This window comes from Comamonas sp., from assembly GCF_009360615.1.
In the GTDB taxonomy this organism is placed as follows: Bacteria; Pseudomonadota; Gammaproteobacteria; order Burkholderiales; family Burkholderiaceae_C; genus Comamonas.
In genome coordinates this window covers 1-57,525 of sequence record NZ_SPEY01000021.1, presented here as the reverse complement: position 1 = coordinate 57,525, position 57,525 = coordinate 1, and the positions used below count along the sequence as shown (strand labels likewise).

The 57,525-nt window shown below is 64.7% G+C and carries 48 protein-coding genes (1 of these 48 only partly in view); 16 read left to right on the top strand and 32 right to left on the bottom strand.

Features of this window, described 5'->3' with window-relative positions; genetic code table 11:
- A protein-coding gene (locus E2583_RS07215; RefSeq protein WP_291594428.1) for a GMC family oxidoreductase crosses the window boundary here: on the top strand, positions 1 to 1,299 show its 3' portion. It extends 375 nt beyond the left edge of the window; 1,299 of the gene's 1,674 nt are visible here — the last part of the coding sequence; the start codon falls outside the window, past its left edge; its stop codon occupies positions 1,297 to 1,299.
- A 476-nt stretch (positions 1,300 to 1,775) separates the two neighbouring features.
- On the opposite strand, the gene E2583_RS07210 is transcribed toward E2583_RS07215, so the two are convergent.
- From E2583_RS07210 to E2583_RS07140, 15 genes are all read right to left on the bottom strand, one after another.
- On the bottom strand, positions 1,776 to 2,765 hold the full coding sequence (locus E2583_RS07210) for a tripartite tricarboxylate transporter substrate binding protein (protein WP_291594426.1): 990 nt from the start codon (positions 2,763 to 2,765) through the stop codon (positions 1,776 to 1,778).
- 22 nt (positions 2,766 to 2,787) lie between these two features.
- A complete protein-coding gene (locus E2583_RS07205) occupies positions 2,788 to 3,516 on the bottom strand; it encodes an SDR family oxidoreductase (protein WP_291594441.1) in 729 nt (242 codons plus the stop codon).
- A gap of 83 nt (positions 3,517 to 3,599) precedes the next feature.
- A complete protein-coding gene (locus E2583_RS07200) occupies positions 3,600 to 4,406 on the bottom strand; it encodes a cyclase family protein (RefSeq protein WP_291594424.1) in 807 nt (268 codons plus the stop codon).
- 1 nt (position 4,407) lies between these two features.
- Positions 4,408 to 5,670, bottom strand: coding sequence for an SDR family NAD(P)-dependent oxidoreductase (locus E2583_RS07195; protein WP_291594423.1), 1,263 nt, complete (start codon positions 5,668 to 5,670; stop codon positions 4,408 to 4,410).
- Positions 5,671 to 5,755: 85 nt separating this feature from the next.
- Complete coding sequence (locus E2583_RS07190; protein ID WP_291594422.1) at positions 5,756 to 6,934, bottom strand: thiolase family protein; 1,179 nt, start codon at positions 6,932 to 6,934, stop codon at positions 5,756 to 5,758.
- Positions 6,935 to 6,936: 2 nt separating this feature from the next.
- Positions 6,937 to 7,914, bottom strand: a complete 978-nt coding sequence (locus E2583_RS07185; RefSeq protein WP_291594421.1) for a tripartite tricarboxylate transporter substrate binding protein — start codon at positions 7,912 to 7,914, stop codon at positions 6,937 to 6,939.
- Positions 7,915 to 7,932: 18 nt separating this feature from the next.
- Positions 7,933 to 9,513 (bottom strand): ATP-dependent acyl-CoA ligase, encoded by a 1,581-nt coding sequence (locus E2583_RS07180; protein WP_291594420.1) that lies wholly within the window; start codon positions 9,511 to 9,513, stop codon positions 7,933 to 7,935.
- 11 nt (positions 9,514 to 9,524) lie between these two features.
- The gene (locus E2583_RS07175; RefSeq protein ID WP_291594418.1) at positions 9,525 to 10,040 is read right to left on the bottom strand and encodes an aromatic-ring-hydroxylating dioxygenase subunit beta; all 516 of its coding nucleotides are present in this window, start codon (positions 10,038 to 10,040) and stop codon (positions 9,525 to 9,527) included.
- 10 nt (positions 10,041 to 10,050) lie between these two features.
- Complete coding sequence (locus E2583_RS07170; RefSeq protein ID WP_291594416.1) at positions 10,051 to 12,516, bottom strand: penicillin acylase family protein; 2,466 nt, start codon at positions 12,514 to 12,516, stop codon at positions 10,051 to 10,053.
- On the bottom strand, positions 12,513 to 13,856 hold the full coding sequence (locus E2583_RS07165; protein WP_291594439.1) for an aromatic ring-hydroxylating dioxygenase subunit alpha: 1,344 nt from the start codon (positions 13,854 to 13,856) through the stop codon (positions 12,513 to 12,515). Before E2583_RS07165 ends, E2583_RS07170 begins: the two co-directional genes overlap by 4 nt.
- 20 nt (positions 13,857 to 13,876) lie before the next feature.
- Positions 13,877 to 14,848, bottom strand: coding sequence for a tripartite tricarboxylate transporter substrate binding protein (locus E2583_RS07160; RefSeq protein ID WP_291594415.1), 972 nt, complete (start codon positions 14,846 to 14,848; stop codon positions 13,877 to 13,879).
- Positions 14,849 to 14,903: 55 nt separating this feature from the next.
- A complete protein-coding gene (locus tag E2583_RS07155; RefSeq protein ID WP_291594414.1) occupies positions 14,904 to 15,893 on the bottom strand; it encodes a PDR/VanB family oxidoreductase in 990 nt (329 codons plus the stop codon).
- Between the two features lie 12 nt (positions 15,894 to 15,905).
- Positions 15,906 to 17,402: an indolepyruvate oxidoreductase subunit beta family protein gene (locus E2583_RS07150; RefSeq protein WP_291594412.1), complete on the bottom strand. Its 1,497-nt coding sequence runs from the start codon at positions 17,400 to 17,402 to the stop codon at positions 15,906 to 15,908.
- A 12-nt stretch (positions 17,403 to 17,414) separates the two neighbouring features.
- A complete protein-coding gene (locus E2583_RS07145; RefSeq protein ID WP_291594409.1) occupies positions 17,415 to 19,580 on the bottom strand; it encodes an indolepyruvate ferredoxin oxidoreductase subunit alpha in 2,166 nt (721 codons plus the stop codon).
- Positions 19,581 to 20,571: 991 nt separating this feature from the next.
- A complete protein-coding gene (locus tag E2583_RS07140; RefSeq protein ID WP_291594407.1) occupies positions 20,572 to 21,189 on the bottom strand; it encodes a glutathione S-transferase family protein in 618 nt (205 codons plus the stop codon).
- Positions 21,190 to 21,345: 156 nt separating this feature from the next.
- On the opposite strand from E2583_RS07140, the gene E2583_RS07135 reads away from it, so the two are divergent.
- Positions 21,346 to 21,753, top strand: coding sequence for a YkgJ family cysteine cluster protein (locus tag E2583_RS07135; protein ID WP_291594405.1), 408 nt, complete (start codon positions 21,346 to 21,348; stop codon positions 21,751 to 21,753).
- Between the two features lie 18 nt (positions 21,754 to 21,771).
- On the opposite strand, the gene E2583_RS07130 is transcribed toward E2583_RS07135, so the two are convergent.
- The 6 genes from E2583_RS07130 to E2583_RS07105 form a co-directional block, all read right to left on the bottom strand.
- The gene (locus tag E2583_RS07130; RefSeq protein WP_291594403.1) at positions 21,772 to 23,169 is read right to left on the bottom strand and encodes a HAMP domain-containing sensor histidine kinase; all 1,398 of its coding nucleotides are present in this window, start codon (positions 23,167 to 23,169) and stop codon (positions 21,772 to 21,774) included.
- Entirely contained in the window at positions 23,169 to 23,873 is a 705-nt protein-coding gene (locus tag E2583_RS07125; protein ID WP_167007567.1) for a response regulator transcription factor, read from the bottom strand. Before E2583_RS07125 ends, E2583_RS07130 begins: the two co-directional genes overlap by 1 nt.
- 122 nt (positions 23,874 to 23,995) lie before the next feature.
- Positions 23,996 to 25,291, bottom strand: a complete 1,296-nt coding sequence (locus E2583_RS07120; protein ID WP_291594399.1) for a TolC family protein — start codon at positions 25,289 to 25,291, stop codon at positions 23,996 to 23,998.
- Positions 25,269 to 28,382, bottom strand: a complete 3,114-nt coding sequence (locus E2583_RS07115; protein WP_291594398.1) for a CusA/CzcA family heavy metal efflux RND transporter — start codon at positions 28,380 to 28,382, stop codon at positions 25,269 to 25,271. Before E2583_RS07115 ends, E2583_RS07120 begins: the two co-directional genes overlap by 23 nt.
- 19 nt (positions 28,383 to 28,401) lie before the next feature.
- On the bottom strand, positions 28,402 to 29,493 hold the full coding sequence (locus E2583_RS07110; RefSeq protein WP_291594396.1) for an efflux RND transporter periplasmic adaptor subunit: 1,092 nt from the start codon (positions 29,491 to 29,493) through the stop codon (positions 28,402 to 28,404).
- Positions 29,494 to 30,018: 525 nt separating this feature from the next.
- The gene (locus tag E2583_RS07105) at positions 30,019 to 30,318 is read right to left on the bottom strand and encodes a hypothetical protein (RefSeq protein ID WP_291594395.1); all 300 of its coding nucleotides are present in this window, start codon (positions 30,316 to 30,318) and stop codon (positions 30,019 to 30,021) included.
- A 283-nt stretch (positions 30,319 to 30,601) separates the two neighbouring features.
- On the opposite strand from E2583_RS07105, the gene dinG reads away from it, so the two are divergent.
- A complete protein-coding gene (gene dinG, locus E2583_RS07100; RefSeq protein ID WP_291594393.1) occupies positions 30,602 to 32,773 on the top strand; it encodes an ATP-dependent DNA helicase DinG in 2,172 nt (723 codons plus the stop codon).
- 1,467 nt (positions 32,774 to 34,240) lie between these two features.
- Here dinG and E2583_RS07095 read toward each other — a convergent pair.
- Together E2583_RS07095 and E2583_RS07090 are read right to left on the bottom strand one after the other, a co-directional pair.
- Positions 34,241 to 34,804, bottom strand: coding sequence for an acyloxyacyl hydrolase (locus tag E2583_RS07095; protein ID WP_291594391.1), 564 nt, complete (start codon positions 34,802 to 34,804; stop codon positions 34,241 to 34,243).
- Between the two features lie 214 nt (positions 34,805 to 35,018).
- Complete coding sequence (locus tag E2583_RS07090; RefSeq protein WP_291594389.1) at positions 35,019 to 35,570, bottom strand: Spy/CpxP family protein refolding chaperone; 552 nt, start codon at positions 35,568 to 35,570, stop codon at positions 35,019 to 35,021.
- 260 nt (positions 35,571 to 35,830) lie between these two features.
- Between E2583_RS07090 and E2583_RS07085 the strand changes: the two genes are divergently transcribed.
- On the top strand, positions 35,831 to 36,868 hold the full coding sequence (locus E2583_RS07085; RefSeq protein ID WP_291594388.1) for a recombination-associated protein RdgC: 1,038 nt from the start codon (positions 35,831 to 35,833) through the stop codon (positions 36,866 to 36,868).
- 165 nt (positions 36,869 to 37,033) lie between these two features.
- Here E2583_RS07085 and E2583_RS07080 read toward each other — a convergent pair whose 3' ends face one another.
- From E2583_RS07080 to E2583_RS07070, 3 genes are all read right to left on the bottom strand, one after another.
- Positions 37,034 to 38,221, bottom strand: a complete 1,188-nt coding sequence (locus E2583_RS07080; RefSeq protein WP_291594386.1) for an acetyl-CoA C-acyltransferase family protein — start codon at positions 38,219 to 38,221, stop codon at positions 37,034 to 37,036.
- 178 nt (positions 38,222 to 38,399) lie between these two features.
- Positions 38,400 to 38,894 carry a Cu(I)-responsive transcriptional regulator gene (gene cueR, locus E2583_RS07075; protein WP_291594385.1) on the bottom strand — a complete coding sequence of 165 codons (495 nt, stop codon included), beginning with the start codon at positions 38,892 to 38,894 and terminating at the stop codon, positions 38,400 to 38,402.
- A 78-nt stretch (positions 38,895 to 38,972) separates the two neighbouring features.
- On the bottom strand, positions 38,973 to 39,167 hold the full coding sequence (locus tag E2583_RS07070; protein WP_291594383.1) for a heavy-metal-associated domain-containing protein: 195 nt from the start codon (positions 39,165 to 39,167) through the stop codon (positions 38,973 to 38,975).
- A gap of 273 nt (positions 39,168 to 39,440) precedes the next feature.
- Between E2583_RS07070 and E2583_RS07065 the strand changes: the two genes are divergently transcribed.
- Entirely contained in the window at positions 39,441 to 41,129 is a 1,689-nt protein-coding gene (locus E2583_RS07065; protein WP_291594381.1) for a methyl-accepting chemotaxis protein, read from the top strand.
- A 117-nt stretch (positions 41,130 to 41,246) separates the two neighbouring features.
- Here E2583_RS07065 and E2583_RS07060 read toward each other — a convergent pair whose 3' ends face one another.
- The 3 genes from E2583_RS07060 to E2583_RS07050 form a co-directional block, all read right to left on the bottom strand.
- Positions 41,247 to 42,365, bottom strand: a complete 1,119-nt coding sequence (locus tag E2583_RS07060) for an alkene reductase (protein ID WP_291594379.1) — start codon at positions 42,363 to 42,365, stop codon at positions 41,247 to 41,249.
- A gap of 68 nt (positions 42,366 to 42,433) precedes the next feature.
- On the bottom strand, positions 42,434 to 43,042 hold the full coding sequence (gene gstA / locus E2583_RS07055) for a glutathione transferase GstA (protein WP_291594377.1): 609 nt from the start codon (positions 43,040 to 43,042) through the stop codon (positions 42,434 to 42,436).
- A gap of 108 nt (positions 43,043 to 43,150) precedes the next feature.
- Positions 43,151 to 43,762, bottom strand: coding sequence for an NADPH-dependent FMN reductase (locus tag E2583_RS07050; RefSeq protein WP_291594375.1), 612 nt, complete (start codon positions 43,760 to 43,762; stop codon positions 43,151 to 43,153).
- 219 nt (positions 43,763 to 43,981) lie between these two features.
- Between E2583_RS07050 and mnmG the strand changes: the two genes are divergently transcribed.
- From mnmG to E2583_RS07020, 6 genes are all read left to right on the top strand, one after another.
- Positions 43,982 to 45,946, top strand: coding sequence for a tRNA uridine-5-carboxymethylaminomethyl(34) synthesis enzyme MnmG (mnmG, locus tag E2583_RS07045; RefSeq protein ID WP_291594374.1), 1,965 nt, complete (start codon positions 43,982 to 43,984; stop codon positions 45,944 to 45,946).
- Positions 45,943 to 46,602, top strand: a complete 660-nt coding sequence (gene rsmG / locus E2583_RS07040) for a 16S rRNA (guanine(527)-N(7))-methyltransferase RsmG (RefSeq protein WP_291594372.1) — start codon at positions 45,943 to 45,945, stop codon at positions 46,600 to 46,602. Before mnmG ends, rsmG begins: the two co-directional genes overlap by 4 nt.
- A gap of 220 nt (positions 46,603 to 46,822) precedes the next feature.
- Positions 46,823 to 47,434 (top strand): LysE family translocator, encoded by a 612-nt coding sequence (locus tag E2583_RS07035; protein WP_291594370.1) that lies wholly within the window; start codon positions 46,823 to 46,825, stop codon positions 47,432 to 47,434.
- Positions 47,435 to 47,446: 12 nt separating this feature from the next.
- Entirely contained in the window at positions 47,447 to 48,217 is a 771-nt protein-coding gene (locus E2583_RS07030; RefSeq protein ID WP_291594368.1) for an AAA family ATPase, read from the top strand.
- Positions 48,218 to 48,269: 52 nt separating this feature from the next.
- Positions 48,270 to 48,818, top strand: coding sequence for an alpha/beta hydrolase (locus tag E2583_RS07025; RefSeq protein WP_291594367.1), 549 nt, complete (start codon positions 48,270 to 48,272; stop codon positions 48,816 to 48,818).
- A 15-nt stretch (positions 48,819 to 48,833) separates the two neighbouring features.
- Positions 48,834 to 49,763, top strand: coding sequence for a ParB/RepB/Spo0J family partition protein (locus E2583_RS07020; protein ID WP_291594366.1), 930 nt, complete (start codon positions 48,834 to 48,836; stop codon positions 49,761 to 49,763).
- Between the two features lie 66 nt (positions 49,764 to 49,829).
- Here the strand turns inward: E2583_RS07020 and E2583_RS07015 are convergent, their stop codons facing one another.
- The 3 genes from E2583_RS07015 to E2583_RS07005 form a co-directional block, all read right to left on the bottom strand.
- Complete coding sequence (locus E2583_RS07015; RefSeq protein ID WP_291594364.1) at positions 49,830 to 50,603, bottom strand: class II aldolase/adducin family protein; 774 nt, start codon at positions 50,601 to 50,603, stop codon at positions 49,830 to 49,832.
- A gap of 254 nt (positions 50,604 to 50,857) precedes the next feature.
- Positions 50,858 to 52,144, bottom strand: a complete 1,287-nt coding sequence (locus E2583_RS07010; RefSeq protein ID WP_291594362.1) for a M20/M25/M40 family metallo-hydrolase — start codon at positions 52,142 to 52,144, stop codon at positions 50,858 to 50,860.
- Positions 52,145 to 52,358: 214 nt separating this feature from the next.
- Positions 52,359 to 53,636, bottom strand: coding sequence for an MFS transporter (locus E2583_RS07005; protein ID WP_291594360.1), 1,278 nt, complete (start codon positions 53,634 to 53,636; stop codon positions 52,359 to 52,361).
- 78 nt (positions 53,637 to 53,714) lie between these two features.
- On the opposite strand from E2583_RS07005, the gene E2583_RS07000 reads away from it, so the two are divergent.
- From E2583_RS07000 to E2583_RS06980, 5 genes are all read left to right on the top strand, one after another.
- Complete coding sequence (locus E2583_RS07000; protein ID WP_291594358.1) at positions 53,715 to 54,608, top strand: helix-turn-helix transcriptional regulator; 894 nt, start codon at positions 53,715 to 53,717, stop codon at positions 54,606 to 54,608.
- Between the two features lie 101 nt (positions 54,609 to 54,709).
- On the top strand, positions 54,710 to 55,270 hold the full coding sequence (locus E2583_RS06995; protein ID WP_291594356.1) for a sigma-70 family RNA polymerase sigma factor: 561 nt from the start codon (positions 54,710 to 54,712) through the stop codon (positions 55,268 to 55,270).
- Positions 55,267 to 55,854 (top strand): hypothetical protein, encoded by a 588-nt coding sequence (locus E2583_RS06990; RefSeq protein WP_291594354.1) that lies wholly within the window; start codon positions 55,267 to 55,269, stop codon positions 55,852 to 55,854. Before E2583_RS06995 ends, E2583_RS06990 begins: the two co-directional genes overlap by 4 nt.
- A 48-nt stretch (positions 55,855 to 55,902) precedes the next feature.
- Positions 55,903 to 57,114 carry a sulfite oxidase gene (locus E2583_RS06985; RefSeq protein ID WP_291594352.1) on the top strand — a complete coding sequence of 404 codons (1,212 nt, stop codon included), beginning with the start codon at positions 55,903 to 55,905 and terminating at the stop codon, positions 57,112 to 57,114.
- A 173-nt stretch (positions 57,115 to 57,287) separates the two neighbouring features.
- The coding region (locus E2583_RS06980; RefSeq protein WP_291594437.1) for a cytochrome c at positions 57,288 to 57,525 on the top strand (238 nt) is incomplete at its 3' end.

Genomic DNA, 57,525 nt, shown 5'->3' with positions numbered 1-57,525 from the left:
GGCAAGACCCTGGGCGGCAGCAGCTCGCTCAATGGCATGATCTACGTGCGCGGCGACCGCTCGGTCTACGACGCCTGGGCCCGGGCCGGCAACACCGGCTGGGACTTCAGGAGCGTGCTGCCCTATTTCAAGAAGTCCGAGGACTACTCGCGCGGTGCCGATGCACTGCACGGCCAGGGCGGGCCCCTGCACGTCACCGCCGACTACCAGCCCCATGTGCTCACGCAGGCCATGATCGATGCGGCCGTGCAGGCCGGCCACCCGCTCAATAAGGACCATAACGGCGAGCAGATCCTAGGCGTGGGCCTGACCCACCTCAACACCAGGGGCGTCAACACCATCAGCCCCGCGCGCCAAAGCACGGCAACGGCCTTTCTGAGTCCGGCTCTGGAGCGCTCCAACCTGTCGGTCATCACCAACGCGCGGGTGCTGAAGGTGCTGACAAGGGGCAAACAGGCCACTGGCGTGCGCTACGAACAGGCGGGCCGGAACCGCGAGGTGAAGGCCCGCAAGGAGGTGATCCTCAGCAGCGGCACCCTCGAATCGCCCCGTATCCTGATGCTGTCCGGCATCGGCGACCGCACGCAGTTGTCCGAGTTCGGCATTCCGGTAGTGCACCACCTGCCTGGCGTGGGCAAGAACCTGCACGACCACAACATGGTGCCACTGATCTACGAGGGCAAGCAGCAGATTCCGCCGCCCAGCGACCCGTCGCTGACGCCGCTGCACGCGCAGATCTTCGCCAAGTCGCAGCCCCAGCGGCCCGGCGCCGACATGCAGCCGCTGCTGATCCACGTCGGCTACTACCCGCCGGGCCTGGACGGTCCGGCGAACGTCTTCACGCTGTGCGGCGGCGGCGTCATGCCCACCAGCCGGGGCGAACTGCGTCTGACCGGTGCCTCCGTGCAGGATCCGCTGCACATCGACCCGAACGTGCTGGCCACCGACTACGACATCGCGGTGCTGGTGGCCAACATCCGCATGCTGCGCAAGGTGGCGCAGCAGCCCGCGCTGGCCCGGTGGGCGGGCCGCGAGGTCTACCCCGGTGCCAGCACGACCAGTGACGCCGAACTGGCCGATTACTGCCGCAGCGCCGTGGTCTCTTACCACCACCAGGTGGGCACCTGCGCCATGGGCCGAGGGACGATGGCCGTGGTCGACCACCAGCTGAAAGTGCACGGCGTGCGTGGGCTGCGCGTGGTCGATGCGTCCATCATGCCCAGCGTGACTGCGGGCAACACCAATGCCCCGGCGATCATGATCGCCGAGAAGGCAGCCGACATGATCAAGGCCGGCTGAACCTTGCAAAGCTCCGTCACGGCCTGGCAGAGCGGTACCTCCACAAGGCTTCTACCTGCAGGAAGTGAACCTCGACCGCAGGAACGGCAGCACGCAGTCCCCATCCGGCAACGCAGTCATGGCCGGCTAAGCTGGGGGCTAAGCCCTGGGCGACGGCTGGGGCGTGGGCGGCCACACCATCGCGGACAACCGGGGTCGGGTCTTCGCCGTCGATCCGTCGATCCGTCGATCAGGTTCGACAACGGCAAGGGCCCTGAAGCGAACACCAAACTGCAGGCCGAAACCGGTGTTCGCGGCACCACCAAGGGCAGCGCGTTCTGCATCACGGCAATGCCTTCCCTTCTAGGCCGATGCATCAGCAAACACCATCGTTTTTCGCTCTATCCATTCCCATATTCTGGATAGTTTTCTATCCATAAACCTTTTCAGGAAAGCACCAGAAGCCACGATTTTTGCAATACAGCGGCTGGCAGCCGTCAATCCGCGCGGATGCCGAGCGCCTTGACAATGGGGCCGAACAGCGCGATCTCGTCACGCACCAGGGCACGCACCTCGGCCGGCGACAGGGCCAACGGCTCGCCGCCCACCTCGGCGAAGCGCGCGCGGACGGCCGGCTGCACCAGCAACCGGTTCAGCGCTTGGTTCATGCGCGCCACGTTCACCGCAGGCATCGCGGCGGGCGCATAGACCGCAAACGGCGTGTCCACGTAGACTTTGCCAAATCCGGCCTCCTCAATCGTGGACACATCGGCAGCATAGGATGGCCGACGCCGACTTGCCACAGCCAGCAGCTTGAGCTTGCCGGCCTTTACGCTCGGAAATACCGTGCCCGGCACCAGGGCATAGTCGACCTGGCCTGCCATCACGCCTTGAATCGCAGGCGCGGCCCCACGATAGGGAATGTGCGCCGCAGCGATGCCTGCCGCCTGCTTGAACAGCTCACCGCCCACATGCGGCGCGGTGCCGTTGCCGGCCGATCCGTAGCTGAGCTTGCCGGGGTTGGCCTTTGCATAGGCCACGAATTCGGCCAGCGTGTCCGTCGCCAGCGTCGGACGCGTCACCAGAAACAATTGGGTATTGGCCAGTAGCGCCACATGTTGCAGGTCCAAAGCCGGCTGGACCGGCATGCGCTCGAACATCAACGGATTGACCGATTCCAGCGTGGTCACGTTGACCAGGAAAGTGCGACCATCGCTGCCGTTGCGCACCACCTCCAGCGCTGCGACATTGCCGCTGGCACCGCTGCGGTTGTCGATGATCACAGGCTGCCCCAGTGCTTCGCTCAGTGGAGGAGCCAGCAGGCGCATCAGCACATCGGCCAGGCCTCCGGCAGGGAAAGCCACAACAACGCGTACGGGCTTGTCGGGCCAGGCTGCCCGGGACAGCGCCGGAGTGCCGACCATGGTCATGGCCCCCGCCACGGCCAGCAGGTCTCGGCGGCCTGGATAGTGAAAGCGAGAGGCCATCCATATGCTCCTGAAAATGATCCTAAAGCGCCAGGCTGCCGACGCTGGTGCCGCCGCAGACGTAGAGCACCTGGCCGGTCACGAAACCGTTGGCCGCATCGACAAAGAAGCCGACGGCGCGCGCAACGTCCGCCGACTCCCCCAACCGGCGCACGGGCACCGACGCGGCGAGCTGGCGCTCCTTGTCGCTGCCCTGCTCCACCACGTCGTAGAACATGTCGGTGCGGATAGGCCCCGGCGCGACCACGTTGACGGTGATGCCTTCGGGCGCCAGTTCCAGCGCCCAGGTGCGCGCCATGCCCAGCATGCCGGCCTTGGTGGCCGAGTAGCTGGTGCGCGTGGCCAGGCCCAGCGCGGCGCGCGACGACAGCAGCACCACGCGCCCGAACCGGCGCGCCCGCATGGCCGGCAACGCGGCCTGCAGCATCTGCACGGCGCAGCCCAGGTGCAGGTCGACCAGCGCATCCAGGTCGGTGAGCTTCACGTCGGGCAGCAGCGCAGCGCGGATCACGCCGGCGTTGTGCACGATGGTCGTGACCTCGTGCTGCCGCGCCATGGCCTGCACGGCCTCGGCCGTGGCGCTGCGGTCGGCCAGGTCCACCTCGATGCTGTGCAGGCGGGGGTGGGCTATCTCGGTGCGCCGCCGCGCCAGCGAGACGACTTCGTAGCCCTGCTCCAGCAGCTGTTCGCAGATCACCTTGCCAATGCCGGCGCTGCCACCCGTCACCGCAGCGACCTTGTGGGCCGCCACGCTCCCTGCTGCGCGAGGTTCGCTGCCCCGAGCCGGGGAAGGGGTCCCGGCTTCGCCGGACCATGGGGCGCTCGTGTTCGGATTCATGCCTTGCCCTCCACCAGTGCCAGCACGCGCAGCGGGCTGCCGCTGCCGTTCTCGATCTTTAGCGGCGCCGCCACCACCAGCGCGCCGGTGGGCGGCAACTGGTCGAGGTTGGTGAGGCACTGCAGGCCGTACTTGCCGGCGCTGTGCATCAGCGAATGGCAGGGGTACGGCGGGCGCAGGTGGTAGCCCTGGCCGGCATCGGTGCCTATGGATTCGGTGCCGAAGCCCAGCACGCCACGCTCCTCGACCAGCAAGCGCACAGCCGCAGTATCCGGCCCCGGCGTGTGCTGACCGCTGGCGTCGAAGTTCTGGAAGGCCTCGGCGTCGCGCGCCCGCGACCAGCGCCGCGCCCAGTCGGTGCGCATCAGTACCCAGTGGCCGGCCGGGATGCGGCCGTGCTCGGCCTCGAAGCGCTCGATGTCGGCCACGCCCATCAGGTAGTCGGGGTCGGCCGCCGCCTGGGCGCTGCAGTCGATCACGCAGGCCGGCGCGATGAAGTGCTGCGGTGGGATGCTGTCTACCGCGTTGTTGGGCAGGTCGCGCCCTGAGATCCAGTGGATGGGCGCGTCGAAGTGCGTGCCCGTGTGCTCGCCGCAGGAGAAGTTGTTCCAGTACCAGGCCGGCCCGCGCTCGTCATAGGCCGATATCTGCTCGATGCGGAAGGGCTGGCACTGGCCCATCTCGGGCGGCAGCGCGATGGCGGGGAAATCGGGGCTCAGCGTCTGCGTCAGGTCGACGATGCGGATGCGGCCGGTGGCGAGGGCGAGCGCCATGCCGCCGAGCAGTTCGAGGGGGGTCTGCATGTCAATATCCTCCGGCGGCGATTTCGCGCTCCAGTACCTTGGGGTTGTGGCGCCAGCGCTCCAGCCATTCCTGGGCAACGTCGCCGGGGTAGATGTCCTCCACGCCATCCTTCAGCGCCTTCACGATGGCCGAGGCCAGCGCAGCCGGCGCCAGCTTCGGGGGCGGCAGGTTCTGGTTCCATTCGTCGTCGATGGGACCGGGGAAGACGTTGACCACGCGGATGCCTGCAGGCCGCATCTCGGCGCGCAGGCACTGCGCCAGCGACAGCGCTGCGGCTTTGGAGGCCGAGAAGGTGCCGTGCGGCGGGAAGTTGGCCAGTGCATAGATGGACAACAGGTTGACCCAGGCTGTGGCATGCGTGGCGCCATCAGCCGAGCGGCCCTTGAGCGCAGGCCCGAAGCACTGCGCCAGTCGCAGCAGGCCGAGGTAGTTGACCTCCATCTCGGCCTTGGCCACGTCGGTGCCACGCCGCGCCGCGATGCCGAAGCCACGGTGCAGCTCGGCCGTGTTGACCACGATGTCCACCTTGCCGCCGATCTGGCCGGCCAGGGTGCTGACCGAGCGCTCGTCGGTCACGTCCAGCGGCACCAGCGCGACCTGCGGAAGTGCCGCCAGCTCGGCCAGGCCGGGAAGGCCGTGAGCCTGCTTCCAGGGCTCGGCATGGCCCACCCAGACAAGGTCGGCACCGGCCTTGACCAGGGCGCGGACCACGGCCTGGCCGGTGGCGGACTTGCCGTCCGTCACCAGCACCTTGCGGTAGCGGGGGTCGCTGCCCATTTCGCGCAGCATGGGGTCGTCAGCCATGTTCTCCGTTCCTTTCTCGGGGTATCCGATCAGCACCGCCTGGCCGGCGCGGTCGAGCCGCGCGCCGACACGCACGCGCTGGGGCGCTTCGCCCACCTCGCCATGCAGGTGCACCATGACGCTGGGGCCTGCATCGAGTTGCACCATGCCCAGGCGCCAGGGCAGTCGCTCACGGAAGTACAGGTCGTTGCTGTGCGCCAGCGTGGTCGAGGCCAGCAGTGCGCCGGTGCCGTCCTGCGACTGCCATGGCAGCTCAGGCGACAGGCAGCGGTGGCAGGCCTCGCGAGGGGGGTATTGCACGGCCCCGCAGCCGGCGCAGACCTGGAGTACGAACCGGCCCTCGGCGGCTGCGGCCGTAAGGCCCAGCGCCACGCGGCCGCGCGCCGCAGGCGGGAGGTTGATCTGTGGGGTGCGCAGCACCGGGTTCTTGCGCGGGGGCTTCATGAAGGGCATGGTCATGGTGCCTCCGCCGGGACGCGACAGGCCAGGCGCCTCTCCCCCTTGGAGGGCAGTGAGCACATGCGGTGCCGAACGTGGGGTTGTTTCATTCGCTTGTCTCCAGGATCACCGCCCCGGTGCACAGGCAGCGGTCGTAGGTCACCATGCCGAAGCCGCCCACCAGGCCGGTGCGCGCTCCCGGCACGCTGCGCCCTCCGGCCTGGCCGGTGAGCTGGCGCAGGGCCTCCGTCATTCCGAGGAAGCCGCCAGCCGCGCCCGCCTGACCGCAGGAGAGCTGGCCACCACTGGTGTTGTGCGGAAAGTCGCCGGCATGGGTCAGGTCATGCGCGCGCACGAAGGCCGGGCCCTCGCCCTTGTCGCAGAAGCCCAGGTCCTCAATCTGCATCATCGCGATCACCGGGTAGTCGTCGTAGGTCTGCAGCAGGTCGATGTCCTGCGGCGAACAGCCGGCCTGGGCATACAGGTCGGCGCAGTCCACGCGCCAGCCGCCACGCAGCATCACCGGGTCGTCGGCATAGGCGTTGTGGCGCTCGATCGCGCCGCGCAGCAGCACGTGGGGCAAGCCCAGGTCGCGCGCGCGCTCGGGCGTCATCACGAGGAAAGCCTCGGCTCCGGCGCAGGGCATGACGCAGTCGAACAGATGTATGGGCTCGGAGATCGGCCGTGCCGCCATGTATTCGTCAAGGGTCAGCGGCTTCTTGAACAACGCGTTGGGGTTGTGCAGCGCATTGGCGCGCTGGGCCACGGCGATGTGGCCGAAATCCTCGCGCTGGGCGCCGTAGGTGCGCATATAGCTGGCCGTGATGAAGGCAAACATGGAGTTCGGCCCGCCCGCTCCGTAGGGGTAGCTGGCATCACGCGCGAAGTCGCTGAATGCGCCCAGCGTCTGGCGGAACGAGTCCACATGATTGGTGTCGGCCGCCACGCAGGCCACCACCTCGGCGTCGCCGCACTGCACGGCGCGGGCTGCACGGCGCAGCGCCATCACGCCCGAGGCGCCGCCGGTGGGAATGTGATCCAGCCAGCGCGGCGACAGGCCCAGGTGCTGTGTCACGCCCACGGCCGTATCGGGTGTCAGCGAAAAGCTGCTGACCGTCAGCCCGTCGATCTGATCCTTGGCAAGCCGGCTGCCGGCGAGCAGGCCACGCAGGGCCTGGCCCAGGAACCAGTGCGCGCCATGGATGGAGTAGCGCTCGTAGGGCACGGTGACGGGCACGGCCAGCGCCACGCCCTCATAGCCCCTGCGTCGGATGTATGCGGTCATGTTCAGTCCAGCCTGATGCCGGCCGCACGGATGATGCGGCCGAATTTCTGAGCGTCGCCCTGAATGGCCTGCGCGAACTGCTCGGGCGTGCCGGCCACCACCGTCATGCCCATGCCGGACAGCAGCTCGCGGGTCTGCGGCATCTGCAGGATGCCGGCCAGCTCGAGGTGCAGCTTGGCAATGACGGGCTGGGGCGTTCCGGCCGGGACCACGAAGCCGATCCAGGTCAGCAGATCCACGCCGGGTACGCCGGACTCGGCCAGGGTTGGCACCCCGGGCAGCAGCGGATTGCGGTCGGCACTGGTCACCGCGAGCGCCCGCACCTTGCCGCTCTTGATGTAGGGCATCGCCGGGCCCAGCGCATCGAAGATCAGCGGCACCTGGCCACCCACCGTGTCGGTCATGGCCGGCGCACCGCCCTTGTAGGGCACGGCCAGCAGGTCCGCGCCGGTGGCGCTCCTGAAGACCTCGCCCGCCACCTGCGCCGGCATGGCGCCATGCGCATAGGCCAGCTTCCCGGGTTGGGCGCGCGCCAACGTCAGCAGTTCTCCCACGCTGCGCGCGCTGAACGAGGGGTGCACTGCCAGCACCATGGGCATGGTGATGGCCTGCGTCACCGGCGTGAAGCTCCGGGCCGGGTCGTAAGGCAGCTTGCGGTAAAGGCTCTGGTTCATGGCCAGCGTGGAGTCGATGGCCACGAACAAGGTGTAGCCGTCGGGCGCGGCCTTGGCCGCCGCCTCGGCGGCAATGAGGGTATTGCCGCCGGGTTTGTTGTCCACCACGACAGGCAGCTTCCAGCGCTCGCCGAGGCGCGCCGCCACGGTGCGGGCCACCAGGTCGCTGCCGCCGCCCGGGGGGAAGGGGACGATGATGCGGATGGGCTTGCCGGGATAGACGTCCTGCGCCAATGCGCCGAAGACGAGGCAGGCACCGGACAGCAGCAGGGCGAGAGATCGTTTCAGGAACCGAAAGGCTTGCATGAGCGTTTCTCCCGACGGTCAGCGCTTGAGCGGGATACCGGCCGCCTCGCGGTCCCAGGTCTGCGCGGTGATGCCGCGCTCGCGCAGCTTGAACTTCTGCACCTTGCCGTTCTCGGTCGCAGGCAGCGCGGCCATGAACTCCAGGTAGCGCGGCACGGCGAAATACGCCATGCGCGGCTCGCAGAAGCGCACCAGCTCCACCGGGTCCAGCGCCACGCCCTCGCGCGGCACGATGGCGGCCATGACCTCGTCCTCGGCCAGCTCGCTCTTGACCGGGAACACCGCCGCCACGGCCACGGCAGGGTGGCTCAGCAGCACCTGCTCGACCTCGTACGAAGAGATGTTCTCGCCGCGCCGGCGGATCGCGTCCTTGAGCCGGTCGAGGAAGGTGAAGAAGCCGTCGACGTCGCGCACCACGCGGTCACCGGTGTGGAACCACAGGTTGCGCCAGGCTTCCACGGTCTTGTCTGCCATGCCGAAATAGCCGGTGGCGAAGGCGAAAGGCTCGTCGGCGCGCAATAGCAGCTCGCCGGGCGTGCCGGGCGGCACCTCCTCGTCGTGCTCGTCGGCCACGCGCGCGGTGAAGCCGGGCGCGACGCGGCCCATGCTGCCGGGGCGCTGCTCGGCGTCGAGGCCGATGACGAAGTTGGTCTCGGTGGAGCCGTAGCCGTCGAGCAGGCGCATGCCGAAGCGCTCGCTGAACTGCGCATGGAAGCGCGGCGGCACGCCGGGTGCCAGCGCGATGCGCACGCGGTGCGCGCGGTCGTGCGGCGTCGCTTCCTTGGACAGCAGGATCGGCACCATCGCGCCCAGCACATAGGTGGCCGTGGCCTGGTGCCGCACCAGCGCGGCCCAGAAGCCCGAGGCAGAGAAGCGCTTCTCGACCACCAGCATGGAGCCGGTCAGAAGGGCCTGGAAAAAGGCATTCATCGCGTTGGTGTGGAACAGCGGCAGCGTGGTCAGCAGCACCTCGCCATCGCCCAGCTCCAGCAGGGCTGCGGTGTGCCGGCCCCACCAGTAGAACTGCGCATGCGGGCAGCACACGCCCTTCGAGAGGCCCGTCGTGCCCGAGGTGTAGAGGATGGCCAGCGTGTCACCAGGCTGCACTGGTGCGGCATCCACCAGCGCATCACCCGGTGCCGGAAAAGCCTCGGTGCCGGGTTCCTGCGGCGCGTCTATGCGCCATACGCGCTCAAGCGGCAGACCATCGCGGTCTTCCAGCCCGCGCAGTGCCGCCAGGCCCTCGGCCTCACCCACAAAAAGCCGCGCGCCCGAGTTGACCAGGATGTGGCGAAGCGAAGTGCCGCGCGCGGCAGTGTTGATGGGCACGGTGACCGCACCGATCCACGCGCATCCCAGGAAGGTCTGCAGGAACTCTGCGCGGTTGCCGCACATCAGCGCCACGCGGTCGCCGGCGCGCAGGCCGGCGGCCTGCAGCACCGCGCCCATGGCCTGGGCGATGCGCAGCGCATCGGCGTAGCGCCAGCGGGTGTCCCCGGCGACGAGCAGCGTGCGCTCGGGAAAGCGGCGGCACTGTTGCTCCAGTATCGCTGGCAATGTGCGGCCGGCAGGTGCGAAGGATTCAATGGCAGTGGACATCGCAAGGGGCCTCACATGAAGAGTTGCATGTTGCCGAAAGCGGCATCGCAGTTCACCAGGTCCACGCGCTTGAGGCGCATGCGCAGCGCGCCGTCGCCCTGGCCATCGCCCTGCCACACCAGTTCGTGGCTGGCCCAGCCGGCATACAGCGTCTGCTCGTCCTGCCGCGTCTCGATGTAGTGGAACGCCGTGCGGCAGGTGTAGACGCCGGCCGCATCGTCGCGCGCCATCACGCGCGGCGTCTGCAGCAGGTGGTGGCAGCGGCTCGCGGGCTGCTGCGAGAAGGTGCGGGCGCCGCGCAGCCGTTCGATGCGCACCTGCAGCAGCAGCCGGTCCTCGTACAGCAGTGACGCCTGCAGACGCGGGTCGGTCTGACCATGGGCCAGCGGCATCCAGTAGTGGCCGTCCTCGGTGAACAGGGCCATCCAGTCGCCCCAGCGCTGCTCGTCGAGCAAGGCGGCCTCGTCGAGCACAAAATCGACCAGTTGCTGGTCCGTGACGATGGTGGTGGAGGGTGATTGTGTCATCGCAGACTCCTCAGTAGCGCAGCATGCGCGTGCTGTCCAGGTCGGCATCGACCTCGGCATGGGTCAGTCGCTCGGGCTTGCATCCGAAGTCGCGCAACAGCGCCAGCTGGTCGCCGTAGTGCCGGCCCGGGCGCCCGTCCGGACCGACAAAGCCGCTCTGGCCCGGCGCGGCGACCGAGCACATCTGCACGGCGCCGGGGCGCAACACGACTCGGTAGTTCAGCGTGCCGAGGTTCAGGTACAGGGGCAGTTCCGGCTGCTCGTCAGCGCCCGCCCAGGGCACTCCGATGGCGTTGCTGCTGGCGAAGCGGTGCCGAACCACGGGTGTGGTCCAGCGGGTCATGTCGGGCCCGAGGCGCTCGGTGAGCCCCTCCACTGCATCGTCGAGCGCTGCCCGTATCAGGGCCTGCGGCTCCTTGCCGTTGAGGAAGTCGAAGCGCTGCGGCACGCCAGCGGCCGGGCCGCGCAACGCATTCCAGATCAGCTTCGCGGCCGAAGCGGGCTGCACGCTGCCGGGCGACCCACGCGATGTCAGGCTGGGGTAGCCGAGGCTGGTGTAGCCGGCGAGCACTGCAGGCGGCAGGTCGTCCGCCAGCAGCCGCTGCACCATGGCGTCCAGCCACGCCCGCAGCACCGTGGTGGCGTTGTTGTCATAGATCTCGCCGGCGGCTCGGTTGCGGAAGTCCCAGCGCATCAGCAGCTCGGCCGCGCGGCGCCCTGGCGCATCGGCCGGCAGGCTGGCTGCGGCCTTCACGATCAGCGGTACGAAATAGCGCGCATTGAGGTCGGCCAGCGCGCCGTTCTGGGCCACCCGCCAAACCTCATCGACCGACAGCGGGCCCGCGTCATGCAACTGGGCATGGAGTTCGGCCACACGGTCCACCTGGGAGAAGTTGGCACCATCGGCGCGCAGACCCTCGGCGATCTGGTTGTTCCAGCTCGCCAGGTAGCCCTGCCCGGGGTTGTAGCTGCGCGGGTTCGCGCTGAACGGCAGCAGGCCCTCCCACTCCATGCTGCCATCGCCGCGGGCCGGGAAACGGATATCCTGCACTGTGGGTCGCTTCGGCAGGCTGCCCAGGCCGACAGCGCCGATGTTGCCCGCCACGTCGGCATAGAACCAGGTGATGGAGGCGCTGACGCGGGCGCCCTGCGCCAGGAACTGCTGCCAGTCGCGGGCCCGCGCCGCCTGCGCCCAGCCCAGAAGTGTCTCGACTTCGCGCCCGTGCCAGCTGCTGCGCAGCGTATAGGCGCGGCCATTGGCCAGATCCCAGCTCTGCACGAAGCCATGCACCGTGGCATAGATGTCGATACGGCGCGGCGCCTCACCCTTGACGCGGACCTCTTCGGTGCGCAGCACCATGGGGCGGTAGCCGCCCTGGTGGCGGTACTGGTAGCGGTTGGCGGGGTTCAGCGCCTCCTGGTAGAGGTCGTTGGTATCGAGCGATCCCACCGTGGAGCCCCAGGCGATGCGGCCATTGGTGCCGAAGAACACCGCCGGCAGTCCGACCGGCGTGGCACCCGTCACGTTGTAGCCGGCGCCGTGCAGGCCGATGCCATGCACGAAGGACGGGTTGTTGAAGCCCTGCTGCGGTCCGTTGTAAAGCACCGCCACGCCCTCTCGGGTGCGCTGCGGCGCCAGCACCATGGCGTTGCTGGCGGTCGGCATCTGCCGCTCCGCCTCCAGGCCGAGACGGATGGCCTGTGCCGCCTGGAAGTCGGACGCAGCCTGGGCCGATACCGGTGCCAGCCGACCGGCACCGGGCTCCCGCCGGGCCGCCGGCGCACGCCCCGCAGGGCGACGCGGCACGATGGTCGGCGCGGTGGGATCTTCCAGCCAGCGCATCTGCTCGTAGAGCGCCTGACCGGTGGCTTCGCCGCGCGCGGCCTGCAGCTGCTGCAGCAGGGTCAGGTTGCCGAGCTCGGCCGTACCGGCGAAGAAGCGGTTCAGGATGAGGCCGATCCAGACCAGGGCAACGTCGTCGGCCGTCCATTCCACCGGCAGGAATCCGTTGTCGATGAACTGCTTGGGCAGCAGCTTGGCCCGGTCGGCGAGCACGTCGCGGATGCGGGCGTTGACGCCGGCCGCGTAACCTTCGAACAGGGCGCGGTCGTCCGAGCCGAGTGCGTCGATCTGGCGCCGGATGCTGGCCGGGTCGATGTTCGAGCGCGTGCTGGTGTCGGTGGCCACATAGTTCGGCCCCAGCACCTCGGCCACACTGCCGTTGCCGGAACGCTTGGCCATCTCGAGCTGGTAGAGGCGGTCTTCCGCAACCGCATAGCCAAAGCCATGGAAAAGGCCATATGTGTCCTTGGCATAGACGTGCGGCACGCCATGGCTGTCGCGCTTGATCAGGACCGTGCGATCGGATGCGGTCTGCACGGAACCACCGCAGCCGGCCAGCACGGCCGCGCACAGCCCGATGCCCGCAGTGCCCCCCAACCGCAGCAGCGCCAGGCGGTTGTGCTGCCCGCTCATGCTGCCGCTCCATCGGTCATACCCTCAGTCATGAAGCGCGCCCAGGCACGCATCTGGCTGCGCATCTGCCATTCGTTGGTGCCGTTGGTGACGGTTCCTTCGGGAACAGCCTCCTGCTCCTTCTCGGCGGGATCGAACAGCCGGGCCACGTTCACCCACTGCAAGCCGCGCGCGGCCAGTCCCTGCTGTGCGCGCTCGTACATCTCCAGGTCGTCGTGGCCGACCACCGAGGTGGGCGCATTGACCAGGCGGTTGTACATCAGCGTGCGCTCCAGCAAAAGGTCCGGCGCGCCGACGAGGCGGAAGGTCCAGCTCTCGACCAGTGTGCGGTCGACGGCCAGCGGGCGGAAGATGCGCAGCGTCTGGATCGGGCCCTTGACCATGATGTTGGGGAAATACACGGTGTTGTGGCGCACATCGCCGAGGATGGCCTTCGCGCGCTCCTCGCCGTAGGTGGCCACCATGCTCTCCCAGTAGCCAGGCGCAGGCGAATAGGCCGCGTGAATGGAGTCGCTGACGCCGGTGTGGCCGTGGCCGTTGGGCCAGACACGGATGCCCATGTTCTCGAAAAACTCGTAGGGGTTCACAAAGGGTGCGAACAGCTCCACCGCCATCGGCTTGGGCGTGCCCTCGGGCGCGTTCTCCCAGACCTTGACCGCCGTGCCGGCCGAGGACTCGTGCGCGACCATGGGGTGGCAGGTATCGGTCTGGTTGTCGACCAGCATCTTCCAGTTGCAGCGGTGCAGGTAACGCATCACGCCACCTGCCACTTCGAGCCGGCCCTCGGGCGAGCGCTCGACCATATTGTCCAGCGTCGAGAGCGAGGGGCCGAAGAATTCCTCGAAGCCCATGCCCTCGGGGTTCAGCCGGCAGAAGACGAAATCGCGATAAACCTGCACCGCGCCCACGGTGGCCAGACCCTTGCTGGCCTCGCAGTCCTCCAGGCCGGTATTCTCGTAACCCTTCTTCAGCGGGATGGACAGCAGCTTGCCGTCGGTGCGGTAGGTCCAGGCATGGTAGGGGCATCGGAAGAACTTGCCGGTGCTGCCGCAGCCGTCGGGCGTGACCTTGACCCCTTTGTGCGCGCAGCGGTTGTACAGCACCTTGATGCTCTGGTCGGTGTGGCGCACCATCACCACCGGCTGGTCGCCCACGGTGGTGGCGAAGTAGTCCCCCGGCTGGGGCACCTGGCTGGCGTGGCCGACATAGATCCAGGTGTTGGCAAACAGTTGCTCCATCTCCAGCGCAAAGATCTCGGGATGGATGTAGCAGTCCTTGTGCACCTCGGTGTCGCGCACCAGGGCGCGGATGGCGGCGGGGTTATCGCGATACTCAGACATGGTGGACATGGCGCCCTCCTTCAGTCCAGCTTGATGTTGGCTTCGCGCACCACGCGGCCCCAGCGCTCGCGCTCCTGCGCCGAGAACCGGGCCAGCGCCTGCGACGTGCCTGGCAGCGGCTCGATGCCCAGGGTCTGCATGCGGGCGCGGATATCGGTGGAGTTCAGCGCATCCACCAGGTGCTTGTTCAGCACCTTCACCGTCGCGGCGCTGACGCCGGCCGGTGCCACCAGCGCCTGCCAGGCCGAGGCCTCGAAGCCGGGCAGGCCCTGCTCGGTCAACGTGGGAATATCGGGCATGCTGGACAGGCGCTGGGCGCTGGCCACGCCGATGGCACGCACCTTGCCCGAGGTAATGAAGGCACCGCCGCTGGAGGTATCGACGAACATGAAGGGCAACTGGCCGCCGACCACGTCGGCAATGGCTGGCGCCGCGCCGCGGTAGGGAACGTGCGTCAGCGTCAAGCCTGTCTGCTGGCGGAACAGCTCGGTCGCCAGGTGGTGCGGGCTGCCGGTGCCGGGGCTGCCGTAGCTCATGCCCGCTGAGTCGCTGCGCACCCAGGCCATGAAGTCCTTGAGATTCCTGGGCTTGGCATTCGGCTGCACGACCAGCACCAGCGGAAAACGGGCGATGGTGCCCACCGAAGCAAAGTCCTTTTCCGCGCTGTAGGTCAGCTTGCTGTAGAGGAAGGGGTTGGCCGCAAGCACGGCCGAGTCCGCGGTGAACACCATGTGCTCTGCGTCGCGCGCCTTGGCCACATAGTCGCCCGCGATGTTGGAGCCGGCGCCAGGTTTGTTGATGACGATGATGCTCTGGCCCATGGAGCGGCTCATGGCCTCGGCCAGCATGCGCGCCACGGTGTCGGAGCCGCCGCCCGGGGCGTAGCCGACGACCCATTCGATGGGCTTGCCATCGGCCAGGGCCAGCGAGGTGGCTGCGGCCAGGGGCAGCAGGGAGAGCACTTGGCGGCGGGACAGCGTGGTGGGATGCATCGCAGGACTCCTGGAAGCGGGTTGGTGGGGAGGAAGAGAGGCAAAGGGCGCGGTTTCAGAGATCGAGCACCAGCCGCGCACTGCGTGCCCGCGAGACGCAGATCTGCATCACCGTGCCGCCGGCGCGCTCGGCGGCGCTGAGCACGGCATCGCGGTGGTCGATCTCGCCCTCGATCACCTGTGCAGCGCAGACGCCGCATTCGCCGCGCTTGCAGTCGAACAGCGGATCGCAGCCGTGCTCGATCAGGCAGTCGAGGATGGACTGGCCGGCCGGCACGGTGAGCTGTCGGCCGCTCTGCGCCAGCACCAGCTCGATGGACTGGTCGCCGGCAGCCGCCACCGGCGCGGTGAAGAGTTCGAAATGCACCCGCTCGCGTGGCCAGCCGCGTGCATCGCTGGCGGCCAGCACCGCATCGAGCATCACGCGCGGGCCGCAGACATAGAGCTGGTCCTCGCCGGAGCAGCCGTCCAGCAGCGCCGCAACGTCCGGCGGCGCGCCATGGTCTTCGTCGGCGTGCAAGGCCAGCGAATCGCCCAACAGAGCCTGCAGCTCGGGCACAAAGGCCATCTGCCCGTGGCTGCGGCCGGCATAGAGCATGCGCACCGGCAGGCCGGCAGCGCGACGCGCGGCCGCCATGCTGGCCAGCGGCGTGAAGCCGATGCCACCGGCCACCAGCACCGCGCAACCCGGGTGCGTGCCCAGCGGAAAATCGTTCTTCGGCGGCTCGATGACGATACGCTGGCCGACCTGGAGAGCGTGCATCCAGCGCGAGCCGCCGCGGCCCCTGTCCTCGTTGCGCACCGCGATGGTGTACTGTGGCTGCGGCAGGCCGGTGTCGGTGCCGGCATCCGTGTTCACCAACGAGTAGTGGCGCCAGTCCTGCACCTCCCCCTGAGCCTTGCCCGGCAGCCCCACCTGCACTCGCACATGGGCTCCGGCGCTGAAGCCCGGCAGCGCGCGGCCGTCCACCGCGCGCAGCGTGAAACGGCGGATCAGCGGATTCAGCAGGTCAACTGCGGCGACTTCGACAGCAATCGTTTCCATGGTAGGTCTCCTTCAGGCCAGGGCATGGCGCATGAGCGCCGCCTGCAACGCCTTGCCGTGTTCATCGGCCAAGGCGGCCTCGCGCAATTCGCGCAGCGTGGCCGGTGCCAGGCGTTGGCCCGCAGCCCGCACCGCCTCCATCAACCGCAGGTAGTTCGACAGGCCGCGCGCATGCGTGTCGCTGTAGCCCTTGACGAGGCGCTGGCACTGCGCCACCTCCACCGCCAGGGCCGGGTTGTGCCGTGCAGCCGCTTCGATGTGCGCCAGCCACTGCTCGATGTGTGCGTTCTCCATCTGGTAGCGCAGCGTGCTGCGCCGAATGCCGCGCAGCCGCGACAGTCCCCACAGCAGCAGATAGCCGCGCAGCGAGCTGGTGGTGACCACGCGACCTTCACGCGTGAAGCGTGCCAGCAGGCGGTGCACGGCGTGCGGGCGCTGCAGCCAGCGGCCCAGGCCTGCCGGCAGGGTCTCGCAGATCTCCTCGATGCGTGGATGCATGTATTCCTTGATCGCCAGCTGCTGGCCCTGCCGCAACCCCACTTCGGACTGCACGCGCGCAAAGCGGCTGGCGCGCGTCTTGAGGTCGGCCACGCGAATGGTGTCCTCGTAGCTCATCCACAGCGCGAGATGCCGCGCCGTCTCGCGCAGTAGCAGGCCGGAGCCTTCGGCCAGCGCCTGCATCCGCTCCAGGCGGTCGAGGTAGAGCGTGGCATAGCCGGGATCCTGGTAGTCGATCATGCGGCGCACGCCTTCGATCACCACGGGCCGCGCGTCGACCGCAAAACCCTGCTCCACGCGCTGCAGCAGCGCTGCTATCCGGGGATCTCCGGGCAGAGCGGCAACGGTGGCCGGTGAGGCGCTGATCACCGGCTCGTCGTCCTCCTGCCGGGTCCGGTCACAGGCGCCGCCGAAAGCCTTGAGACTGGCCTTGACGCCCACGCCGCCGCGCTCGATCGTGGTCTCGAACTGCGCGCGGCTGAACGGCAGTACGCCGGTGCCCGCCAGCGCGCCAAACAGCACGGCGCTGACCACGCTGCCACTGGCCTGCGCGGCCTCGGCCATGTCGAAGCGCACGAAGCGCTTGGCGGCGCGCTCGGCATGGGACAGCAGACTGGCGTCGTCCACGCGGCCGTCGCCCATGGCCGTCTTTTCGGCGATGGCATAGACGCGGTGCGTGGAAGAGATCAGCGTGGTGCGGTCCGCCGTGACCAGGCCACGCTGCACGGCCCTGCCGGCCTCCATCAGCTCGGAGGCCAGCACCACGTCCACATCTCCGGGCAACGGCATCAGCGCCAGCACCGGCTGTGCTCCATCGCGGCGCGCCTGCTCGGCCGGGTACAGTTCGACGTAGTAGATGGTGGCACCGGTGCGCTGCGCCACCCCGGGCACCGACGTGGTCTGGGCGATGTAGTCGTTGTGCTCCGCGAGGTCGACGATCCAGTCGGCCAGCACGCCGCCGCCCTCGCCGCCCATGGCGAGGATCGCAATCTTGATGGGTTGGGTTTTCATGGCAGTGTCAGCTCAAAAGGCATGGCGGTCGAGGCGGCGCTGGTCGCGCCCCTGCAGCCAGCCGATCACGGCGCCGCGCAGGCGCTGGCGCAGGCGGTCCCAGCGCGTGGGGTTGCTCACGATCTGTGCGCGGTAGAACGAGGGACAGAGCACGGCGGCATGCGAGACCTCGCCGCACAGGCCACAGCCCACGCAGCTGTCGATGACGGTCGCCACCGGATCGGTGCGCAACGGATCGGGATTGGGCTTGATGGACAGCGACGGGCACCCAGAGAGCCTGATGCACGAGTGGTCGCCCGTGCAGGTGTCGGAATCGACGCCAAATCGCTCGCGCACCACGCGCTCGCCGCGCGCCACGGCGGCGTGCTGCTGCGGCTTGATGCGACGCTGCTTGTTGAGCATGCACTCGCTCTGTGCCACCAGCACCTTGGGGCCCTGTTCCTGGGTGGTCAGCGCCTCGCGCAGCGTACCGACCATGGACTTCAGGTCGTAGGTGTGGCGCACAGTCTTGACCCAGTTCACGCCTACGCCGCGCACCGCCCTTTCGATCGCATGGTTGGTGCTGCGCGTGGGATTGCGCGCCGCCGACGAGAGGATGTCCTGCCCGCCCGTGGCCGAGGTGTAGCTGTTGTCGACGACGATGGTCAGGTTGTCGCTCTTGTTGAACACCGCGTTGGCGATGCCGCTGGTCAGGCCGTTGTGCCAGAACCCCCCATCCCCCATGACCGAGATCACGCGCTTGCCGCCTTCCTGCTGCTGCGGGGGATTGAAGGCCGCCGCCCCTGCAGCACCCAGCCCGTATCCCATCGTGGTGTTGCCCAGGTTGAAGGGCGGCAGGATGGAGAAAAGGTGGCAGCCGATGTCGGCGCTGACGTGGTGCTCGCCCAGCTCGCGCTCGACCAGCTTCATCGCGGTGAAGATGGGCCGCTCGGGGCAGCCGGTGCAAAAGCCCGGCGGGCGCGCCTGCACGCTGGCCTCCAGGGAGCGCTCCGGTTCGGCCCGTGCGGGTGTCAGCGGGATGATCTTGCGCGGCGCGGGCTGCGACTGCAGCTTGCCATGCATCTCCAGGAAAGCGCGCAGGCCCTTGAGCACGGCAGCCGTGGTGTATTCCCCCGCCACCGGCAGCACGTCCTTGCCGTGCAGCGAGGTGGCCGAGCCGGCCTGGCGCAGGATGGTCGCCACGTTCTGCTCGACAAAGTTCGGCTGGCCTTCTTCCACCAGCAGCACGGCGCGCTTGCCTTCGCTGAAGCGCAGCAGCTCGTTGTCCACCAGCGGGTAGGCCACGTTCATCACATACAGCGGGATCTGCGTGTTGCCGTAGGCATCGGCCAGATCGAGCTGCTGCAGCGCCCGGATCAGGGTGTTGTAGCTGCCGCCCTGACAGGCAATGCCCAGGTCTCCCGCCCCCTCGGCAAAGAACTCGTTGAGCCCGCGCTCCTCGATGAAGCGCACGGCGGCCGGCCAGCGCTGCCTGACCTTCTCCTGCTCGTGCAGAAAGCTGGCCGGCGGCAGCACGATGCGGCCCACGTCGCGCTGCGGCTGGGCCATGGCCTGCTCCAGGGTGTAGGAAGGACGGCGGTTGTCGCTGGCGGTGAACTGGCCATGCACGTGGCAGGCGCGGATGCGCAGCTGCAGCATCACCGGGGTGTTGCTGGCCTCGGACAGCTCGAAACCGTCCTTCACCGCCTTCACGATGCTCGGCAGGTTGGGGCGCGGATCGAGCATCCATATCTGCGACTTCATCGCAAAGGCATGGCTGCGTTCCTGCATGATGGACGAGCCCTCGCCGTAGTCCTCGCCAACGATGACCAGCGCCCCGCCCTTGACGCCGCCCGAGGCCAGGTTGGCCAGCGCGTCGGAGGCCACATTCGTGCCCACCGTGGCCTTGAAGGTCACCGCGCCGCGCAGCGGATAGTTGACCGATGCGGCCAGCGTGGCGGCGGCCGTGGCCTCGCTGGCGCTGTTCTCGAAGCGGATGCCATGCTCGATCAGGATGTCCTGGGCGTCGGCCAGCACATCCATCAAATGCGAGATGGGAGCGCCCTGGTAGCCCGCGACGTAGTTCACGCCCGACTCCAGCAGAGCCTTTGTCACTGCCAGGATGCCCTCACCGTGGAATACCTCGCCGGCACCCAGACGGAGCTTCTTGACCTCCTCGACAAACGAACGTTCTGCCATCGCAAGATCCTTCACAGGGCCCGCGCGGGAACGGGCATTGATGATTTTGGATGAATATGGCACGCATTACTTTAAAAATAAATATATCCAAAATCATAGTTTTCCCTAGCCTCAAAGGAAATGACAGATACCGTGTCTCGGATCAAAAGCAGTGCGGGAATGTCTGACGCACGCACTGGCACATGCCTGTGCGCCACGGGGGAAAGTAGCTCTGGATATCCCGGGACGGTCCCGGATCTGGCGTACGCCTGCCACTACGGCCGACGCTGAGAGCGCCGAGCCACGGGCCTGGTAGCGGCGGCCGGCCACGAGGGCACCGCTTCAGGCTGATTTGCGTTGAATTTCGAGCCATTGCCGCAGCACGCCCGATGTTCACATCGTTGGGAATTGTCTGCTCTGGGTCGAGCTGCTGGAGCGGAGCACCGCTGGCCCCCGGAATCCGATCCGCCTTGCCTTCAGCATTGCATCAAGTTGCACACATGCACGCCACCCGCCGGGGTTCAATGTCTGGCCGCACAGTATTTGCCAATCCGTCCAGGCCATCCATGATGGTGTTGCGCAGATCCGGTGAACTGTTGAGCGGCTCCTCGCGGACCGCCTGATCCGCATCCGATCTTCCGGCCACCGGCCCTTGCGCACACGACCGGCCTACCGATATGGGTCGCCTTCGGTCAACTCGACCTCGAGCAGCCCATGCACTTTCTGGATGATTTCTGCCGAACCGGATTCTCCGTTGACGGCACCCGCCCACTCTCCATGGGTTGGCCCCTGGAGCAGCCGGCCTGGCGCGGACCCATGATTTTCTGGCTTTTCTGGCCTGCTTTTTTGAGCGAGTGATCCGGCTGTCGCTTGCCGCGAAGAGAGCCTGGGGCCCTCTCCGATTGGAGCGCAGACAGGACTGCCACAACCCTCGTCACCGGAGCTATGGCAATTCACCGGTACGCAGGCATGCGTACTACGTATCCCGTCACGTCAGTCCATTGAGACACTGTCAGCCCAGCCTCTGCACCGAAGCCCTGGCCTTCACGCGCTCGAAGTGGGCCGCCACGCGCGGGAATTCGGCAATGTCCACGCCGTCGCCCTTGAGCCAGCCCGCCACGGTGTAGAGATAGCCGTCGGCCACGGTGAACTGCTCGCCCATCACCCAGGTCTTGTCACCCAGATAGTGCTGTTCGATCACGGCAAAGCATTCGCGCATGTTCTGCGGCACCTTGGCGCGCATGGCGGCCTGGGCGGCCTCGTCGTCGGCCCAGCGCGAGGCGCGCGGACGGTGGGCGTGGGCGATGTGCGCGGTCGATGCCAGATAGGCATTGAACTCCTGCATCTGCGCCAGCGCGAAGGGATCATTGAGCGGCGCCAGTCTTGCCTGCGGATGGGTCTGCGCCACGTACAGCAGCAGCGCGGGAGTCTCGGTCAGCACACCGTGTTCCGTGGCCAGCGCGGGCACTCTGCCCTTGGGATTGATGCTCAGGTATTCGGGGCTGCGCTGCTCGTTGTCGGCAAAGCTCAGCGTCTTGAGCGTGAACTGGGCATCGGCCTCATAAAGCGCAATCAGTACGGCCTGCGCGCAGGTGCCAGCTGCGTAGTAAAGCGTGGTTTGGCTTGCCAAAATCGTTCTCCCGTGGATGGTGATATGCCCGTGCAGTGTAGGCTGCTGCGCAGCCCGCTCAATCCCATGAACCGGGTCTGCTCATAGCAATGGCGCAAGGCAGACATCGACATCTCATGGCAGCATCGCGCTTCTCCCAGAAGTGCCCCACCCGAAATGAAATCCTCCATCCGCATTGTTGACGTCGACCGCCTGGAAACCTGGAGCAAGTACAAAGCCGGCATGTGTGACAGCTGCGCAGCCAATTGCTGCACCATGCCGCTGGAGGTACGCCTGCCGGATCTGGTGCGCCTGGAGCTGGTGGACCCGTTCGAGGTCGAAAACATCGAGCCCAAGCTGATCGCCAGGCGGCTGCTGAAGATGCGCCTGATCGACCACTTCAACCCCAAGCACGAGATCTTCACCATGGCCCGCCGTGCGGGTGGCGACTGCAATTTTCTGGACAAGAACACGCGCCGCTGCACGGTCTATGAAAAGCGCCCGGAGACCTGCAGACTGCATCCCAAGAAGGGGCCCAAGCCCGGCTTCTGTGCCTACGGCAACAAGGCGCTGTCGCAGATCTGAAAGCACCGGGGAAACGCTTCAGACATCGGCCACGGCAGGCAACCAGATGCGCGCCATCATGCCAGGATGGGCGTTGTGAAAACTGAGCTTGCCGCCATGCAGCTGGACAATGGCCAGCACGCTGGCGAGGCCCAGCCCATAGCCCGGGCGATCCGATTCCGCGCGGTAGAAGCGGGTGGTCATCTTCTCCAGGGTATGAGGATCTGCACCCGGGCCCTGGTCCTGCACGGTGATCTCCACGCCCCAGGCACCGTCGCTGCCAAACTCCTGCGCTGGTGCCGCACGCAACAGCACGTCCGCCCCGTGAATGTCGTCGGGTGCCGCGCCGTACTTGATGGCGTTATCGACAAGATTGGAAACGGCGCTGGCCAGCAGGTCGCCATCTCCCAGTGCCTGCACGCCATCCTGCACGTCCAGGCGGAGTATGCCTCCGGCGTCTTCCACCAGCGGCTCGTAGAAGTCCACCACATCGACCAGCAAGGCCTGCAGATCAACCGATGCAAAGCTCTTGCGACTGGCTCCGCTTTCCACTTCGGCGATCTGCAGCAGCTTCTCGAACACCACGCCCAGCTCCGCCACCTCCTCGGCCACCAGCGCCAGCGTGGCGGACTGCATCTCGGGACTGGCATGCTGCGCATTGCGCAGGCGCAGCAGAATGCGCGTCAGCGGCGTTCTGAGGTTGTGCGCAATGCTGTTGGAGACATGGCGTATGCCTTCCATCAACTGCTCCAGCCTGTCGAGCATGGTGTTGATATCGCGGTTGAGCAGCGTGAATTCATCGCCGCGCTGATCGACCGGAATACGCTGGCGCAGTTCACCGGCCGCCACGCGCGACATGGTGCTGCGAATGGCCGCCGCGCGCTCGTCCACCACGCGCCTGAAGACGATGGCACCGATCAGAGCCATGATGCAGGCCGCCACAGCCGCCAGCAGGCTGGCCTGACCGAACAGCTCCTCCATGTCGCGCTGCAGCTGCATGTCGCTGCCCACCGCCAGGAGATTGCCATTGGGCATTTCCACGACGGCCACCCGCCCGACCATCAACCGTCCGTTGCGCTTCACGGTCAGCTCGCGCACCCCCATGATGCTGAGCCTGCGCGGGGGATAGACCTCTGCATTGCTGACAATGGTCTCGCCCTGCGGGTTCATGAGGATGAGGATTTCCGTGTCGGTGTTCACGCCGTCACGAATGGTCTGCAGTATCTCGCTCTCCAGCGCTCCCGGCCCGTATTTGGCCGAATGCTCCATCAGTCTGCGTACATGGTTTTCGGCCTGCTTGTCGAGCCTCACCCGCACCACGCCCACAGTCTGGACATAGAAGACCGCGAGCACAATGGCCATGGTCAGCACCATCAGGCCGCCATAGCTGAGCGCCAGCCTGAAGGCCAGCGAACTCCAGGGTCTGGAGCGCACCATCAGACCACCTCGGGCAGGTCTTGCGGCTGGTCCGAGAGGCTGTAGCCCACACCGCGCACGGTATGGATGAGAGGCGTGGCAAAGCCTTTGTCCACCTTGCTGCGCAAGCGGCTGATGTGCACGTCGATCACATTGGTCTGCGGATCGAAGCGGTAATCCCAGACCGACTCCAGCAGCATGGTACGCGTGACGATCTGGTGCGCGTGCTGCATGAGAAACGCCAGCAGGCGGAATTCGCGCGGTTGCAGCGAAAGCGGCTGGCCGGCTCGCTCGGCACTGCGCGAAATCAGGTTGACGCGCAGATCGGCCACCTGCATCTCGCGCGTGGGAGCCGGGATCTGGGCACGGCGCACCAGGGCTTCGAGCCTGGCCGACAGCTCGGAAAATGCAAAGGGCTTGGTCAGATAGTCATCGCAGCCGGCCTTGAGCCCGCGCACTCTCTCGTCCGTGGCAGACAGGGCGCTGAGCACCAGCACCGGGGTCTGCTTTCCCATGGACCTCAGCGCCTGCAGAATCTGCAGTCCGTCAAAGCCATTGGGCAGCATGCGGTCGAGGATGATGACATCCCAGTTCTCGCCCACCGCCTGGGCGATGCCTTGCACGCCGTCACCGCAGACGCTGACATGCGCGCCCTGCTGGCGCAACCCTTCAGCGATGTAACGCGCATTGAGCGCATCGTCTTCGATGATGAGGTAGCGGTACATGCGGAGTCTGTCTCTGGCCGTTGGTGGACAGACACTATAAGCCGTTGCATCCGCGTTCGCAGCCGACGGCACCGCAGCATCAGGAGGTGGTGCAGGGGTTTGGGCCATCTCCCCTGCCTCGCTCAAGGCTGCACCTGTGGCAGATCGCCGCTGGCCAGACGCACTTCCCACTCGGCGTCCAGCATGTCCTTGACCAGCTCCAGATGCTCCAGCCGGTGCTCGGTGATCGAGCCCAGCGCATCGATCAGCTCCAGAATCGTGCCCTTGCCCAACTTGTAGGCGTCCTGAGCCATCTGGTGCAGCGGCGCAATCTGCGCCAGCCCTTCCTTCTCGTAGTCTCGCACGGCAGTGCGGCGCAGCGACAGTTGCTGCAAGGCACGCTGCAGTTCGGACTGCGCGGCCAGCCAGGCCGCATCGCGGCGCAGCTCGGCCTGGTCGGCCTCGACCTTGGCGCGCTCGATGGGGCCCTGGCGGCGGTCGAACAGCGGGATCTCCACGCTCACGCCCACCTGGTTGAAACTGCCGTCCACGCTATTGCGGATGCGGGCGAGACCGATGGATGGAGTGGGCAGCGCTTCCCGCTGCTCGAGCTGGATCTTCTGGCGTGCTCTGTCCAGCTCGGCCTGCGCGGCACGCAGGCTCGGCAACTGGATCTGCGCCTGGTTCCACAGCTGCTCGTAGCCGGGTGCCTTGCGCAGATCGGTGGCCTGCAGGCTGCCTTCCACACGCACCTGCCATTGAGGCAGGGCCGCAATGGCAGCCACACGCGATGCGGCATCCCGCAAGGCGGCCTGCGCCTTGCTGACCTGCATGCTCATCTGGGCCTGCTGCAGGTTCAGTCGCGCGCCGTCATAGCGGCTGCGTGTACCGGCTTCGATCTGACCCCTGACGATGTTGCCGGCCTTCTCCAGCTCATCACGGGCAGCCAACCACACCTGATAGCGCTGCTGTGCCACCAGCAGCTCATTGAAGGCATGGGCGGCATCGCTCATGGTGACGGCGACCGCCACGTCGGCGTTGGCCTCTGCGGCCTTCTCGCCCAGCCTGGCGTTCTCGATGCGCATGCCGCGCTGGCCGAAGATGGGAATGGCCTGCTCAACACCCCATTCCTTTTCGCCGCGCTTGCTGGAGTAATGCATGGCAGGATTGGTGATGGTGGCAGCGGTCTTGCTGTCGGCCCTGGCCAGATCCAGCTGCATGCGATCGGCAGCCAGATTGGGCTGGTTCTGCACCACGATGCGCAGATATTCCTGCAGGGTCACAGGCTGCACGGGGGCCGCCATACGGCCCGCTGCAGCACTGCTCTGCGCTGGCGCGTCCATCGCATCGGCAGCATGGGCAAGGCCACCGAGCGCACCGCAGCACAGTGCGGCAGCCATGGCCAGGGAGTGCCACTTATTCATCCTGAGCGCTTTCATCACGTTCTTCCTGCGTCAACATGTTCTTGGGGCCCAGCAAGGCATACAGCACGGGCAGCAGCACCAGCGCCACCAGGGGCAGCACCACCATGCCTCCGACGATCACCGAGGCGAACGGGCGCTGGGTTTCGCTGCCCACGCCGGTGGACAGAGCCATGGGCAGCAGGCCCAGCAGCGCCAGCAGCGCCACCAGAACGATGGAGCGCATACGCTCGGCCGCACCTTCGATCAGCGCCTGCATCAGGGGCATGCCCTGGCGGCGCAGATCCTCGACTGCAGAGACCACCAGCAGCCCCGCCAGGGCCACCTGCCCGAGCAGGGCAATAAAGCCGATGGCCGCGCTGATGGAAAGCTCGATATGCGCCAGATGCAGGGCCGCAATGCCGCCCACCATGGCAAACGGCGCGCACAGCAAGATGATGCCGGCGCTTCGGGCCTGGCCCAGCGCACCGAACAGCAGGGCATAGACGATGACCAGCGACAGCGGCACCACCACCTTCAGACGCGCAGCCGCGCGCTGCTGGTTCTCCCACTCTCCGCCCCAGACGGCCTGATAGCCCTCGGGCAGCTTCACGTTCTGCTTGAAGGTGGCCAGCGTGTCCTTCACCACCGAGCCGATATCGCGGCCTTCGACGTTGAACTTGAGCGCCATGTAGCGTGCATTGCCTTCGCGGAAGATGGAGGAGTTGCCGATCTTCATGCTGACCGTACCGACCGAACCCAGCGGCACCGAGCCGCCATCGGGCAGCGGTATGGCAATGTTGCGGATGCGCTCCTCGTCCATGCGGTCCACATAGGGCAGGCGCACGCGCACGGGAACGGGGAATTCGCCTTCCCACAAAGTGGTGGCCACATTGCCGGCCAGGGCCACTTCCAGGGTCTTTTGCGCGTCCTCCATGGCAATGCCCTGGCGCGCCAGGGCCTGGCGGTCGAACTGCACATGCACCTGCGGTGCCGGAGCGTCGCGATACAGATCCAGATCGACCACGCCATTGATGTCCTTCACCAGCGACTTGGTTTGCTGAAGAATGCTGCGCAGCGTGGGAATATCGGGGCCGAACAGCTTGAGCACGACCTGACCACGCGCGCCCGATGTGGACTCTTCCACGCTGTCGCGAATGGGCTGTGCGAAGTTGAAGGCCACACCGGGAATCTCACCCAGCGTCGCCCGCATTTCCTCGATCAACGCGGGCTTGGTCAAGCCCTTGCGCCATTCACCATGGGGCTTCAGACGCACCAGCACCTTGGCCAGGTTCAGCGTCTCGTTGTCGGTGCCCGATTCCGGACGTCCCTGCTCCGTGGTGACGGTGATCACCTCGGGGAAGACCTTGAGGCGAAGACGCACATCGCGCAGCACTTCCTGGCCTTTCTCCAGCGAGATGGAAGCCGGCATCTGCACCAGCACATAGGCATCGCCCTCATCGAGCTCGGGCAGGAACTCGGTGCCCAGCCACTTGGCGGAAACCCCGGCCACCACCAGCACGCTCACGAACACGGCGATCACCGCAGTGCGGCGCCTGGCTGCGCCCAGCACCTTGGCGATCCAGTGCTGGTAGCCGTGGTGGGCGCGGTCGAAGATCTTGGGCTCTTCCACCATCACATGCTTGGGCTTGAGCAGCAAGGCACACAGCGCGGGAACGAGACCCATGGCGAACACCAGCGCACCCAGCAGGGCAAAGCTGTAGGTCATGGCCAGCGGGCGGAAGATGCGGCCTTCGATGCTCTGCAACGAGAACACGGGGATCAGCGCCGCAATCACGATGGCCATGGCGAACAGCGTAGGCTTGGCCACGGCCACCGCGGAATCCACAATGATGTGGCGCATGTCGTTGGCCGTCTGCGGCTTGCGCAGCCGTGCATTTCGGATGATGTTCTCGGCCAGCACCACGGCACCGTCCACCATGATGCCGAAGTCGATGGCGCCCATGGAGATCAGATTGGCAGGCATGCCCAGCCAGTGCAGGCCGATGAAGGCCACGAGCAGCGACAGCGGGATCACCGTGGCCACGATCAGCGAGCCGCGCAGGCTGCGCAGGAACAGCCAAAGAACGGCCACGATCAGCGTGGCACCGAACAGCAGGTTGTGCTGCACGGTCTTGAGCGTATGGCCCACCAGATCGGAGCGGTCATAGTTGGTGACCATGTGCATGCCTTCGGGCAGGCCGCCGCTGTTGAGCTCATCGACCTTGGCATGAATGTCATCGAGCACGATGGAGGGGTTGGCGCCGCGCTTGAGCAGCACAATGCCCTGCACCACATCGTTCTGGTCGTCCATACCCACCGAGCCCTGGCGCGGCGTATGCGACTGCGCGACACGCGCCACGTCGCCGATGGTCACGGGAGCCTTGCCACGCATGGCAACGACCACATCCTGAATCTCCTGCGGATTGCGCAGCAGGCCGATACCGCGAATGATGAAGGACTGCTCGCCACGGCGCATCAGGCCGCCACCCACGTTGCGGTTGGATTTGGAGAGCGCGTCGCTCACATCGTCCAGCGACAGGCCCAGGCTGTAAAGCTTCTCGGGGTCGACTTCAACGTGAAATTCCTTGACGAAGCCGCCAATGCTCACCACGTCGGCCACGCCCTGCACCTGCTTGAGCACGCGCACCACATGCCACTCCTGCTCGGTGCGCAGCTGCGCCAGAGTATGTCTGTCGCTTTGCAGGCGGTAGTAGAAGATCTTGCCCAAGGGCGTGTAGTCAGGCGCCATTTCGGGCGTCACGCCACTGGGCAGATCCGCCTGCGGCAGACGCTGCGAGACCTCGGCGCGCGCCGTAAAGCTCTTGGCGTCGTCGTTGAAGACCAGGTTGATCATGGAGAGACCGAAATAACTCTCCGATCGCAGCGATATCAGACCCGGCGTTCCGTTGAGCTCACGCTCCAGCGGCTGGGTGATCTGGCGCTCCACCTCTTCGGGAGCCAGGCCCGGCGCCTGGGTGATCACCCCGACCTGCACATTGGTCACGTCGGGATAGGCCTCGATGGCCGTCTGCAGATAGGCATAGACGCCATAGACGGCAATCGCCAGCGTGGCGCAAAGCGCCAGCAGCCGGCGGTGGACCACAAACGAAATAAAGGAACTCAGCATGGTTCAGGCTCCTGCCGGACTACAGCAGCTGACTGGCCGCGCCGTCGAGCAGCAGACCACCACGCACCACGATCTTCTCGCCGACCTTGAGGCCGCTGATCACCGGCACCATGCCACGTGACGGACGCCCCAGCGTCACCACACGCGCCTCGAACTGGTTGTTGTCATGCTGCACATAGACCACGCTGCGACTTTCGTCCTTGATCAGCACGGCAGTGACGGGAATCAGCATCTCCTGCAGATTCGACAGCTGCACCCCCACCTTGGCCTGCATGCCGGGACGCAACACCGGGTTCTGTTCACTCAGCTCCACCACCACGGCCGCACGGCGCGACTCCTTGTCCAGAGTGGCCCCCAGGTGGCGCACCGTCCCCTTGATCGGTTTGGGCAGTTGCGGCACCTCGACCTGCACGGGGCTTCCCAGACGGATGCCGGGCAGGTCCGACTCGAACACCTCGGCGACCACATTCATGGCCTGGGGATCGCCAATCATGAACAGCGCAGCTCCCGGTTCAGCCGCCGTACCAACCACGGCCTTGCGCTCGGCCACGATGCCCGCGCGCGGTGCGCGCAGCTCGATGCGATCACCGCCGCCGGAGCCCAGCAGCGCTGCCGTGCCCTGGGCACGGCCCAGCTCCTGGGAAGTCTCACGCAGCTTGGCCTGTGCGGCACGCAGATCGACCTCCACACCCACGCCCTTGTCCACCATGGTCTGCTGTCGCTGGGCTTCCACCACGGCCACGTCATGTGCCGTCTTGGCCGCAGCCACGTCATAGCGTGTACGCAGTGCATCGGGACTGACCAGGGTCGCCAGCAGATCTCCGGCCTTGACCATATCGCCCACATGCGCGTTGACAGACACGACACGCGCCGAGACCGGCACCGAGACCGAAGCCACGCGGTCCTCGACAAATGCCACATGCGCAGGAGCCCAGGCCATCTGCAGTCCCTGCGGATCGGCCACAGGCGCGATCTCCAGCATCTTCACCGAGGCTGGCTTGACCTGGATAAAGCCCTTTGGCAGTGGGGCAAGCGGCTTCTGCGCCTCCTCGGTGGCCCGGGAGGCATCACAGCCGATCAGCAGACCCGCCACGGCAACGGCCACAGCCATCACCGGCAGTCTTGCCAATGTCCGATGGGGTAAATGTGCCGCTGCCGGCTGTCTCACAAGGCTCTTGTACATCGTTCAGTCTTTCACAAGTCCGGCAAGTGACGTGACGGGCGCGTCCGCGACTTCACCTGCAGTGTTGGCGCCATGCTAGGAAGAGCATCCCACTGCGTGGATGACACACGCATTACGGTTTGGTAAGGCCCGGCACGGACGCGAACCGGAGCAAGGCCGCAGAGCAAGCCCGACTCCGCTGAGGGTCTGAAACCGGGAAATCCGCCTTCGGACAACCAGGCTTTGACTATTTCCCAGGCAACTCACTCATCTCCCCTGCCTTTTGCTCAAAAATCAGGCATTTTTCATGTATTTTTTCATACATGAGTACTAAAAGTATCAAGAATTCCTGATCAAAGGCGGAACCATGTCTGGTCTCTGAAATTCGGAGAAAAAACAATCAAACCTTTGATAGTCAATGAATATCTACTATCAAAAGGTGAGCTTTGAAGTTATCCACGCGGTGGACAGATTTCACCCTCCTCCTCCTTTGCTCCCAGATTTCAACAGAAACAGGCTCTCTTGCATACAAACCGGCGCGACGGGCATTGCCGGTGGGTAATCCTGCGCCTCCAGCCGCTCCAACGGTCTTGGATCAGACTTGTGGATAAATATGCCTTTTCGCCAGCGACAAGAGCGAAGAAAGCTATGAACAACCTTACCCACAGCACTTGAAAACCGTGCCATCTCTGCAAAAACACAGCCAATCCAGAATCCAGAAAAATCTTTTTGTTCATAAAAATTTAACATAAATGTCCACAGGGTTTGCCACATGGTTGTCTTCAGGATATATACAGGCGCATCCTCAAATCTCTCTGTGGATAAGTTTCTTGGTAACCACACCCGTCAGAATCCACAACTACAATGAACAAGTCCCATACAAGCAGTGGAAAAGCTCTATCTGCCAACTCCCCGGGATACTGCTGTAGCACATACAGACTCCCCTGATCTGTATGCCGTATCACATAAGAAATTCAATCTTATTTGATACATATCTCTGTACGAATACTTATAAGTCGCAAGAGCACAGCGTCCTTGCGTCTCGAAAAACGCTGAAATGCATGAAAAAAAGTGGGCTGAAGAGGCCTTGAATTCCTTTGATGCCGTGGTCGGTGCCATGCCGGGATTTCGCAGTCGTGAGGGACAGCGAAAAATGGCGGCCCAGATCGCACAGACGCTGAGCCAGGCCCAGCTCGGAAAAGTCGACGAGGGCGAGCCGGAACCGCGTCGCGCCATCGCAGTCGTGCAGGCAGGAACCGGTGTCGGGAAATCGTTGGCCTACAGCATTCCGGCCATCCGCATGGCGCTGTCGCGCGGCACGCGGGTGCTGATCTCCACGGCCACGGTGGCCCTGCAGGAACAGCTGGTGAACAAGGATTTGCCGGCCCTGGCGCAAAAGCTCGACCAGCCGTTCAAATTCGCCCTGGCCAAGGGGCGTGGCCGCTTTGTCTGCAAGCTCAAGCTGGAACGTCTGGCGAGCACGGGGGAAGCGCAGGACGAGATGGACGATCTGTTTGGCGATGAACAGGGTCAGACCAAGTTCAGCCGCCCTCAGCACGAGCTGCAGGCCCGCATGCAGTTCTACAAATCCATGGCCGATGCATTGGCCACCGAGGCCTGGAACGGCGACCGCGATTCGCTGGAGACCCCGCCGGAAGCCGAGGCCTGGACCCCCGTGGCAGCCGAGTCTTCCTCATGCACCGGAAAGCACTGCCCGGCCTTCGGCAACTGCGTCTACTACGAACGCCGCAAGGATCTGGTCGCAGCACAAGTCATCGTGGCCAATCATGATTTGCTGCTTTCCTCGCTGGGATCCAAGCTGCTGCCCGAGCTGGACAACTGCCTGCTGGTGCTCGATGAAGCCCACCACCTGCCCTCCACGGCTCTGGACCAGTTTGCCGGCGAGATGGATCTGAGCCGCCTGGGCTGGATCGACAAGCTGGCCAGCCGGGCGCTGCGTGTGAACCAGGTCGCCGAAGTCGAGGAGCTGGCCGACGTGCCCAAGCATGCATCTCAACTGCGCCAGCAGATGCAGGAGCTGGCGAGACTGGTCATGGAGCACTACGGAGAGACGCTCAAATCGCAGAAAGACAGCTATGGGCCTGCCAGGGTAAGGGCCCCCCGCGGAATGCTGCCAGAGGCGCTTCTGGAGCCTCTGGGACAGATTGCGCACCACGCAGACAGCTTTCTGGATGCGCTGCGTGCCGTCTCCAAGGCCCTGCGCGCGCAAATCAAGGAACAACCCGAGGAAGCGCAGCGCCTGTCCACCGTCTATGCGCAGGTGGGCGCACTGGCACCCAGGCTGGAAGCCATTTTCAACACCACGCAATTGCTGCTGCAGAACAACGAAACCGACAGCGACGGCAAGATGGTGCCCCATGCCAAGTGGTTCACGCTGGAGATGGACGGCGAGTTCATCGTGGTCAAGGCCCACGCCAGCCCGATTCAGCCCGGCTCCACCCTGCGCCAGCATCTGTGGTCGCAGGTACGCGGTGCGGTGCTGACCTCGGCCACGCTGACCAGTTGCGGCCATTTCGACTTCTTCCTGCGTGAAGCGGGGCTGGCCAATGACGAGTCCGTCACTACGCTGGAAGTGCCAAGTCCCTTCGACTATGCGCGCCAGGGCACGTTGGTGGCCCGTGAAACGGCCTCAGACCCGCGTGAAGCCGCGCGCTTCACCGAGGAGATGGTCGAGGCCCTGTTGAACGATCTGAGCCGTATCCAGGCTGGCGCACTGGTGCTGTTCACCTCCCGCGAGCAGATGCGCCAGGCAGTGGATGCACTGTCCACCAGCATGCGCAACCAGGTGCTGGTGCAGACCGCCCTGCCCCGCCAGACCCTGCTGGCACGCCACCGCGAAGCCGTCGAGATGGGCGAGCCCTCCATCATCTTCGGCATGCAGTCCTTCGGCGAGGGATTGGACCTTCCCGGAGCGCTCTGCGAATCGCTGTTCATCACCAAGCTGCCTTTCGCGCCACCCGACGACCCCGTTGGCGAAGCCAGAGCCGAATGGCTGCGCAGCAGCGGTCGCAATCCGTTCAACGAACTGGTGGTGCCGGCCACAGCCATTCGCCTGGCCCAATGGGTCGGCCGCGCCATCCGCACCGAGGAAGACCAGGCCCACGTGTACTGCTATGACCGCCGCCTGACGGGCACCAGCTACGGACAGTTGCTCATCAAGGGCCTGCCGCCTTTCACGCTGCAACGCCGTCCTGTACGGGGGCCTTGAATTCCGGTGAGAAACCCGGCCTCGATGAGTCGAGGCATGCTCATGCTCTTTCACGGCATTCCTGAGCCCGTTTATCGCGGCTTGGAGGCTCGCGACAGGCTGGCTTTCTGCGCGGCTGCAGCCCCCGCCTCGCAGCCTGCCACCGCCGCCGCAGGGCACTCCGCGCATTTGTAATTTTTCTAACAGTTGCCTGGCAGTGCGAGCGCCGTCCGGGCCTGTCGGGCATGCCGACCCGCAAGGTCTTGCCCGTAGCAGCAGGGTCAGGCCTGTGCACCGATGGCCACCGTGACCAACGCCTGGCATTCCTGGTTTCCGTCCCCTCGGAGGATGGGCTGCACATTCGCAGCCATTTCCGGCGCTTGCCGTATCCGGTCTGGTTTTGCTACGGCAGAAGTGAAAAATCCTTTGAAAACAATGATCTCCGGATCATTGAATTTTTTTGAATGGGCACAGCGCAATGCGGGCCGAGATCTTGGGCCTTCATCCCTTGGGAGTTTCCCCCAGCTGTTTATAACATTCTGTGGATAACAGGCACTCCAATGACTCTTTGACGGGAATTTATCCCCACCTCGTGCCATTGAGGAGGCGCATCTTACGCCAATTTTTTGCAATCCGGCGCGTCAATTTCCCCCATGCCCTGTTTTTCTGCACCTCCCTGAGAAACAAAGGGATTGGCGCACCGGATCTGGCGCAATTTCGCGTGCGTCCATTCCAGACCTCCCACTTCGCCTTCAGTTGTTCTTTGGATGTTTTATAAAAAAATAGTCGTAGTAGTAAGACTTTGCCCATTCTGTGGATAACTTGAAAAAGCCACGACATATCAAGCCTCTTCGGGGATGACAAACATGGAGACAAATGACGGTTGCTGCTGTCTTCGATTCATGAACAACTTTGCCAATCTCCCATCTTTTGTGGAAAACATGAAAGTTGATCGGCACTTATCCACAGAAATTCATTTTCTCGTTGTTAGTCTATTTAATGCTTTATTGCATTGATATATATAGCTATTCAGCTATGTTTTTTATAGTGAACAACGGATGAAAAAATGCTTGGGCACATCAAGGTTCAAGGATGTGATGTCGCGAGAACTTCTTTTCTGACGATCTGAGTGACTTTTTTTTATCCAGGCCGTCTCAGATTGCTGTGTAAACTTCGACCCAAGTTGTTATTTCTAATCCTATCTTTCTACTTAGTAGTGATAGTAAGTAGCCCACTTAATTGTTAATAAGTCATTTTGACCATTAAAAATCAACAACTTAACTAATTGCGAAGTCTGTGCCTGAAGCCCGGCTGCTGATGTACTGGATTTGGGAACAACTTGCAGGATCTGTTCCGCTCTGTGGACAACATGAAATTTCCATGGTTTTTATCACCATGTTTATTCACAGACCTCCCGGCCACGGCAAACCATGAAAAAGGCCGCCCGTTGGGCGGCCTGGTCGATCCCGAACCTGCGGGCCCGGATCTTCAGAAATGGCGTGCGTACCGCAGTTGAAGAAAGTTCTCTCCCGGGTTCGGACGCTTGATGCCTGCATTGGACTGGTGTTCGAAGCGCAGACTGATTTCATTCTTCTGCTGTTCGCCAAACAGGTAACCGATGCCGATATGGCTGGCAAAGTTGTAGCGGGTCGAGAATTCCTTGTGGTCGCTGATGAAGCGATGGTTGATGGCATAGCTCACGCCCAGCCCGGCTTGCAGGAACCAGGGCGACAGGCCTTGGGCAGGGCGCCAGCGCACGGTGGGCTGGGCTCCCAGAACCCAGGTCGAGCGATCGGCGCCACGGTAGCCGGCCGACCAGCGGCTGAGCGATAGATCCCAGAAGCCCGTCATCCGGCCCGGGCCCAGGGGGGTGCTCCAGTTCCAGGGAAGCATGACACCGCCCGTCCAGCTGTCGGTGCTGTGCTCCGCCGAGCCATACTGCAGATAGAGGGCGGTTGTCGATGCTTGAACAGGCTGTGCATGAAGCATGGGACTGCCCAGGCCGATCATCATGGGGATTGCAAGATTTGTTGTCAATTGCAGCTTTTTCATGTTCATCCCCATCTAAATGCTTGGAATCTGGTTGCGATATCGATGACCTGCCAAAGCCTTGATTTCGCTCCCCCTGTGGATATGAATTTAGGAGCTTGTGAATAGGTGTGCTGTCGGCAAGCGCTTGCGCTTGTAGTCAGTCAATTGACATCGACACAAAAAAGCCCCCGGTCATGACGACCGGGGGCTTGGGCGGGGTGCGATGGACGCTGGCTTACTTGGCTGCCGGGGCGGGCGCTGCAGGGCGCTCCTGACCGGGTTTGTCGCCATGGTGACCATGATGGTGGCCGCCATGTGGGTGATGCATGCGCAGGGTCGCCGCATCGAAGGTCTTTTTCTGCTCGGCATTGAGCTGGGCGTAGAAGGCCTTGGTGGCTTCGGCCCGGCGGTCCATTTCCGCCATGTGCCTGCCGCGCATTTCCCGCATCTTGTCGATGCGCTCGGGTGTGGTCAGCTTGGCAAAGGCTTCCCGGTCGCCGGGGGCGGGGCGTTCGCCGGGCTTCATGGCCTGCGTGTAGGTGGTCCAGGCGGCTTCCTGTGCAGGGCTCAGCTTCAGTTCGGCCTTGAGCTTTTCCATGCGCACCTTCATGTGCTCCATGCGGTCGCCGCGCCGGTCGCCCCGCTGGTGTTTGTAGGGCTCGGGGGCTTTCTGGGCGGCTGCAGGCTGCTCTGCGGGGGCGGACTGGGCAAAGCTGGGCAGGCTCAGCGAGGCGAGCAGGGCGGTTGCGACAGCGGCGCCGGTCAGTGTCTGGCGAAAGCGGGTCATGTCTGTTTCCTTTTCGGTTGAAGTGGAAGATGTGGCCGCCTGGTCTTGCGCCTGGATGGGCATTCGTTAGCGGATGACTGAAGTGTGGCCTTCCCATGTTTCTGAGACGTGAGGTTTTGCAGCCGCTCTGTAAAGTATTGATAAGTTTGCGTGGCTCCGGCTGCGCAACAATGGATGCATGGCTGCATTGGCGGCCGATTTTTTCCGCGAGATCCGGCTTCCGGAACTGGCGACGATTGAAGGTTTAGCAAAGGTTTTTGATGTTCAAGAACATGATTGTTTATCGCATTGCCGAGAGTTGGCAGGGCGATCTGCAGCAACTGGAAGATGCGCTGCAAAAGACGGTGTTTGAGGAATGCGGCGCGACCCAGGAGCGTTCCGTGGGCTGGGTGCCGCCGCGCGGCGAGCCGCATGGGCCGCTGGCGGAAAGCGTGGCCGGTCAATGGGTGATGCGCTTCATGAGCGAGTCCAAGATGCTGCCGGCCAGCGTGCTCAACCGCAAGGTCAACGAGAAAGCCGAGCACATCGAAAAGACCGAGGGCCGCAAGCCCGGCAAGAAGGAGAAGAAGGAGCTCAAGGACGAGGCCAAGCTGGACCTGCTGCCCATGGCCTTCACCAAGCAGGGCAGCATGTGGGTGTGGATCGATCCGCAGTCGCGCACGCTGGTGCTGGACACCAGTGCGCAAGGCCGTGCCGACGAGATCGTGACGCTGCTGGTGGAGGGGCTGCCGGGTTTTGCCGTGGCGTTGCTCGATACGCAGACCAGTCCGCAGGCGGCCATGGCGCACTGGCTGATGACGCAGGAGCCTCCAGCAGGTTTCTCGATCGACCGCGAGTGCGAGCTCAAGGCTGCCGATGAGTCCAAGGCCGTGGTGCGCTATGCGCGCCACCCGCTCGATATCGACGAGGTGCGCCAGCATATCGAGCATGGCAAGCTGCCGACCAAGCTGGCCATGACCTGGGACGACCGCGTGAGCTTTGTGCTGAGCGAAGGTCTGCAGATCAAGAAGATCGCGCTGCTCGATGCGGTGATGGATGGCAACAGCCAGGACGATGGCGGTTTCGATACCGATGTGGCGATTGCCACCGGCGAGCTCTCGCGCCTGATTCCCGATCTGATCGAGGCGCTGGGGGGGGAAGGGCGCACAGGCCTGGGCGATGGCCTGCCGGCATCGCTGTCATCGGCTCCTGCCGCAGAAACCCTGCCCGTGCGTCTGGCACAGGGGCGTAGCCAGGGAACGGTCACCGGACCGGCCACAGCTCCAGCCGACACCGCTCCTGAAGAGGCTCCATTCTGAAGCTATGGATGATGTAGCGGTCAGCGCTTGCCAGGCAATGAATTAAGTATTTCTTCATGCGGCAATCAAGCACTAGAAAGCGCAAGAAGCTCTCAAAAAAAGGCCTGCCAGATCACTCTGGCAGGCCTTCTTCATGGGCGCTTCAGGGGTCCTGAAACGCGGGGATCAGACGCGCTCGAAAATCGCGGCAATGCCCTGGCCGCCGCCGATGCACATGGTCACCAGCGCGTAGCGGCCGCCGGTGCGCTGCAGCTCGTAAAGCGCCTTGGTGGTGATGATGGCGCCGGTGGCACCCACGGGATGGCCCAGGGAGATGCCGGAGCCGTTGGGGTTGACCTTGGCAGGGTCCAGAGCGAGCTCCTGAATCACGGCGCATGCCTGGGCGGCGAAGGCTTCGTTGGCTTCGATCACGTCCATCTGCTCGATCTTCAGACCGGTGCGTGCCAGCACCTTCTGCGTGGCGGGGACCGGGCCGATGCCCATGTAGGCGGGATCAACACCGGCGTGGGCGTAGCCGACCAGGCGGGCAATGGGCTTGGCGCCGGAAGACTGCAGGGCCTGCTCGCTCATCATCAGCACGGCAGCCGCGCCGTCGTTGATGCCGGAGGCGTTGCCGGCGGTGACCGTGCCGCCTTCCTTCTTGAACGCGGGCTTCATGCCGGCCAGGGTGTCCAGCGTGGTGGCGGCGCGCACATGTTCGTCGGTGTCGAACAGCACCACGCCCTTGCGGCTGGCAATTTCCACGGGAACGATCTGTTCCTTGAAGCGGCCGGACTCGATGGCGGCAGCGGCACGCTGCTGGCTGATGACGGCCAGCTCGTCCTGCATCACGCGGCTGATCTTGTAGCGCTCGGCCACGTTTTCAGCGGTGATGCCCATATGCATTTTTTGCCAGGGATCGTGCAGGATGCCCAGCATGTAGTCGATGCTTTTCGCGTCGCCCATGCGTGCGCCCCAGCGCGAGGCCATGTCGAAGTAGGGGCCGCGGCTCATGGATTCGGAGCCGGCACCGATTGCCACTTCGCAGTCGCCCAGCGCAATGGATTGCGCCGCCGAGACGATGGCCTGCAGGCCCGAGCCGCACAGGCGGTTGACGTTGTAGGCAGGGGTTTCGATGGGGCAGCCGGCGTCCACGGCCGCCACGCGGGACAGGTAGGCGTCGCGCGTGTCGGTGGGGATGACGTTGCCCATCACCACATGGCCCACGGTGTCGGCGGCGATGCCGGCACGCGCAATCGCTGCCTTGACCACGGTGGTGGCCAACTGGGCGTTGGGAACGTCCTTGAGGCTGCCGCCAAAAGTGCCGATGGCCGTGCGCGCGGCGCTGACCACGAAGATGTCTCTGGTGCTCATGTTTGTCTCCTGCATTGCATGGGCAACGCTTGTGCTTGATGGATTTGAAAGGATGAATGAGAGCAACCGCATTCATCGCACAGAGTATTCTGCAGTATTTGCTGCAGTGCAACATGTCTCGTTGTTGACGCTGCCCTGCGCGGGCCGCGAGGGTTTCACGTGAAACCCGCAAGCCGTTTCAGGCCGCTGTCCTGCGCCTGGGCGCTGTGGGTTCATGGTGCACCGGCGTCAGGTCGCTGTCGGCGCTGGCCAGGTCGTCGAGGATGGGGCAGTCCGGCCTGTCATCACCGTGGCAGCAATGCACCAGGGTCTGCAGCGTGCGCTGCATGGACTGCATGGCGGCAATGCGCTCGGTCAGCGTGGCGATGTGCTTTTGCGCGATGGCCTTGACCTGGCTGCTGGCGCGGCCCTGGTCCTGCCATAGACCGAGCAGGGTGGCGATCTCGTCCATGGAGAAGCCCAGATCGCGCCCGCGGCGGATGAAGCGCAGTGCATGCACATCGGCTTCGGTGTACTGGCGATAACCGCTGTCGGTGCGGTGCACGGGCGGCAGCAGGCCCAGCGCCTCGTAGTGACGCACCATGCGCGCAGAGACCCCTGCGCGGCGCGCGGCCTCACCGATGACGACAGGCCAGTTCTGAGCGATTTTTTGTGTCGCAGGGTGGTCTAGCATGGGTGCTCCTGGAAAAACGCACCAGCGGCCTTCTGATGCCTTGCATGAGGCGCCGGCGCATGGGGAGGGCGGTCGCGTTCAGGCGACCTGGTAGCCTTCTTCGGCAATGGCCGCTGCCACGGCTTCGCGGCTGGCGGCGGTTTCGACTTCCACGCGGTTGGCGGCGCGGTCGATCCTGATCTGGGCCTGGGCATCGATGCCCTGGATGGCTTGAGTGACGGCGCGTTCGCAGTGGCCGCAGGTCATGCCTTGAACTTCAAAAACTTGTTGCACGGATGGCTCCTTCGGAAAACGAGTCGACCGGGCTGGCGGACTCGATGCCTTGAATGCTCAACCCTAACATCATGGCAAGGTCAAGTCTTCGGCAAGACTGCTGTCCGGGCAGGGTTGATAAGACGCAAAGCCTGCCGATAAGACACTGTCATATTGCAGGTCGCCATCGCTTGGGCAGCACAGTCACGGGTTTTTATCGATGTCGGTGACAATCTGAAACAATTTGCCAGTTCTGGCCCGACAATGCCAGTCGTTCAAAGTGGAGAGAGATTCATGAGTCTGTTGGAAATGATGCGGGGGTTCACCATCCGCACGCGCATGATGGGCGCCATTGGTGTGGTGATGGTGTTGCTGGGTCTGCTGGGCGGTGCCGGGATGCTGGGCATGTTCCGCATCCAGGACATGAGCCAGGAGTTTCTGAGCAACGCCTTTGTCAAATCGGGCCATATGGCGCAGCTGCGAACCGAGCTGGGCGGCATCCGTTCCAGCGAGAAGGACATGGTCATCCAGTATGAAAAGCCGGAAGAGGTGCGCAAGGCCTATCAGCAATGGGTCATGTACATCGACAAATCCAAGGCGACGCTGGGCAAGTTCGTGACCGACCAGAATGCACAGGATGCGCAACTGACCCGCAGCATCACGGGCCATCTTGACAGCTATCGCAAGCTGTTCGAGCCCATTGCGCGTCAGCTGGAAGCCGGCGGCTATGACTCGGCGACCACGGCCAACCGCATGAGCGGCAAGGCACTGGCCGAAGTGATCGAGGCCGACAAGCTGCTCGCACAGCTGGACAAGCTGTTGCGCGAGCAGGCCAACGCACTGGCGGCAGCCGAGCGTGACGTGGCCGACCAGACACGCTGGTTGTTTGTGGTGGCCGTGATTCTGGCGCTGGTGGTGGTGATTCCGCTGACTCTGCTCAATATGCTGTCCATCTGCCGCCCGCTTGAAGCGGCCCGCCAGATGGCGCTGACGATTGCCGGCGGCGACCTGTCGCACAAGGTCGAGGTCAGCGGCAAGGACGAACTGACGGATCTGCAGCGCGCGCTGGATCAGATGCAGCAATCGCTGGGCTCCACGGTGGCCCAGGTGCGCGATGCCAGCGGCAATATCGCGACCGCCAGCCAGGAAATTGCCACCGGCAACCAGGATCTGTCGGCGCGTACCGAGCAGACGGCCAGCAATCTGCAGGAAACCGTCGCGTCGCTGGCCCAGCTGACAGCCACGGTGCAGCAGACCGCGTCGTCGTCGCAGCTGGCCAACCAGCTGGCAGCCTCGGCCTCTTCGACGGCCGTGCAGGGTGGCGAGATCGTCGGCCAGGCCGTCAACAGCATGCAGGAGATTTCGGCCTCCAGCCGCAAGATCGGTGACATCATCGGACTGATCGACTCCATCGCTTTCCAGACCAATATCCTGGCGCTCAATGCAGCCGTGGAAGCGGCCCGTGCGGGTGAGCAGGGACGCGGTTTCGCCGTGGTGGCGGCCGAGGTGCGCAGCCTGGCCCAGCGTTCGGCGCAGGCCGCCAACGAGATCAAGTCGCTGATCAATACCAGCGTGCAGACCGTGGATGTGGGCGCGCGCCAGGTGGAGAGTGCGGGCAAGGCCATGCAGGAGACCGTGGACAGCGCACAGCGCGTGGGCGACATCATCGGCGAGATCACGGCGGCCTCCAGCGAGCAGTCGCTGGGCATCAGCCAGGTCAACCAGGCCGTGGGCGATATCGACCGCATGACCCAGCAGAACGCGGCCCTGGTGGAAGAGTCGGCTGCTGCCGCAGAGTCGCTGCGCGAGCAGGCGGCGCGACTGGCACAGCTGGTCAGCCAGTTCAAGCTGGCCGGCGGCGCAGCGCATGCGGCCAAGCGAAGCCCCAGAGGTTCCGCCCACCCCGGCATGGCACCGGCGGCTCCGGCTTCCGCACAGGCGGCCTTGCCAGGTCGGAAGCAGCAGTTGCTCGAACAGGCCTGAGCCTTCAGCGGCTCAAGTCGTGAAAAAAGCCCGGATGCAGCGATGCACCGGGCTTTTTGCTGTTCGTTCGACGGCTGCAGGCGCAATCGCAGAAGGGCCGGAGCCTGACGCAGGGGGTTACTGGCTGGCGAGTTCAGGATAGTCGGTATAGCCGTCCGCGCCGCCCCCGTAGAAGCGTTCGCTGTTCCAGGCATTGAGCGGCAGGTCGTTGCGCAGGCGATGCACCAGGTCGGGGTTGGAGATATAGGCCTTGCCAAAGGCCACGACATCGGCATAGCCGCTTTCCACGGCGCGCATGGCCAGCTCGCGGTCGTAGCCGTTGTTGACCATCCAGGCTCCTGCACCGCCCGCAGCACGGTAGGACTGCTTGAGGGCCTGATAGTCGAAGGGGCGATCTGCCAGCTCGCGCGGACCGCCTGTTGCGCCCTCGATCACGTGGATATAGGACAGGCCGAGCGGCGCGAGCTGGCGCACCAGGTATTCGAACAGCGCCTGCGGGTCCGCGTCCACGATGTCGTTGGCGGGCGTGACCGGGGAGATGCGGATGCCGACCTTGCCGGCACCGATGGCGTCGGCCACGCAGCGCACGCATTCCAGCACCAGACGGGCCCGGTTTTCGATGCTGCCGCCGTAGTCGTCGCTGCGCTGGTTGGTGCCGGTCTTGAGGAATTGGTCGAGCAGATAGCCGTTGGCGGCATGCAGCTCCACGCCATCGAAACCTGCCGCTTGCACGGCCTCGCGCGCAGCGGTGGCGAAGCTGCGAACGATGTCCGGCAGCTCCTGCTGCTCAAGTGCACGCGGTGCCGAGGTGGCGACGAACTGGCCTTGTCCGGTCTCGCGGTCGATCACAAAGGTCTTGGAGCGGGCCGTCAGCGCCGAGGGCGCGACCGGCGACTGCCTGCCGGGCTGCAGCAGGGTGTGGGAGATGCGGCCCACATGCCAGAGCTGGGTGACGATGCGGCCGCCCTTGGCATGCACGGCATCGGTGACTTTCTTCCAGGCCCGCAGCTGCTCTTCGCTGTAGAGACCGGGTACGTCGGCATAGCCCTGTGCCTGATGACTGATGGCCGTTCCTTCGCTGATCAGCAGGCCGGCAGAGGCGCGCTGGACGTAGTAGGTTTGCATCAGCGGCGTGGGTACGGCGTCGGGGGCTCGGTTGCGCGTCAGCGGAGCCATGGCAATGCGGTTGGGCAGGCGCAGGCTGCCCGCTTCAATCGGGTCGAACAATGAGGTCATGCAGAACTCCAGATGAAAAAAAGCTCGGTGGGTACCGAGCTTTTGAGTGTGCATGGGTGTCAAAAAACTTACTTCAGCAAGCCTTCTGCCTTCATGGCCGCCTGCACGGCGGGGCGCGCCAGAATGCGCTCGCGGTAGGCCTGAATGTGCTGGAGTTCGGAGATGTCCAGTCCCACGAACTGGGCCCATCCGGTGACCGTGAAAAAGTAGGCATCGGCCACGGTGAACTGGTCGCCCATCAGATAGGTCTTGTTGGCGAGCTGCTCGTTGACCCAGGCCAGGCGCTTGAGCACGCTGGCGCGCGCCATGGGCTTGTAGTCTTCCGGCGTTGCGGGGTTGAACAAGGGGCCGAAGCCCTTGTGCACCTCGGTGCTGATGAAGTTCAGCCACTCCTGCAGGTGGTAGCGGGCCACGGTGCCGTTGGCGGGGGCCAGGTTTTTCTCGGGGACCAGGTCGGCGAGGTATTGAACGATGGCCGGGCCTTCGTGCAAGGTGTCGCCGTTGTCCAGCACCAGAAAGGGCACATACCCCAGCGGATTGATGCCGTAGTAATCCGTTCCATCCTGGAGCTTGTGGCTCTTGGTGCTGACCATCACGGTTTCATGCTGCAGATCTGCTTCATGCAGCACGATGTGCGGAGACAGGGAGCAGGCGCCGGGGCTGTAGTAAAGCTTCATGGTGAGTGGCTCTCTATGCAATGAAAAGACAAGCGCCCATGCTAAACCGGTTGCATGTCACATGCATATCCGGTCGACAGCAAGTCGTCCGCATCCGTGGGGGATTGCTCAGCCCAGGCGCGCTGCGGCCCACAGCACCTGCTGCACCAGCGCCTCCATGCCCTGCTGGTTCTGCGCGCGCACCAGTTGGCCCTGGGCATCGAAGGCCTCGCCTGCCTGGCTCACGGCATGGCTGCGGGGGGCCACCCAGCATTCCAGATTCAATAGCAAAGCAGCGAGGTGTGACTGGGCTCTCAGGCCGCCCAGGCCACCTGGCGAGGCACTGGCCATGCCGACGACCTTGTTGCGAAAAGGCAGGACGCCATCAGACCACTGTGCATCGCCCTTGACCGGGCTGGAGGCCCAGTCGATCGCGTTCTTGAGCAGGGCAGGGTAGCTGCCGTTGTACTCGGGGCTGCAGACAATCCAGGCCGAATGACCGTGCATGGCCTGCTTGAGGCGTATCACGTCGGCCGGTGTGCCCTGCGCTTCAAGGTCGGCGTTGTAGAGGGGAATGTCGTAGTCCGACAGCTCCAGCAGAGTGGGCTCAGCGCCTTGCTGCCGGGCGATGGAGGCGGCAGCCCGGGCCAGCTTGCGGTTGTAAGAGTCTTGGCGGGTGCTGCCCGCGAAAATGAGGATTTGCATGCAGGCATTGCAGCACAGAGCGAATGCATTTTTCATGCGTAGGCAGGGCGATCAGGGCAAACATCTAGGCTGGGCTTCAGGCCGCCATGTTCCACGTGAAACCCCCCAGCCAGGGCATTGTTGGGCCAATGGTGGGAAAATTGCAGGTTCCCCGCAGGGCTGGACATGGCGCGAGAACATGTAGGCCTGCCGTGAGAGCCGAGGCATGGGTGCTTCGTGCAGGGGCAAGGGCCGGGCTTGGCCCGGAGCAGAAATATGTTGTACCCACAGGAATTTGACGTGATCGTGGTCGGTGGCGGCCATGCCGGCACCGAGGCGGCGCTGGCCGCTGCACGCATGGGCAGCAAAACATTGCTGCTGACCCACAATATCGAAACCCTGGGGCAGATGAGCTGCAACCCCAGCATTGGCGGCATCGGCAAGGGCCACCTGGTCAAGGAGGTCGATGCCCTGGGCGGTGCCATGGCCCTGGCGACCGACAAGGGCGGCATCCAGTTCCGCATCCTGAACAGCTCCAAGGGCCCGGCCGTGCGTGCCACGCGTGCCCAGGCCGACCGCATTCTGTACAAGGCCGCGATTCGCGAGATGCTGGAAAACCAGCCCAATCTCTGGCTCTTCCAGCAGGCCGTGGATGATCTGATGGTGGAGGGCGATCGCGTGGTCGGTGCCGTCACTCAGGTGGGTCTCAAGTTCCGCAGCCGCACCGTGGTGCTGACGGCGGGCACTTTCCTCGATGGCAAGATCCACGTGGGCCTGAACAACTATGCCGCAGGCCGTGCGGGCGATCCTCCTGCCGTGAGCCTGTCGGCGCGTCTGAAGGAACTCAAGCTGCCTCAGGGCCGTCTGAAGACCGGCACGCCGCCACGTATTGACGGTCGCAGCATCGACTTCAGTCAGTGCGAGGAGCAACCCGGTGACGGCATGCCCGGCGGCGTGAACGAGGGTGAAGTGCCCGTGTTCAGCTTCATGGGCAACCGTGACATGCATCCCCGTCAGATGCCTTGCTGGATCACGCACACCAATGCGCGCACGCACGAAATCATTCGCAGCGGCTTTGACCGCAGTCCCATGTTCACCGGCAAGATCGAGGGCGTGGGTCCGCGTTACTGCCCCAGCGTGGAAGACAAGATCAACCGCTTTGCGGACAAGGAAAGCCACCAGATCTTCCTCGAGCCCGAAGGTCTGACCACGCACGAGTTCTACCCCAACGGGATCTCCACCAGCCTGCCGTTCGACATTCAGTACGAACTGGTGCGCAGCATGAAGGGGCTGGAGAACGCCCACATCCTGCGCCCCGGCTATGCCATCGAGTACGACTATTTCGATCCGCGTTCGCTCAAGAGCAGCTTCGAGACCAAGCAGATCCAGGGCCTGTTCTTTGCAGGCCAGATCAATGGCACGACCGGCTATGAAGAGGCTGCGGCCCAGGGGCTGTTCGCCGGCCTGAACGCAGCACTGCAGTGCCGTGGCGAAGGCCCCTGGATGCCCCGCCGTGACGAGGCCTATCTGGGCGTGCTGGTCGACGACCTGATCACCAAGGGCGTGACCGAGCCCTATCGCATGTTCACCAGCCGCGCCGAGTTCCGCCTGCAGCTGCGCGAAGACAATGCCGATATGCGCCTGACCGAAGCGGGTCGCCAGATGGGCCTGGTCGACGATGTGCGCTGGGATTCCTTCAGCCGCAAGCGCGATGCTGTTTCACGTGAAACAGAGCGCCTCAAATCCACGTGGGTGAATCCGCGAGTCGTGGCCGCGCAAGAGTCCGAGCGTGTGCTGGGCAAGGCCATGGAACGCGAATACAACCTGTTCGACCTGCTGCGTCGCCCCGGTGTGGATTACGACAAGCTCATGGGCATGAACCAGGGCAGCTACGCCAGTGCCGCAGTGCAGCCCGAGGCACTGGGCGAACTCAGTGCCCCGGTGATCGAGCAGGTGGAGATCGCCGCCAAGTACTCAGGCTATATCGACCGCCAGAAGGATGAGGTGGAGCGGGCTGCGCATTTCGAGCGCCTGCGTCTGCCGCTGGACTTTGACTACATGCAGGTGGCGGCACTGTCCTTTGAAGTGCGCCAGAAGCTGCAAAAGCACAGGCCTGAGACCCTGGGCCAGGCTTCGCGCATTTCGGGGGTGACGCCGGCAGCCATCTCGCTGCTCATGGTGCATCTGAAAAAAGGCGGCTTCAAGGGCTTTGCCACTCAGAACGAGGAGGCTTCCGCATGAGCCAGGTTCTGCGAACCCAGCTGGAGCAAGGCGTTCAGGCCCTGAAGCTGGAACTGGTACCGGCCCAGATCGATCTGCTGATGTCCTTCATGGATCTGCTGCAGAAATGGAACAAGGTCTACAACCTGACATCGGTACGCGATCCCCAGGAGATGCTGACGCATCACCTGCTCGACAGTCTGGCCGCCGTGCCCGCCTTGCTGCGTCATGTGGACCGGCTGCCCGTGGAAGAGGGCAAGCGCATGCCGTTGCTGGACGTGGGCTCCGGCGGGGGGCTGCCCGGCGTGGTGTTTGCCATCTGCTGTCCGCAGATCGATGTGAACTGCGTGGACACCGTGGGCAAGAAGGCCGCTTTCATCCAGCAGGTGGCTGCGTCCTTGCGTCTTCCCAATCTGCGTGGCATTCACGACCGGGTGGAGAACCTCAAGACCCGATATCCGGTCATCAGCTGCCGAGCCTTTGCCTCCTTGGCAGACTTCACCGCCTGGTCGCGCAAGGCTCTGGCCGAGGACGGAATCTGGTTTGCCATGAAAGGCAAGCACCCTGATGAGGAAATGGCTGCGCTGCCTGCCGATGTGAAGGTGTTTCACGTGGAACCCTTGCAGGTTCCCGGCCTGGATGCGGAGCGCTGCGTCATCTGGTTGAAAATTAATTAACCCCTGAGCGGCGTTGCCGCTTCTCCCTGGAAGGGGGAAGATGCCTTCGCCGCAGGGCGGATTTTGCTCGGCATCCTCAACCTAGGCCGGCAATTGCCCGAAGTCGCTGGCCACGGTGAATCCGGTTTTTACACACCGTATCGGACAACATCTGCGCAATGCAGATGCACTGGTCATGGCCCTCGCATAAACTTGCTGTTTTCCATCGCGCAGGGTTTGAATGTTTGGCATCTCTGATTACGGCGCTTTTGCAGCCGCCGTCACCGTTTTCTTGCTGATCCCTGGACCGGGCAACCTGGCCCTGATTACCTCGACGGGCAAGGGCGGATGGAGAGCGGGCCTTGCCTGCTGCCTGGGCGTGATGGCTGCCGACCAGGTGCTGATGTGGCTGGCCGTGGCGGGTGTGGCGGCGGTGCTGTCCGCCTATCCGGCGGCCTTCCACGCGGTGCAATGGGTAGGTGCGGGCTATCTGGCCTGGCTGGGCTTCAGGCTGTTCTCGGCCAGGCCCGGCGATGCCCCGGCCATTGAAATCCAGCCGCGCCAGTATTTTCGCCAGGGGGCTCTGATCACCCTGATGAACCCCAAGGCCATTGTGTTCTACATGGCTTTCTTTCCCATGTTCGTCGATCCGGCTCGGCACCAGGGTGCCATCACCTTTGGCGTGATGGCTGCCACGGTGGCGGCCATTACCTTTATCTACAGCGTCATCGTGGTGATGCTGACCACGGTGCTGGCGGAGCGTTTGCGGGCCAGTCCGGCCGTGGTGAAGTGGCTGGAAAAAACAGCCGGTGTGTTTCTGATCGGTTTTGGCCTCAAGCTGGCCGTCAACTAAAAGAGAAGTTCAATGGCCAAAATTTTCTGCGTTGCCAATCAAAAGGGTGGAGTGGGCAAGACCACGACCACGGTCAATCTTGCCGCCGGCCTGGCCAAGGTCGGCCAGCGTGTGCTGCTGATCGACCTCGATCCGCAGGGCAATGCCACCATGGGCTCCGGCGTGGACAAGCGCGCGCTGGAACTGACGGTCTACGACGTGCTGCTGGAAAACGCCAGCGTCAAGGAAGCAGCCCAGAAGTCCGAGCAGGTCGGCTATGACGTGCTGGGCGCCAACCGCGAGCTGTCCGGTGCCGAGATCGAGCTGGTCTCGCTGGAGCGCCGCAACGAGCGCCTCAAGACGGCGCTGCAGGCCGTGGCCGCCGACTATGACTTCGTGCTGATTGACTGCCCGCCTTCGCTGTCCATGCTGACCCTGAACGGTCTGTGCTCGGCGCATGGCGTGATCGTGCCCATGCAGTGCGAGTACTTTGCGCTGGAAGGTCTGACCGATCTGGTCAACACCATCAAGCAGGTGCATGCCAACATGAATCCCGACCTGCAGATCATCGGCCTGTTGCGCGTGATGTTCGATCCGCGCACCACGCTGCAGCAGCAGGTCAGCGACCAGCTCAAGGAGCATTTCGGCGACAAGGTGTTCGACACCGTGATTCCGCGCAATGTGCGCCTGGCCGAAGCCCCCAGCTATGGCCTGCCCGGCGTGGTGTTCGACGCTTCGGCCAAGGGCAGCAAGGCCTTTGTCGAGTTCGCCGAAGAGATGGTGCGTCGCATCAAGAAAATGTGAGTGTTTCACGTGAAACAGCTCCCCGTCTCCTGTCCTGCCATCGCCAACGACCATGACCTCTGAAGCACTGAACCCCCAGCATGTCTGGCTGTTGCCCGGCTGGCAGAACTCCGACCCTGGTCACTGGCAGAGTCTGTGGCAGGACCGGTACGGCTACCAGCGGCTGGAGCAGCATAGCTGGCAGCATCCGCTGCGCGGTGACTGGAGCATCCGCCTGCAAGAAACCGTGCTCGACGCACCCGCTCCCGTGACGCTGGTGGCGCACAGCCTGGGTTGCGTGCTGGTGGCATGGTGGGCGGCGCATTCTCAGGTCGCGAAAAACAAGGTGCGCGGCGCTATGCTGGTGGCTCCCGGCGACACCGAGCAGGAGAGTCTGCGTGGCGTCCTGCCGGGCTGGTCACCTGTGCTGCTGCAAAAGCTGCCCTTCCCGTCGATACTGGTGGGCAGCGAGAACGACCCCAACTGCTCTGTAGCACGCGCACAGACCATGGCACAGGGGTGGGGCAGCCGTTTTGTGAATGCGGGTGCCGCAGGCCATATCAACACGGCCAGCGGACTGGGACTGTGGGAAGCCGGGCATGAGCTGCTGCTCTCCCTTTAAAGAAAGAATTCAGCAATGGTGACTAAGAAACCCAAGGGCCTGGGACGTGGTCTGGAAGCCCTGCTGGGCCCCAAGGTCAGCGAAGCAGAGCAGGCCGCAGCGAGCGGGTCTCAGGCCAATCTGCCAAGCTCCCTGGCACTCAATGTGATGGTGGCCGGCCAGTACCAGCCGCGCACCCGCATGGACGAAGGTGCCTTGTACGAGCTGGCCGAGAGCATCAAGGCCCAGGGCATCATGCAGCCGATCCTGGTGCGTCAGCTCTCCCGGGGCGACAACGCCGGCAAGTACGAAATCATTGCCGGCGAACGGCGCTTCCGAGCCGCGCATATCGCGGGTCTGTCCGAGGTGCCGGTGTTGGTGCGCGAGGTGCCCGACGAGGCGGCAGCGGCCATGGCACTGATCGAGAACATTCAGCGCGAAGACCTGAATCCGCTGGAAGAGGCGCAGGGTCTGGCCCGTCTGGTCAAGGAGTTCGGTCTGACCCACGAGCAGACCGCGCAGGCTGTGGGCCGCTCGCGCAGTGCTGCCACCAATCTGCTGCGCCTGCTGAATCTGGCCGAGCCCGTGCAGACCATGCTGATGGCCGGCGATATCGACATGGGCCATGCACGGGCGCTGCTGACGCTGGACCGTGCCACCCAGATCACGGCAGGCAACCAGATCGCGGCCAAGAAGATGTCGGTGCGCGAGGCCGAAGCACTGGTCAAGAAGATCGGTGCCGAGTTCAATCTGACGCGCCAGAAGGCCAAGAAAGAGGGCAAGTCGCGCGACGTGAAACGCATCGAGGAAGAGCTGTCCGACCTGCTCACCGCCGATGTCGAGGTGCGCATCAAGAAGACCGTGCGCCGCCATGGCAAGCAGCAGGAAATGGGCGAGATCGCCATCCAGTTCGGCTCGCTGGAGGAGCTCAACGGCCTCATCGAAAAGCTGCGCGGCGAAGTCTGATTCTTGCGCCCAAGCAAGCGAAAAGAGCATCCGCGGATGCTCTTTTTTTTTGTGCGCGCGCAGGGTTCAGCTGCGGTAGCCGGGGTCGATTCGTTCAAGCTTGCGCAGCAGGGCAGGCCAGGCAAACTGGCCGCCCATTCCGCCGGTCTGCACCTTCATGGCATGGGCGATGCCCTGCAGAATCTGCGGGTCGACCTCGGTGAGTTCGGTGCCGCCGGACTGGGCCGCGATCTGGATCTGGCAGGCGGACTCGAAGACGTACATGGACAGAAAGGCATCGGCAATCGTGGGGCCGCAGGTCAGCAGACCGTGGTTGCGCAGCATGAGGAAGTTGGCCTCGCCCATGTCGGCCAGCAGACGCGGCTTCTCGTCCTCGCGAAAGGCCACGCCCTCGTAGACGTGATAGGCCAGGGACCCCAGGACAAACGTGCTCTGCTGGCTGATGGGCAGAAGGCCGTTCTTCTGGGCCGCCACGGCCACGCCGGCACGCGTGTGGGTATGGATCACGCATTGCGCATCGGCGCGGGCCTCGTGCACGGCGCTGTGGATGACGAAGCCGGCCGGGTTCACGGGGAAGGGCGAGTCCATGAGCTTGTTGCAGCCCAGGTCCACCTTGATCAGCGAAGAGGCCGTGATCTCGTCAAACATCAGCCCGTAGGGGTTGATGAGAAAGTGATGCCCGGGGCCCGGCAGCCGCGCGCTGATGTGGGTGAAGACCAGATCGCTCCAGCCGTACAGCGCCACCAGCCGGTAGCAGGCGGCCAGGTCCACGCGCAGCTGCCATTCCTCGGGGCTGACCAGATGCCGGACGCTGGGGATGTTCAAGGGTTCTTGGCTCACGGGAGACTCTCCTTCATCGTTGATCCGATGAATGTAGACACTCACGCGCCGGCAGTCTGTTGGCCAGGCGACAGAACCCTGGAAACTCGGGCGAGGCGGGTTCGGATCAGGCGCGGTGGCGATGCCCGTGGCAGGTGCTGGCCCGAGTCTGAGAATAAAAAAACAGGAGCTTGCAGCGCAAGCTCCTGTTGATTTTCAGATTGCTTCTGTACGTGAACCGAAGCAGATCAGGCGAAAGCAGCTATCAAAAGTGCTTACTTGATCTGGCCGCGAGACAGGTCCTGGATCATGCGGGCGGCCAGATACAGACGCGGTACGATGGTGCTGATCTGCACGTATTCGGCATCGTTGGAATGCGCGCCATAGCCCGACAGTCCGAAGCCCTCGATCACGCCGCCCTTGGCCTTGAGGGCCGCAAAAGCCGCATCCGTGCCGCCGCCCGTGGCCTTGTCCATGACCTTCATGGGCAGCTTCAGCTCCTGCTCATAAATGCCCTGGGCGTGGGCGGCCAGCTTGCGCGCCGTGGCATTGGCTTCCAGCGGCGGGCGGCGCACCTCGAACTTCAGCTCCACCTTGCTGGCGGGGAGCAGCTTGTTGCCAATCTTGTCCTGCATGGCCTTTTCCAGCGCCGTGAAGTCGGCCACGCGCAGCGCGCGGGCATCGGCCTGGGCCGTGGCTTCGGCGGGAACCACATTGCGGTTGGTGCCGGCCTTGGACACCGTCCAGTTGAGCTTGAGGCCGTCCTGGGGCTGGGACAGATCCTTCATCTGCAGCAACTGGTGCGACAGTTCGTACAGCGCATTCACGCCGTCCTCGGGCTTGGCGCCCGCATGCGATGCCTTGCCCGTGACCTTGAGGTAGGCCGCGCCGATGCCGCTGGTGGCCAGGCGCAGGCTGCCGTCGGTGCCGCCGCCTTCAAAGCTGAACACGGCGTCCTGCTCGGCCCCCAGGCGGGTGATGGTGCTGCGTGCGCCGGGCGAGCTGATTTCCTCGTCGCCGTTGATCAGCACGGTCAGTGTGCCGTAGTCCTCGATGCCCAGCTTCCTGAGCAGGGGCACGATATGCATGATCAGGGCCACGCCCTGCTTGTCGTCGGCAATGCCCAGGCCATAGGCCTTGTCGCCGTCGACGCGGAAGGGCTGATCCTTGAGCATGCCGGGCAGATAGACGGTGTCCATGTGCGCGATCAGCATGATGCGGCTGCTGCCCTTGCCCTTGAATTCGGCATGCACCATGGGGCCGACCTTCTCGGGCGTGTCATCGAGGCGGTAGATGTCGCTGGGCTCGATGATCTCGACCTTGCCGCCCTGCGCGCGCAGCTTGCCGGCAATGTATTCGGCGATCTTCTTCACGCCCGCCACATCCTTGCTGCCGGACTCGATATGCACCAGATCGCGCAGCGTATCCAGGTAGGGCTGCTGCTCCTTTTTCGCATGCTCCAGCCATTCGGCCTGAGGGGCAGCCTGGGCAGAGCCGAAGGCCAGCACCAGGGCCAGGGGCAGGGCGCGCAGCAAAGGGGCAGAGGGCGTGTTCCAACGCATAGAAATTCTCCTTGAGGGGGGCGGGCCGCTCCCGGATAGGGCCACGGCGGGAAACGCGGCGTGATGCGCCGCTCAGGGAATTCAGCTTAGCAGCCGTGTTTGCGGCCTCAGCGCTGTGGGACTAGGGATAAATACCAGGGTAACTTGATTTCTCGCGGCGACAAAAAAGCCCTGCCGCTTGCGCAGGCAGGGCTTGACGGGGTGCGCCTGTGACTCAGGCCGCGGCCAGATGGGCTTTGCTCTTCTTGCTCACACCGTCGCCGACGATGACGGCCGAGACCACGGACAGCAGCAGCGCAATCGCCGATCCATAGAACACGGCGTTGTTCATCTGGTGATCCAGCATGTAGCCGAAGACCGGCGCGGCCAGGCAAAAGCCCAGATCCAGGCCCGAATACACCGTGCCGTAGACGCGGCCCGTGGCGCCGGGGGGCGCTGCGCGCTTGATCAGCATGTCGCGCGAGGGGCCGGCCAGGCCCGTGCCCAGACCGGCGATGGACGCCACGATCACGGCCGCCATGCCGGGCAGCCAGCCTGTGCCGACGACAAACAGCAACAGGCCCGAGCCCAGCATGCAGATGGAGATCACCTTCTCCAGCCGCTGCACGCGGCCGACCAGAAAGCCGCCCACCACCATGCCTGCGGCACCGCACAGCATATAGCCGGTGACGATCAGCGCCGTCACGGACAGCGGCAGGCCGTACATGGCTTGCAGGGCCGGGCTGGCAAAGCTCTGGATGGCGCTGAGCGCGCAGGTGCTCCAGAAGAAGAAGGAAAAGCACAGCCATACCGATGGCAGCTTCATGAAGGCCATGGGGTGTTCCTGGGGCGCGGCAACGGCGCCGGCGGCGGGCTTGGCGGCCGCGCCAGCGGCTTCGGCACGGTCGTCGAGCGCGTCACGGTTGAAAACCATGATGGCCAGCACCACGGCGGCACAGATGGCGCCGCACAGGCAGGCCAGACGCCAGGAGCCCGTGGCCGTGGTGATGCCGGCCATGAACAGCGGCGCCAGCGCCCAGCCGATATTGCCCGACAGGCCGTGCACCGAGAAGGCATGGCCTATGCGCTGCTGCGACACGCGCTTGTTGAGGATGGTGAAGTCCACCGGGTGGAAGGGCGCATTGCCCAGGCCCGCAAAGAAGGCGGCGGCCAGCAGCATGCTGTAGCCCTGCGCGGTGCTCGCAATCAGGCCGGCCACCACAAAGCTGCCGAGGGCGGCAAACAGGATGGGACGGGCACCGAAGCGGTCCACCGCAAAGCCGGCCAGCGCCTGGCCGGTGCCGGAGACAATGAAGAACAGCGAGACCATGACGCTGAGCTCGGCATAGCTGTAGCCAAAGTCCTGGATCAGCCAGGGAAACAGCGGCGGCAGCAGCAGATGGAAGAAGTGCGACGAGCCATGGGCCAGGCCGATGAGGCCGATGGTGCGCGCATCACTGCGCAGTGTCTCTGGCGCCTGGTTCTGAAGTGTTGTGGGGGCAGCGGGGTTCATGTATGGCATCTTAGGCAGAGCGGTCTCGTCTTGTATGCGATAGTCTGCCAATTGCTATCGCGTATCAGCCAAACCCATATGCTCAGCCTCCCAGACACCGGATCCCTGCGTGCAGGCAAGGCCTCAGCCTATGTGGAGACGTTGACGCCCCACCTCTACATCCCCACGGCACAGCGCCCCGTGCGTGCCAAATGCCGCTGGCTGGAGGCGGACACCCAGGTCAGGCCCCACCGTCATCCCTGGGGGCAGCTGGCCATTTCCACCACGGGCACCATCCGCCTGACGGTGGCGCAGGGCACCTATATCGTGCCGCCGTCGCGTGCCCTGTGGGTGCCGCCGGGCATGGAGCATGCCGTGACCATGGTGGAAAGCGCCGATCTGCGCACCCTTTACTTCTTTCAGACCCAGGGGCGTTGCGGCCCCGATGTGGCCCCCGGCGAAGAGGCGGCGTGGCGCCAGTGCCGGGTACTCAACGCCTCGGATCTGTTGCGCGCCGTGGTGCGCGAGCTGCCCACGCTGCCCGATGACAGCCTGCAACTGTGCGCGCAGGACCGGACGCGCGAGCATCATCTGAGCCAGCTGCTGCTGGACGAGCTGCGCCGTGCGAGCGCCGTGCAGCTGGGTGTGAACCTGCCCCAGGACAAGCGCCTGCGACTGCTGTGCGAGGCCGTGCTGGCCGACCCGACACGCAACGAGACGCTGGAGGAATGGGCACGCGATACCGGGGCCAGTCCGCGCACCGTGGCGCGACTGTTCCGCCAGCAGCTGGAATGCAGCTTCACCCAGTGGCGTCAGCAGGTGGTGCTGGCCCATGCCGTCAGCCTGGCAGCGCGCAACTGGCCGATTCAGCGCATCGCCGCCGAGCTGGACTACAGCCCCAGCGCCTTCAGTGCCATGGTGCGCCGAACCGTGGGCATGCCGCCGGCGCAGTTCTTCGGCATGCACACCAAGGACATGGCTGCCAGCGATTGATTTGACAGCGCTGCAGGTCTTCTCTTCCCGTTTCCGGGGGCCTGCGGAAAATATTTGCGGCGGCATGGAATGAAAGCGGCCGGCCGGTGCTCTCTATCACCATGATCTTCTCTGCCGAGTCGCGTTACAACCAGTGGGTGCGCGAGCACTACCGCTTTTTGCTGCGCAGCGCCTGGGCGCTGACGGGCTCGCGTGCCACGGCCGAGGATGTGGTGCAGGACTGCTTCACCAGCGCCTGGCGCTTCCGCCACCAGTTGCGGGACCAGAGCATGGCCAGGGCCTGGTTGTTCCAGATCATGCGCCGTCATGCCTTCAGGCACTTCGATCCCGGACCGTTGCAGGCTCAGTCGCTGGACGAGTCCTGCGAGCAGGGCGTGAATCATCATGAATCACTCGATGCGCAGCTGGACGTGGTCAAGGCGCTCAGCCGCATCGCTCCCATCCATCGCGAGGTGCTGGTGCTGTACTACTTTGACGATATGCCCACGGCGCAGATGGCCGAGGCGCTGGATATCGCACCGGGCACCGTGCTGTCGCGCCTGGCACGGGCCCGCGAAGCGCTCAAGACGGTGCTGCAGGAGCCGGTGCGTCCTGCCTGCGGGGCCGGCACCGAATCCTCCGCAGCGGTCAGCGTGATACCGCTGAGAAAGCGCGCACCATGAAACACCAAGAACGTCCCGAAGATACCGATTTCGATCTGCGCGCCCGTGCCGAGCTGGCGCTGGCCTTCGAGCCCGGCGAGCCGCCGGCCTCTTTGCTGCGCCATTCCCCCTGGCATGCCCGGCGTGGCCTGCAGGCACTGTGTGCGGCAGCGATCCTCGGCAGCGCCGCGTGGGGCTGCGTGCTCAGCCTGCGCCCGCCGCAGATGGTGCGCTCGGCCATCGAGCACGAGTACTACGAGCGCACGCTGCGCGGCCAGTTCATCGCCGAGGCCGAGATTGCGCAGCACTTGGATTGGCCTGCCGACCGCAAGCTGCCCGGCTACACCCAGCTCATGCGGCCCTGCGACATCGATGGCAGCCGCGCCTATCACCTGACCACTTTTTTCGAGAAAGGCGGCATCGTCACCGTGCTGGCCTTCGAACAGCCTCTGCGCATTGCCGACGGCCAAGGCTGGTGGGCCAACAGCTACTGGCAGGTGGTGCGCTCGCGCGAAGGCCGCCCGCTGGTGCTCATCGCACAGAAGAAGCAGGCGTTGGCCGTGGCATCACGTGTTCTGGGGCAGCCTGAGAAAGCCGATGGCTGAACCGGATTTTTCGCTCTGAGCATTCACCACAATCACCAAGGAGACATCATGCAACAACCCACTTCCCTGCCGCGTCGTCGCCTTCTTGCCGGAAGCGCCGGTGCGCTGGCTGCGGCCGGTCTGGCCAGCTTCCAGGGCCGGGCAACGGCCCAGGCGGCCGCGCCCGCCGCCAAGCCTTTGCCCGGCTATGCCGGCTTCAAGAATGCCGAGGCCGTGATCGTTCACAGCTCCACCACCATCGAAACCCGGCGCAGCGCGTTCGGCTCCAGCGTGGTGACGCCCACCAGCCAGCTCTATGTGCGCAACAATCTGCCGACGCCGCCAGAGACCATCGTGGCTGATCGCGATGCCTGGGTCGTGCAGATCGATGGCGTGAACCGGCCCCGCCAGCTGAGCGTGCGCGAGCTCAAGACCCTGGGACTGGAGACCGTGGCGATGGTGCTGCAATGCTCGGGCAACGGCCGTGGCTTCTTCCCCTCCAGGCCTAGCGGCACGCAATGGACGGTGGGCGCTGCGGGTTGCGTGGTCTGGAGCGGTGTGCCCGTGCGCGATGTGGTCAAGGCTCTGGGCGGCGTGACCAGCGGCATGCTCTACATGACGGGCACCGGCGGCGAGGTCCTGCCTGCAGGCCTGGACCCCAAGAGCGTGCTGGTGGAGCGCTCCGTGCCCCTGTCGGCCATGGAAGACGCTCTGCTGGCCTGGGAGATGAATGGCGAGCCCGTGCCACTGGCCCATGGCGGCCCGCTGCGCCTGATCGTGCCGGGCTACACCGGCGTGAACAACATCAAGTACATCAAGCAGCTGGCCTTTACCGCCAAGGAAAGTGAAGCGCACATCATGTCGCATGGCTACCGCATCTCGCCTCCGGGCAGCAAGGGCGACCCCAGCCAGCCCTCGGTGCAAGAGATGAGCGTCAAGTCCTGGATCAACAGCCCCCTGCCCGAAGACGGCAACCTGGCAGCCGGCCTGGTGCAGATCCAGGGCGTGGCCTTCGGCGGCATGCACGCCATCAAGGCAGTGGAAGTCTCCATCGACGGTGGCAAGAGCTGGAAGCAGGCCCGCCTGGTAGGCCCGGACATGGGCCGATACGCCTGGCGCCAGTTCGTGCTCCCGGCCCGGCTGCCCAAGGGCACTTACCAGCTTGCCAGCCGCGCCATCGACGTCATGGGCAATGTGCAACCCGAAACGCGCGGTGAAAACCAGAGCGGCTACAACAACACCAGCTGGGCCGACCACGCCGTCACCGTCAACGTGGCCTGAGCACCGCTTCCGCTGCCCATGCCGGGTGCCGAAGATGGGGCACCCGGCATGGGTGTCAGACCCCGATGTATCGCATTTTCCCGAGAACCATGATGAAGACACACCACACCCTCGTCACCCTGCTGCTGGGCGCCCTGGCGGGGACTGCCGCCCATGCCGATCAGGCCGCCCAGATGGCGCGCGGCAAAGAGCTGTTCACCACGGCTGCCGTTCCTGCCTGCGCGGTGTGCCATACCCTGAAGGATGCCGGAGCCGAAGGTGCCATCGGCCCCGTGCTGGACGAGCTGCGGCCCGATGCGGCCCGCGTGGCCAGAGCCCTGAAGGATGGCATCGGTGCCATGCCCTCCTTCAAGGCCACGATGAGCGAAGCCGACATCGCTGCTGTTGCTCTCTATGTGAGCAAGGCCAGCG

What these genes read in the sequence shown, in the direction of transcription:
- E2583_RS07210 (WP_291594426.1), bottom strand. Translation starts at nt 2,765, where the DNA reads ATGGCCTCTCGCTTTCACTATCCAGGCCGCCGAGACCTGCTGGCCGTG.
- E2583_RS07200 (WP_291594424.1), bottom strand. Translation starts at nt 4,406, where the DNA reads ATGCAGACCCCCCTCGAACTGCTCGGCGGCATGGCGCTCGCCCTCGCC.
- E2583_RS07195 (WP_291594423.1), bottom strand. Translation starts at nt 5,670, where the DNA reads ATGACCATGCCCTTCATGAAGCCCCCGCGCAAGAACCCGGTGCTGCGC.
- E2583_RS07190 (WP_291594422.1), bottom strand. Translation starts at nt 6,934, where the DNA reads ATGACCGCATACATCCGACGCAGGGGCTATGAGGGCGTGGCGCTGGCC.
- E2583_RS07185 (WP_291594421.1), bottom strand. Translation starts at nt 7,914, where the DNA reads ATGCAAGCCTTTCGGTTCCTGAAACGATCTCTCGCCCTGCTGCTGTCC.
- E2583_RS07180 (WP_291594420.1), bottom strand. Translation starts at nt 9,513, where the DNA reads ATGTCCACTGCCATTGAATCCTTCGCACCTGCCGGCCGCACATTGCCA.
- E2583_RS07175 (WP_291594418.1), bottom strand. Translation starts at nt 10,040, where the DNA reads ATGACACAATCACCCTCCACCACCATCGTCACGGACCAGCAACTGGTC.
- E2583_RS07170 (WP_291594416.1), bottom strand. Translation starts at nt 12,516, where the DNA reads ATGAGCGGGCAGCACAACCGCCTGGCGCTGCTGCGGTTGGGGGGCACT.
- E2583_RS07165 (WP_291594439.1), bottom strand. Translation starts at nt 13,856, where the DNA reads ATGTCTGAGTATCGCGATAACCCCGCCGCCATCCGCGCCCTGGTGCGC.
- E2583_RS07160 (WP_291594415.1), bottom strand. Translation starts at nt 14,848, where the DNA reads ATGCATCCCACCACGCTGTCCCGCCGCCAAGTGCTCTCCCTGCTGCCC.
- E2583_RS07155 (WP_291594414.1), bottom strand. Translation starts at nt 15,893, where the DNA reads ATGGAAACGATTGCTGTCGAAGTCGCCGCAGTTGACCTGCTGAATCCG.
- E2583_RS07150 (WP_291594412.1), bottom strand. Translation starts at nt 17,402, where the DNA reads ATGAAAACCCAACCCATCAAGATTGCGATCCTCGCCATGGGCGGCGAG.
- E2583_RS07145 (WP_291594409.1), bottom strand. Translation starts at nt 19,580, where the DNA reads ATGGCAGAACGTTCGTTTGTCGAGGAGGTCAAGAAGCTCCGTCTGGGT.
- E2583_RS07135 (WP_291594405.1), top strand. Translation starts at nt 21,346, where the DNA reads ATGAAATCCTCCATCCGCATTGTTGACGTCGACCGCCTGGAAACCTGG.
- E2583_RS07130 (WP_291594403.1), bottom strand. Translation starts at nt 23,169, where the DNA reads ATGGTGCGCTCCAGACCCTGGAGTTCGCTGGCCTTCAGGCTGGCGCTC.
- E2583_RS07125 (WP_167007567.1), bottom strand. Translation starts at nt 23,873, where the DNA reads ATGTACCGCTACCTCATCATCGAAGACGATGCGCTCAATGCGCGTTAC.
- E2583_RS07120 (WP_291594399.1), bottom strand. Translation starts at nt 25,291, where the DNA reads ATGAAAGCGCTCAGGATGAATAAGTGGCACTCCCTGGCCATGGCTGCC.
- E2583_RS07115 (WP_291594398.1), bottom strand. Translation starts at nt 28,382, where the DNA reads ATGCTGAGTTCCTTTATTTCGTTTGTGGTCCACCGCCGGCTGCTGGCG.
- E2583_RS07110 (WP_291594396.1), bottom strand. Translation starts at nt 29,493, where the DNA reads ATGGCTGTGGCCGTTGCCGTGGCGGGTCTGCTGATCGGCTGTGATGCC.
- E2583_RS07105 (WP_291594395.1), bottom strand. Translation starts at nt 30,318, where the DNA reads ATGTGGCAAACCCTGTGGACATTTATGTTAAATTTTTATGAACAAAAA.
- dinG (WP_291594393.1), top strand. Translation starts at nt 30,602, where the DNA reads ATGCATGAAAAAAAGTGGGCTGAAGAGGCCTTGAATTCCTTTGATGCC.
- E2583_RS07095 (WP_291594391.1), bottom strand. Translation starts at nt 34,804, where the DNA reads ATGAAAAAGCTGCAATTGACAACAAATCTTGCAATCCCCATGATGATC.
- E2583_RS07090 (WP_291594389.1), bottom strand. Translation starts at nt 35,570, where the DNA reads ATGACCCGCTTTCGCCAGACACTGACCGGCGCCGCTGTCGCAACCGCC.
- E2583_RS07085 (WP_291594388.1), top strand. Translation starts at nt 35,831, where the DNA reads ATGTTCAAGAACATGATTGTTTATCGCATTGCCGAGAGTTGGCAGGGC.
- E2583_RS07080 (WP_291594386.1), bottom strand. Translation starts at nt 38,221, where the DNA reads ATGAGCACCAGAGACATCTTCGTGGTCAGCGCCGCGCGCACGGCCATC.
- cueR (WP_291594385.1), bottom strand. Translation starts at nt 38,894, where the DNA reads ATGCTAGACCACCCTGCGACACAAAAAATCGCTCAGAACTGGCCTGTC.
- E2583_RS07065 (WP_291594381.1), top strand. Translation starts at nt 39,441, where the DNA reads ATGAGTCTGTTGGAAATGATGCGGGGGTTCACCATCCGCACGCGCATG.
- E2583_RS07060 (WP_291594379.1), bottom strand. Translation starts at nt 42,365, where the DNA reads ATGACCTCATTGTTCGACCCGATTGAAGCGGGCAGCCTGCGCCTGCCC.
- gstA (WP_291594377.1), bottom strand. Translation starts at nt 43,042, where the DNA reads ATGAAGCTTTACTACAGCCCCGGCGCCTGCTCCCTGTCTCCGCACATC.
- E2583_RS07050 (WP_291594375.1), bottom strand. Translation starts at nt 43,762, where the DNA reads ATGAAAAATGCATTCGCTCTGTGCTGCAATGCCTGCATGCAAATCCTC.
- mnmG (WP_291594374.1), top strand. Translation starts at nt 43,982, where the DNA reads ATGTTGTACCCACAGGAATTTGACGTGATCGTGGTCGGTGGCGGCCAT.
- rsmG (WP_291594372.1), top strand. Translation starts at nt 45,943, where the DNA reads ATGAGCCAGGTTCTGCGAACCCAGCTGGAGCAAGGCGTTCAGGCCCTG.
- E2583_RS07035 (WP_291594370.1), top strand. Translation starts at nt 46,823, where the DNA reads ATGTTTGGCATCTCTGATTACGGCGCTTTTGCAGCCGCCGTCACCGTT.
- E2583_RS07030 (WP_291594368.1), top strand. Translation starts at nt 47,447, where the DNA reads ATGGCCAAAATTTTCTGCGTTGCCAATCAAAAGGGTGGAGTGGGCAAG.
- E2583_RS07025 (WP_291594367.1), top strand. Translation starts at nt 48,270, where the DNA reads ATGACCTCTGAAGCACTGAACCCCCAGCATGTCTGGCTGTTGCCCGGC.
- E2583_RS07020 (WP_291594366.1), top strand. Translation starts at nt 48,834, where the DNA reads ATGGTGACTAAGAAACCCAAGGGCCTGGGACGTGGTCTGGAAGCCCTG.
- E2583_RS07010 (WP_291594362.1), bottom strand. Translation starts at nt 52,144, where the DNA reads ATGCGTTGGAACACGCCCTCTGCCCCTTTGCTGCGCGCCCTGCCCCTG.
- E2583_RS07005 (WP_291594360.1), bottom strand. Translation starts at nt 53,636, where the DNA reads ATGAACCCCGCTGCCCCCACAACACTTCAGAACCAGGCGCCAGAGACA.
- E2583_RS07000 (WP_291594358.1), top strand. Translation starts at nt 53,715, where the DNA reads ATGCTCAGCCTCCCAGACACCGGATCCCTGCGTGCAGGCAAGGCCTCA.
- E2583_RS06995 (WP_291594356.1), top strand. Translation starts at nt 54,710, where the DNA reads ATGATCTTCTCTGCCGAGTCGCGTTACAACCAGTGGGTGCGCGAGCAC.
- E2583_RS06990 (WP_291594354.1), top strand. Translation starts at nt 55,267, where the DNA reads ATGAAACACCAAGAACGTCCCGAAGATACCGATTTCGATCTGCGCGCC.
- E2583_RS06985 (WP_291594352.1), top strand. Translation starts at nt 55,903, where the DNA reads ATGCAACAACCCACTTCCCTGCCGCGTCGTCGCCTTCTTGCCGGAAGC.